The sequence below is a fragment of the Pseudomonas sp. GW821-FHT04C07 genome (genome assembly GCF_059420325.1).
The window spans coordinates 1-57671 of sequence record NZ_JBWKTM010000008.1; the positions used below are offsets into that span (position 1 = coordinate 1).

Here is a 57671-nt window from a genome sequence, read left to right on the forward strand (position 1 = left end):
TGGGTGGCGGACATTACCTATATCCGGACCCGTAGCGGCTGGCTGTACCTGGCCGTGGTACTGGACTTGTTCTCACGTAAGATCGTGGGTTGGTCCATGGCCCCGAACATGCCTGCCGAGCTGGTGTGTAGTGCAATGCAACTGGCAGTTGCTCAGCGTCAACCGCCACCTGGTCTGATCGCTCACTCGGATCGCGGTAGCCAGTACGCTAGCGCGAGCTACAGGGCGCTGCTGGCAAGAAATAACATGCAGCAAAGTATGAGCCGTAAAGGTAATTGTTGGGACAACTCAGTGATGGAGCGCTTCTTCCTGAGTTTGAAAATGGAGCGGGTATGGCGGCGCGATTACGCCAACCACGCCGAAGCGATACGTGACATCACTGAATACATCGTTGGGTTTTACAACAACGAGCGGCTGCACTCAAAACTGGGATATCTGCCACCGACCGTTTACGAACGGGCAATGGCGTCGAAACCACCTATTGAGGTGTCCGGAATTAGTTGACCACTGCACGACCTCCATGCGATGGGTTCGGCTGCGCCGAACGGCGCTGCGCGCCAGTCCCCTGATGAACACCTCCACTCGGCCTTCCGAAGGGGCGGGTGGGTCAAAAGCCAGAGCGGGTCGAGGCGGCCTACCGGCCGGCCTGATTTGTCGAGTTGCGTGTGGCTCTGTAGGAAAAGGGGGCGGCTAGTCATTGCCCGTGATGGCGTTGGGGCGAGTGGCGACGTTTCAGGGCGATCTCGTCGGAGATTTCCTGCAGGTTGTGGTGGTTTGTGTGAACTGGCGAGACCCTGACTTCATCGATAGCCTTTGGGTGTCACTGCAAATTCAGTGACAGGGTGTGGAAGCCTTTATATCGTTAGGCGCACAAAGCGCCACCTGTCCGGCGTTTTTATCGTCTGTGTTTTATGGTGGCTGTGCGCGGGGCACCCTTGAGTGCGCCGGGTGCCTAACGTCCTGGTCTTCCACACCTGCGTACAGCCGCCACCTTAATCGCGTGGAAGTGATTGTTGGCGGCTCCGACCCATACGTTAGGAATCAGACCCATGACAACACTTACCCCCGATCCACCCTTTTCCACTGATACCACCCAGGCCACCAATCGCTTCATGGCCCTCACCAGCAACGATTGCGATATCCCGGCTCTGTTTGTCGACACTCAAGCTCCCCTCGATGTGTTACTGGAGGCTGCCGATCACCGCATTCGGGCGGTCACTCAGGTGATGGAGAGCCTGGCGATGCGCGAGGAGATTCATAGCGATGCGGTGATCCTGTATGACTTTGCACGGTTGTGCGCCATTGCGTTGCGCGATGGGTGTGATTTGCTGGATGTGATCGGGCGGCGGTTGCAGGCGCAGGTTTCGAAATAACGCTGATGATCGTTCCCACGCAGAGCGTGGGAGCGATCGGAAGATCGCAGGCTTTGCCAGCTGCTACAGGTAAACGGCGCCTGTCCGCTTGGCTGTGAACCCCTGACGTCCCGCGCTGTACAAGGTAAACTTCGTCTCCTGCGCAGGAGCAACCATGAACTATCGCCACGCCTTCCACGCCGGCAACCACGCCGACGTCTTCAAACACCTGACCTTGACCCGCCTCATTGCCTTGATGTCGCGCAAGGAGCAGCCGTTTGCCTATCTCGATACTCACGCCGGGATTGGTCTGTATGACCTCAAGGGCGACGAGGCCAGCCGCACCGGCGAGTATCTGGAGGGTATCGCCCGGTTGTGGAACGAGCCGGATCTGCCGCTGCTGACTGCTGATTACATGCAGGCGCTGCATGAGATGAACCCGGATGGCGAGTTACGCTATTACCCGGGCTCGCCGGAGCTGGCGCGACGTTTGACCCGTGCTCAGGATCGGGTGTTGCTCAACGAGAAGCATCCGGAAGACGGGCGTTTGCTCAAGGACAACATGAAGGGTGATCGCCGCGTTGCGGTGCACCTGGGCGAAGGCTGGCATGTGCCGCGGGCGTTGTTGCCGGTGGCGGAGAAGCGGGCGTTGATGTTGATCGATCCGCCGTTCGAACAGCTCGATGAGATGCAGCGCTGTGCAGCGTCGTTGAAAGAGGCGATTGGCCGGATGCGTCAGACGGTGGCGGCGATCTGGTATCCGGTGAAGGATCAACGGATGTTGCGTCGGTTCTATCAGGACCTGGCGGGCACCGGTGCACCGAAGCTGTTGCGGGTGGAGTTGCTGGTGCATCCACTGGATACGCCCAATAGCCTGAACGGCTCCGGGCTGGCGATTGCCAATCCGCCGTGGGGGCTGGAGGAGGAGTTGCGTGAGTTGCTGCCATGGCTGTCGAAGAAGCTGGGGCAGACTCAGGGTGGCTGGCAGATGGATTGGTTGATCGCCGAATAAGCCGCGTTTGGGTGATCGTTCCCATGCTCTGCGTGGGAACGCCTCAATGGACGCTCTGCGTCCGTATGAAGACGTGACGCAGAGCGTCACAGGCTGCATTCCTTTGCTGCGCGTGGGAACGATCAACGATCAGTCATCCGATCAGATCGGGCAGGTCACGCCCGTGCCGCGGATCCCGCAGTAGCCCTCGGGATTCTTCGCCAGGTACTGCTGGTGATAGGCCTCGGCGTAGTAGAAAGTCGGGGCTTGCTCTATTTCCGTGGTGATGGTGCCCATGCCCGCCTTGGTCAGCGCAGCCTGGTACACCTGTCCGCTTTTCCTGGCCGCTTCTAATTGTTCCGGCTTGGTGGCGTAGATTACCGAGCGGTATTGAGTGCCGATATCGTTGCCTTGGCGCATGCCCTGGGTCGGGTCATGCAGCTCCCAGAACAATGCCAGCAACGCTTCATAGCTGACGATCTCCGGCTCGTAGACCACCAGCACGACTTCGCTGTGACCGGTCAGGCCCGAGCAGACTTCTTCGTAGGTCGGGTTCGGCGTGAAGCCGCCAGCGTAGCCCACGGCCGTGCTGTACACGCCTTCGCGTTGCCAGAAGCGACGTTCCGCGCCCCAGAAGCAACCCAGGCCGAAGATTGCGAAGTCCACCGTACCCGGGAATGGGCCGAGCAGCGGGTGGCCGTTGACGAAGTGTTCGGCTGGCACGGTCATCGGGGTTTCGCGACCAGGCAGAGCTTGTTCTTTAGTAGGTAGCACTTTTTTGTTCACCAGAATTTCCGAGCGCAAGACCATGGTTCAAGTCCTCTCAGTCAGGTTGGGATGAGCTGTGGTAGATAGACTGACAGTTTGCCCGAGTGTTACAGCGCTGTCAGGCGATTGGGCCACGCGGGTAGCGTTTAAGCTTTTCGATCAGCTCTGAGCCCGGGATCGGTCGGTCGAACAGGTAACCCTGGCCGACGTCGCAGCGGTGGCGGCGCAGGAACGCCAACTGCTCGGAAGTCTCGATGCCTTCGGCGACCACTTTGAGTTTCAGGTTGTGGGCCATGGCGATCACCGCGGAGGTGATTTCCATGTCGTCCTGGTTATCCGGGATTTCATGAATGAAGCTGCGATCGATCTTGATGATATCGATCGGGAATTTTTTCAGGTAGCTCAGGGATGAATAACCGGTGCCAAAGTCGTCCATGGCCAAGGTCAGGCCCAGGCGTTTCAGTTGGTCGAGCTGCAAGTGAGTGTCTTCGGTAGCTTCCAGCAGCAGGCCTTCGGTCAGTTCCAGCTCCAGCAGGGAGGCGGGCAGCTGTTCTTCCTTGAGGATGCCGGCGATGGACGCCACCAGGTCCGGGTCGGAAAACTGCTTGGGCGACAGGTTGATCGCCACTTGCAGATCGCCCAGGCCGGCGGCGCTCAGTTGCTTGCTCATGCAACAGGCCTGACGGGCGACCCATTTTCCAATGGGAATGATCAGCCCGGTTTCTTCGGCGACGCTGATGAACTGGTCCGGACGGATCATGCCCTTTTCCGGATGGTTCCAGCGCAGCAAGGCTTCCATCCCCAGTAAACGGCCACTGCGCAGGCAGAGCTTGGGCTGATAGAACACTTCCAGCTCGTTCTGGGTCAGGGCGCGGCGCAGGTTGTTTTCGACGAAAAGTTTGTAGCTGGCTTCGGCGTTCAGCGCTTCGGTGAACACTTGAACCTGATGCTTGCCGTTGGCTTTGGCCTTGTGCAAAGCGAGCCCGGCGTTGCGCATCAGGGTTTGCGGGTCGCGGCCATGCAGCGGCGCGCAGGCCAGGCCCACGGAGCCGGTGACGCTGATCAACTGGTTGTCGACGAACATCGGCTTGTCCAGTGTCATCAGCAACTGGCTGGCGACTTGCTGGCCGGCCTCAAGGTCGGTGTCGTCGAGCAGCACGGCGAATTCGTTACTGGCGAAACGCGCCAGGCTGCCGCTCGGGCTCAGGCTGTTACGCAGCCGTCGGGCGAGGCTGATCAGCAGTTTGTCACCGGTCTGGTGGCCGAGGCTGTCGTTGATCCGCTTGAAATTGTCGATGTCCACCAGCAGCAGGCTGATCGGGGTGTCGCTGTCGCGGGCAAAGCGCTCGTCGAGGTTGCGGATGAACGCCGGGCGGTTGCCCAGGTTGGTCAGGTTGTCGGTGTAGGCCAGGCGCTCGATGCGCTGTTGGGCGAGCTTGTTCTGGGTGATGTCTTCGTAGATGCCGATGTAATGCGTCAGCTCTCGATTGTCACCGTAGACCTTGGATATCGACAGCTGGCCCCAGTAGGGTTCGAGGTTTTTACGCCGGCTCTTGAACTCGCCCTGCCAGCTGTTGCTCTTGGCCAGGCTCGACGGTGCGTCGAACAGCAATTCGCTGAGGTTTTCCAGTGCCGGCAGTTCCGACAGCTTGTGGCCGTGGACTTCTTCGGTGCTGTACTGGGTGATCGCGGTAAAACTCGGGTTGACGTATTCCACCACGCCTTCGCAATTGACCAGCAGAAAGGCGTTGGCGCTTTGCTCGACAGCCCTCTGGAACAGGTGCAGGGCGCTGGTGGCGGTGCGTCGGTTGTGGTTGTTGATGACCTGGGCGAACTGATCGGCCAACTCGCCGGCGAAGGCAATCTCATCCGACTGCCAGGCGCGGGTCATGCCGGTCTGCTCAAGGCAGAGCACGCCGACTACCTGGCCGTCGACACGAATGCTGGCGTCGAGCAAGGCGTGGACGTTGCGCGGCCGCAGGCTCTCGGCCATTTCCCGGGTGCGTGAATCGTGCATGACGTTATGGGCGTCGATCGCCCGGCTGGTGTGCAGGGCTTCCAGATAGCCGGGGAAACCGCTCGCATCGATGACGTCTGGCATCCGGTATTCCCGGGAGCCTCGGTTGTACGCAGAAATCGGCACCAGATGCTGGTCTACGAGATTCCAGATGCTTGCACTATCGACCTCGTAGATGTCGCAGGCGCTGCGGGTGATCAATTCGGCGGCTTCTTGCAGGGAATTGTTGGTGCTGTAGCGCTGGCGAGCCAGGAGCAGAATCAGGTCCTGCTGGGCACGAACCCGCTCCAGGTGCTGGAGCTGTTCCTGCTGCGCTCGCTGGTTGAGTTCCAGGGCAATCTGCAGGCGGGTGTTCTGAGTCTCCAGATCCAGCACTGGCTGTTGCGGGTCGTCGTTGAACAGGCCCCCGACCACCAGCAGGTAGCCACGTAGCAGGTGCCGATTGTGTTGTTTGTAGGCCTCCCCGAGTTCCAGCAGGCTCAAAGGCCCTTGGCTAGTGTGCAGCGTATAGCGGATCAGGTAATGCGGGCTTGCGGTCAATTGCTGCTGAATCGCGTCATGCAGTTGATAGCGCGCTTCAGGCTCCATCAGGCTGGCATAGGGCGAACCCACGAGTGCGCAGAGCTCGACGGCAGCCAGACCGAATTGACGTTCGCAATTGGGATCAAGGAACAGCAGCGCCCAGCTAGCCTCATTCAGCCGCTCGAAACGCAGCATGCCGAGCCGCGAGGGCACAGGCAACTGCGTCACTACCTCGGCCACCATACGGCTGGTGGCATCGGGTTGGCTTTTCATGGGGAAACTCGCTTCGAAAATGCTGATCGCGCCGGGCTCGCGCCCTCTTTACTGTTGCCTGCGGCAAGGTTGCATCATGCGGCACAGACTGACAAGTGAGATGAAGGCTAAGTGCTATAAGAATGTGTCGGCACGGTGGAGGATTTCTGCAGGTGACACGCAAACTGATGTTCATGGGACAGCGTACACCTGCCCCATAGACACAGCGCCTTGGGTATCAGCGCAGGGCAATACCCACTGATTGCAGGAGGGTGCCTTGTTTGTCGTAGTAATCGACGTTGATGCGCTCGGTATCGATGGTCATGCGCGCGAAATTGTCCTGGCTGACCACGGGGCTGGTGAGTTTCTGGTGATAGCTGCCGTGGCCAAGGCCGGCGAGCGGTTGGTCCAGGATGAAGCTGCCGGCGTTGGCATAGGGCAGCAGCTTGCTGTTGCACAGCGGTGAGGAAACGATGGTGTGGACCATGAAGTCCGGGTCTTCGCAGTGGGTCAGTTGGCTGGTCAGCGAGCCGTGTACATCGCCGGCGATAAAGATCACATTCTTGACCTTGTTGCTGCGGATGGATTCAAGGATCCGGTCGCGCTGCGCCGGGAAAGATTTCCAGGCATCACCGTCATCGTTCTTGCGGTCCGGGTAGAACATGACGCTGCTGACCACCAACTTGACCCTCGCGTTGCTGGTGACAAGCCAGTCGAGCAGCGCGTGTTCCTGTTCACTGTCGAGAATGCGTCGGTCTTCTTTGGCAAGAGTGCGCCGGGTCCGGGTATCCAGCACGAACCATTCAATATCTCCATGAGCGAACTGATACCAGTAGTGAGGAATACTGCGCTCCAGCTGCCCTGAAGGCAAAAGCGCGTGGGCCGGGCTGTGGCTGCACTGGTAGAGCTCATAGGCGCGGATGGCACTGTTGAACAGCGCCTGGTCACCGCTGCTGGCCCTGGCCGGCCAGTTATCCTCGATTTCATGATCATCCAGAATCATGTACGTCGGCACATGGGCCATCAGCTGGTGGATATGCGGCTGAGAGAATGCCGTCCGGTACTTGTGCAGAATGTCTTCGTATTCGCGGTCCGGCGCGACGATATTCAGATCATCGACGTACACCTGATCCCCTGTCATCAGCATCCCGTCGACCGGGGTCCTGGAGTCTCGTACCAAAGCGTTGATCGCTGCAAATATACCGTCACCCAGTTCGGGATCTGAGGGTATGCCTAACGTCATGCGCAAGTAACGGCAGGAGCCAAGGATATAGGAACGTGGCAGGGCCTTATCGTTCGAACAGGTGTTAAACGTATAAATACGCTCTGGCCATCGCAGCGCAAGATCGTGGACGGTTTCCACGGTTTCACCCCTGTCAGCCGTGGTGAACCAGCCCGCCTGATACTCGTATCGGGTATCCGCTTCCAGCCCTTTGAGTACAACGATGCCCGTCATATCGTGCAGCTTGTCCAGCAAGACGAAAGCGCCTTGCGACCATGCCTGCTCTCCCGCCCGGCGATGGCGAATACCGCCGAAGGTCAGAGGCGCTCGACTATAAATGGCACGCAGCAATATGCGCGAATGATGGGCAGTGGTATGGCCAATGATCGGGCCAACGCTGGGTTTGATCATTCTCGAGTCCTGTCGAAAAAAGCTTTTAATAAATAGTTATTGCCAGCGCAGTAAAGGGTTGGGTTTTGTATCGATAGGGTTAACGACACGAGGGGGGCAGGTTGTTCAAGTCGCGAGCTTTAGCGTGTGGTTTTTGGGGACGTATGAAGTCCGTAGCTCGGTAACGTGCTGTAGGCGAGAAGTTGTCAGGCTCGTCAGAACATTCGACTTTGATCGGGAAGGGCTGGAGATCAATCCAGACAAAAAAGCTCAGGCAAAAAAAGCCCCGCCAAATTGGCGGGGTTGAGGTACGAGCGTGGCGCTCGGAAACAGTGCTGAACCGGCTCTCCCATGACAGAAGAGCCGGTTTGAGGCTTACAGCAGGATGGTGCGGATGTCGCCCAACAGGTCGCTCAGACGCTTGGTGAAGCGTGCAGCAGCGGCGCCGTTGATCACACGGTGATCATAGGACAGCGACAGTGGCAGCATCAGTTTCGGCTGGAAGGCTTTACCGTCCCAGACCGGCTGGATGGTTGCCTTGGAAACACCGAGGATCGCGACTTCCGGCGCGTTGACGATCGGCGTGAAGCCGGTGCCGCCAATGTGCCCGAGGCTGGAGATGGTAAAGCAAGCACCCTGCATGTCGTCAGCCGAGAGCTTCTTGGTCCGGGCTTTCTCCGCCAGTACGGCAGCTTCGGCAGCCAGTTGCAGCAAGCTCTTCTTGTCGACGTCCTTGATGACCGGTACCAGCAGGCCATCTGGAGTGTCGACGGCGAAGCCGATATTGACGTACTTCTTGCGGATGATCGCTTTGCCGCTTGGCGCCAGCGAACTGTTGAAGTCCGGCAGTTCCTTGAGCAGGTGCGCGCAGGACTTGAGCAGCAGTGGCAGCACGGTCAGCTTGACGCCGGCCTTTTCTGCGACGGCTTTCTGAGCAACACGGAACGCTTCCAGCTCGGTGATATCCGCCTGGTCAAACTGGGTCACGTGCGGAATGTTCAGCCAGCTGCGATGCAGGCTCGACGCGCCGATTTGCATCAGGCGAGTCATCGGCACTTCTTCGATTTCGCCGAAACGGCTGAAGTCGACCACCGGAACCGGAGGAATGCCCGCGCCGCCAGTTGCGCCGCCAGCAGCTGGTGCTTGCTTGGCCTTCTGCATCATGGCTTTGACGTAAACCTGCACGTCTTCTTTCAGCACACGGCCGTGCGGGCCGCTTGGGCTGACTGCACCCAGCTCGACGCCGAATTCACGGGCCAGTTGGCGCACCGCAGGACCTGCGTGAACCTTGGCGCCAGGCTTGGCCGGGGCAGCAGCAGGTGCAGCAACAGGAGTGGCGGCAACAGGTGCAGCTGCCGCTTGCGCAGGAGCGCTCGGTGCCGCAGCGGCAGGCGCTGGAGCAGCAGCGGGAGCGGCGCCTTTGACTTTCAGTTTGAGGATCAGGTCGCCGGTACCGACTTCGTCGTCCAGCTTGATGGAAACGCTTTCCACCACGCCAGCGGCAGGCGATGGAATTTCCATGCTCGCCTTGTCGGATTCCAGGGTGATCAGCGACTGATCGGCCTCAACGGTGTCGCCGGCCTTGACCAGGACTTCGATGATCTTGGCCTTGCCTGACGAACCGATGTCCGGGACGTGAATGTCCTGGACGCTGTCAGCTACCGGTGCAGCTGGGGCCGCGGCGGCTGGCGCTGGAGCAGCGGCGGCCGGCGCAGCAGCCTGAGCTGGCACGGCAGCAGCCGGTGCCGCAGCACCCGCCACTTTCAGGGCCAGAATCAGGTCGCCAGTGCCGACTTCGTCGTTGAGCTTGACGCTGATGCTTTCGACCACGCCAGCGGCGGGCGAAGGGATTTCCATGCTGGCCTTGTCGGATTCCAGGGTGATCAGTGATTGATCAGCCTCGACGGTGTCGCCGACCTTAACCTGGATCTCAATGATCTGGGCCTTGCCCGACGAACCGATGTCCGGCACGTGCACTTGCTGAGTGGTTGCAGCCGCTGGAGCAGCAGCCGTTGCAGGAGCAGGAGCGGCAGCCGGTTTTTCTTCGGCCTTGGCAGCAGGCGCGGCAGCCGCTGGCGCCGCCGCGGCACCTTCGACTTCCAGTTCCATCAGCTCGTCGCCTTCTTTCAGGCGATCGCCCAGCTTCACTTTCAGGCTCTTGATGACACCGGCCTTGGGGGCCGGAATCTCCATGCTCGCCTTGTCCGACTCAAGTGTCAGCAGGCTCTGGTCAGCTTCGATGCGATCACCGACCTTGACCATCAGTTCAATTACTTCACCTTCACCGCTGCCGATGTCAGGTACGCGAATGAGTTCGCTCACAGAAAATCTCCTCAGCAGTCCAGTGGGTTGCGTTTTTCCGGGTTGATACCGAACTTGGCGATGGCTTCAGCCACCACTTTAGGTTCGATGTCGCCACGGTCAGCCAAGGCTTCCAGGGCTGCCAACACCACGAAATGACGGTCGACTTCGAAGAAGTGACGCAGCTTCTTGCGGCTGTCACTGCGGCCGAAACCGTCGGTGCCCAGGACTTTGAATTCCTTGGACGGGACCCACTGACGAATTTGCTCAGCAAACAGTTTCATGTAGTCGGTCGAGGCAATGACCGGACCTTGACGGCCGTTCAGGCACTCTTCGACGTAGCTCAGCTGAGGCTTCTGACCTGGGTGCAGACGGTTGCTGCGTTCCACGGCCAGGCCGTTGCGACGCAGTTCGTTGAAGCTGGTTACGCTCCACACGTCAGCGCCGACGTTGAACTCTTCACGCAAAATCTTCGCCGCTTCACGGACTTCACGCAGGATGGTGCCGGAGCCCATCAGCTGTACGTGGTGCGCCGCTTCGCGGGTGTCTTCCTCGAGCAGGTACATGCCCTTGATGATGCCTTCCTCGACACCGGCCGGCATGGCTGGCTGGGTGTAGGCTTCGTTCATCACGGTGATGTAGTAGAAAACGTCCTGCTGCTCTTCGGTCATCTTCTTCATGCCGTCCTGGATGATCACCGCCAGCTCGTAGCCGTAGGTTGGATCAAAGGTGCGGCAGTTCGGGATGGTCGCAGCCAGCATGTGGCTGTGACCGTCTTCGTGTTGCAGGCCTTCGCCGTTGAGCGTGGTACGGCCGGCGGTGCCACCGATCAGGAAGCCACGGGTACGGCTGTCGCCAGCGGCCCAGGCCAGGTCACCGATACGCTGGAAGCCGAACATCGAGTAGAAGATGTAGAACGGCAGCATTGGCTGGTTGTGGCTGCTGTACGAAGTACCGGCGGCAATGAAGGAGCTCATGGCGCCCGCTTCGTTGATGCCTTCCTCGAGAATCTGACCTTTCTTGTCTTCGCGGTAGAACATCACCTGGTCTTTATCGACTGGCTCGTAGAGCTGGCCGACGGAGGAGTAGATGCCCAGCTGACGGAACATGCCTTCCATACCAAAGGTACGGGCTTCGTCCGGGATGATCGGCACGATGCGCGGACCGATTTCCTTGTCCTTGACCAGCTGCGAAAGAATCCGCACGAAGGCCATGGTGGTAGAGATTTCGCGGTCGCCGGAACCGTCCAGGATAGCCTTGAGGGTGTCCAGTGGCGGAGTCGGAATGCTGAAGCTCTTGGCGCGACGCTGAGGCACGAAACCGCCCAGTGCGGTGCGACGCTCGCTCAGGTAACGGGCTTCGGCGCTGCCTTCTTCTGGTTTGAAGAACGGCAGGTTTTCGAGTTCGTTGTCTTTGACCGGAATGTCGAAACGATCGCGGAACAGCTTCAGGCTCTCGACATCGACCTTCTTGGTGTTGTGCGCGGTGTTTTTCGCTTCGCCGGCACCGGTGCCATAACCCTTGATGGTCTTGGCCAGGATGACGGTCGGTTGTTCTTTGTGGTTGACCGCTTCGTGGTACGCCGCGTACACCTTGTACGGGTCGTGGCCGCCACGGTTGAGTTTCCAGATCTCGTCGTCGGACAGGTCTTCAACCATCGCCTTGAGTTCCGGCGAGTTGAAGAAGTGTTCACGCACGAACGCGCCGTCTTTGGCTTTGTAGTTCTGGTACTCGCCGTCGATGACTTCGTCCATCCGGCGTTGCAGGATGCCGTCGACGTCTTTGGCCAGCAGCGGGTCCCAGAAACGGCCCCAGATGACCTTGTTGACGTTCCACTGAGCACCGCGGAACACGCCTTCGAGTTCCTGGATGATCTTGCCGTTGCCGCGAACCGGGCCGTCGAGACGCTGCAGGTTGCAGTTAATAACGAAGATCAGGTTGTCCAGCTTCTCGCGGCCAGCCAGCGAGATGGCACCCAGGGATTCCGGCTCGTCACACTCGCCGTCGCCCAGGAAGCACCAGACTTTTTGCTTGCCTTCAGGGATGAAGCCACGGGCTTCCAGGTACTTCATGAAGCGTGCCTGGTAGATCGCCTGGATCGGGCCCAGACCCATGGATACCGTCGGGAATTGCCAGAAGTCAGGCATCAGCCAAGGGTGCGGGTAGGACGACAAGCCGTGACCGTCGACTTCCTGGCGGAAGTTGTCCATCTGGTCTTCGGTGATGCGGCCTTCCATGAACGCACGGGCGTAAACGCCTGGCGAAGTGTGACCCTGGAAGTAGATCAGGTCGCCGCCATGTTCGTCGGTCGGGGCCTGGAAGAAGTAGTTGAAGCCGATGTCATACAGGGTTGCGCTGGAGGCGAAGCTGGAGATGTGACCGCCCAGGTCAGAATCTTTCAGGTTCGTGCGCATCACCATGGCCATCGCGTTCCAGCGTACCAACGAGCGAATGCGGCGTTCCATGAACAGGTCGCCAGGCATGCGTGCTTCGTGGGTAACAGGGATCGTGTTGCGGTACGGCGTGGTGATGGCGTAGGGCAGTTGCGAGCCGCTGCGGGTCGCGAGTTCGCCCATACGGGTCATCAGATAGTGAGCACGGTCTTCGCCTTCTTTGTCGAGAACCGATTCCAGGGCGTCCAGCCATTCCTGGGTTTCGACGGGATCGAGGTCTTGCATGGCTTGCTCCAGGGCGGAAAGGCTTCCAGAATCGGTTGCCTGAGTTTGCGACTGGCCTTGTGGGCAGACGACATAAATTCTTGGATTACCGGAAGGTTGCTCCGGTGTTGTGTAGTTTTACTACAAATCGTCGGCCATTTCAGCCTTTCGAATGTATATACCAGTAGTAAAACTACAGAAGATCGACCGATAAGCGGCTTATGACTGGTGAGCATAATCGTTATTGTTGGTCTTTATCGAACAAGAAAAGGTAGAAGCTTGATGTTAACTGCCAAGAAAATTGTTTTTTCAGCTATTTCTAACTTTTGTTCGACAGTCCTTCACGTAGCGTGTTTCTTGAAATCACTACAATCGGACTTTCATACGCCGATCAAGGATAGACCATGAGCCTGCCTACGCTGGCCGAACTGCCGGCCATTCTCCTTCCATTGGTCAGCCGTGCCGAGCAGTCGTTACGCACTGCCGTCGCCGCTCTGGATGATGATCATGGTTTGTCCTCATGGTCGCCTGAGCGCTGGGCGGCATTTGCCCGCGTGACTGCGTCCAGCGACTTTGTCATTGAACAGAGCCTGCGTGACCCTTTGATGTTGCTCGAGCTGGTGCGCTCTGGCGAACTGGACCGCAGCTTTGCCCCCGGCGAGTTGTGTGGCCAGATCGCTGCCGCCGTGCAACTGGCACAGAGCGACGATGAGCTCGGTCGTGCCCTGCGTCGTCAGCGTGCCCGGCACCAGGTGCGGATCATCTGGCGCGATCTGAACCGCCAGGCGGATCTGGTGCAAACCTGTCGCGATCTGTCGGACCTGGCTGACGCCAGCATCGATCAGGCCTATCAATGGCTGTATCTGCGCCATTGCCAACAGTTTGGCACGCCGACCGGTCGACGCAGTGGCGAGCCGCAACAGATGGTCATCCTTGGTATGGGCAAGCTCGGCGCCGTGGAGCTCAACCTTTCTTCTGATATCGATTTGATCTTCGCCTACCCCGAAGGCGGCGAGACGGTCGGCGTGAAGCGTGCGCTGGATAATCAGGAGTTCTTTATTCGTCTTGGTCAGCGGCTGATCAAGGCGCTGGACCCGATGACCGTTGACGGTTTCGTATTCCGTGTCGATATGCGCCTGCGTCCGTACGGTTCGTCCGGCGCTCTGGTGCTGAGCTTCAACGCGCTGGAGCAGTACTACCAGGATCAGGGCCGCGACTGGGAACGCTACGCGATGATCAAGGCGCGGGTGGTGGCCGGGGATCAGGTCGCCGGTGCGCAATTGCTCGAGATGTTACGACCATTCGTTTATCGGCGTTACCTGGACTTCTCCGCGATCGAAGCGCTGCGCACCATGAAACAGCTGATTCAGCAGGAAGTCCGGCGCAAAGGCATGGCCGAGAACATCAAGCTGGGTTCCGGCGGGATTCGCGAGGTCGAGTTTATCGCCCAGGCGTTCCAGTTGATTCACGGTGGCCGCGACCTGAGCTTGCAGCAGCGTCCGCTATTAAAAGTACTGAGTACCCTGGAAGGACAGGGTTATTTGCCGCCTGCGGTCATCAGCGAGTTGCGCGAAGGCTATGAATTCCTGCGTTACACCGAGCATGCGATCCAGGCGATTGCCGACCGTCAGACGCAAATGCTCCCGGACGGAGAGCGCGATCAGGCGCGAATTGCCTTCATGCTCGGCTTTGCCAACTGGACGGCGTTCCATGAACAACTTATGTATTGGCGTGGCCGGGTCGATTGGCACTTCCGCCAGGTGATCGCCGACCCTGATGAAGAAGAGGGTGACGAAAGCCAAGTGGTGGTCGGTGGTGAGTGGCTACCGCTCTGGGAAGAATCTCAGGACGAAGACGCCGCTTGCCGGCAATTGGAGGAAGGCGGTTTCGTCGATGCACCGAAAGCGTTGAAAGCTCTGGCCGCTCTGCGCGGTAGCCCGCAATTGCGCGCCATGCAGCGCCTCGGTCGTGAGCGGCTCGATGCATTTATTCCGCGCTTGCTGGCTCAGGCCGTGGAGCATGCCAGTCCGGATCTGGTGCTGGAGCGGGTGTTGCCGCTAGTCGAAGCGGTGGCGCGGCGTTCTGCCTATCTGGTGCTGCTCACGGAAAACCCGGGAGCCTTGCGCCGACTGCTGACCTTATGCGCGGCCAGTCCATGGATCGCTGAACAGATCACCCGCTTCCCGCTGTTACTCGACGAGTTGCTCAACGAAGGTCGTTTGTTCAAGCCGCCCCTGGCGCCGGAACTGGCCGCCGAATTGCGCGAACGGCTGACGCGAATCCCCGAAGATGATCTCGAACAACAGATGGAAGCCTTGCGTCACTTCAAGCTGGCTCACCGCCTGCGGGTGGCTGCGTCGGAAATCGCCGGCAGCTTGCCGCTGATGAAAGTCAGCGACTACCTGACCTGGCTGGCCGAAGCGATTCTCGAACAAGTGCTGGCGCTGGCCTGGCGTCAGACTGTGAGCAAATATGGTTCGCCGCAGCGCGCGGATGGCACCTTGTGCGATCCGGGCTTCATTATTGTGGGTTACGGGAAAGTCGGTGGCCTGGAACTCGGACATGGTTCCGACCTGGACCTGGTGTTTATCCATGATGGCGACCCGCAAGCGGAAACCGACGGTGCCAAGCCCATCGATGGTGCGCAGTTCTTCACCCGACTGGGCCAGCGGATCATCCATTTGCTGACTACCCAGACCAACTCGGGCCAGCTGTATGAGGTGGATATGCGCCTGCGACCGTCCGGTGCTTCGGGGCTGTTGGTCAGTTCGCTTGGCGCTTTCGAGCGTTATCAGCAGAATGAAGCCTGGACCTGGGAACATCAGGCGTTGGTGCGGGCGCGGGTGTTGGTCGGTTGCAAGCAGGTCGGGGCGGCGTTCGAGAAAGTCCGGGCGCAGGTGCTGGGGCGCAAGCGTGATTTGCCCAGGCTGCGTCAGGAAGTCAGCGAGATGCGCGCCAAGATGCGCGAGAATCTGGGGAGTAAAGCCACAGCAGCCGGAACTGCGGCAAATGCCTTTCAGGACTCCTCGCCCTTCGATCTCAAGCAGGACGCCGGAGGTATCGTCGATATTGAATTTATGGTGCAATACGCGGCTTTGGCGTGGTCCGAAGCGCACCCGTCGCTGCTGCGCTATACCGACAATATCCGCATTCTTGAAGGGTTGGAGGAGGTCGGGCTGATGCCTGCCACTGATGCCAGTCTGTTGCGCGAGGCCTATAAGGCCTACCGTGCGGCCGCTCACCGTCAGGCTTTGCAGAATGAGGCCGGGGTGATCGGCGGTGATCAATTCGAGGCCGAACGGCGGGAAGTGCTGCGGATTTGGGCCGAACTGGGGTTGAGCTAGCACTGAGTAAAGCTATAGAACGTATCCGCGGGCCGCTGATGGCTCGTCCTGTTTGCCCGGTGGCTACGCTTTCGGGCAGGATTGCTGAGGAGCTGAATCATGTCGATGGCCGATCGTGATGGCGTTATCTGGTATGACGGAAAGCTGGTGCCGTGGCGAGACGCCACCACCCATGTGCTGACCCATACCCTGCATTACGGCATGGGTGTGTTCGAAGGCGTGCGCGCCTACGAAACGCCACAAGGCACGGCGATCTTTCGCTTGGAGGCGCACACCGATCGTCTGTTCGACTCGGCCCACATCATGGGCATGAAGATCCCGTTTTCCAAAGACGAAATTAATGAAGCGACGCGTGTCGCGGTGCTCGAGAACAAACTCGACAGCGCTTACATCCGCCCGATGGTGTTCTACGGGTCGGAGGCGATGGGGCTGCGCGCCACCGGTTTGAAAGTTCACGTGATCATTGCACCCTGGGGTTGGGGCGCTTACATGGGCGAAGAAGCGCTGCGCGCCGGCATCAAGGTTCGTACCAGTTCCTTCACCCGGCACCACGTGAACATTTCCATGACCCGCGCCAAGGCCAACGGGCATTACATCAACTCGATGCTGGCATTGCAGGAAGCCTTGTCCGGCGGTGCCGACGAAGCCTTGTTGCTGGACCCGGAAGGTTTCGTCGCCGAAGGCTCGGGCGAGAACGTGTTTCTGGTCAAGGATGGTGTGCTTTACACCCCGGACGTCACGGCCTGCCTGAACGGCATTACCCGCAGTACGGTCCTGACCCTGGCCAGTGAGCTGGGGATCAAGTTTGTCGAAAAACGTATTACCCGCGATGAGGTGTACATCGCCGACGAGGCGTTTTTCACCGGTACCGCCGCGGAAGTGACACCGATCCGCGAAGTCGATGGCCGCAGTATTGGCATTGGCAGTCGGGGCCCGGTAACCGAGAAATTGCAAAAGGCTTACTTCGATCTGGTCAGCGGCAAAACGTCCGCCCATGCCGAGTGGCGTACACTGGTCAAATAAAGCCTGGATAAATAAGACGGGGAGGCAGCCGGTTCAACTGGTCATGCCTCCCTGCTCGTTTGTGGATAACTATGAAAATTCTGATCGTTGGGCCCAGTTGGGTCGGTGACATGGTGATGGCGCAGACACTGTTCCAGTGTCTGAAACAGCGCCATCCGCAGTGCGAGATCGACGTTCTGGCTCCCGAGTGGAGCCGGCCGATCCTTGAGCGCATGCCCCAGGTGCGGCAGGCCTTGAGCTTTCCGCTCGGCCACGGCGTGCTCGAACTGGCGACCCGCCGACGCATCGGCAAATCATTGGTCGGTCAATACGATCAGGCGATTTTGCTGCCCAACTCGCTGAAATCGGCGCTGGTGCCGTTTTTCGCCGGCATCCCGAAACGCACCGGCTGGCGTGGCGAGTTCCGCTATGGCCTGCTCAACGATGTGCGCACGCTCGACAAAGAGCGTTACCCGCTGATGATCGAGCGCTTCATGGCCCTGGCCGTTGATTCCGGTGCCGAGTTGCCTCGACCGTATCCGCGTCCCTCCCTGCAAATCGACCACGCCACTCGCGACGCTGCGCTGACCAGGTTCGGCCTGGAGCTGGACCGTCCGGTGCTGGCGCTGTGCCCGGGCGCAGAGTTTGGTGAGTCCAAGCGCTGGCCGTCCGAGCATTACGCGAAGGTCGCCGAGTTGAAGATACGCGAGGGCTGGCAAGTCTGGCTGTTCGGTTCGAAGAACGATCACGCGGTCGGCGAAGACATTCGCGCGCGGTTGATTCCTGGCCTGCGTGAGGAGACGGTGAATCTCAGTGGCGGCACCTCTCTGGCCGAGGCCATCGACTTGCTGTCATGCGCGGATGCGGTGGTGTCCAACGATTCCGGGTTGATGCACGTAGCGGCTGCGTTGAACCGGCCGCTGGTGGCGGTCTACGGCTCGACGTCACCGGATTTCACCCCGCCGCTGGCGGAGAAGGTCGAGATTGTCCGGCTGGGTATCGAATGCAGCCCATGCTTTGATCGCACCTGCCGTTTTGGCCATTACAATTGTTTGCGTCAGCTCATGCCGCAACCGGTGGTCGATGCCTTGCAGCGGTTGCAGGGCTCTGTGGTCGAGGTTCAGTAAGTTGCGGGTACTGTTGATCAAGACGTCCTCCCTGGGCGATGTGATTCATGCTTTGCCGGCATTGACCGACGCGGCGCGGGCGATTCCGGGGATCACATTCGACTGGGTGGTGGAAGAAGGCTTTGCCGAGATTCCAACCTGGCACCCGGCCGTTGGCAAAGTGATTCCGGTGGCGATCCGTCGCTGGCGCAAGAACATCTGGCAGACCATCAAAAGTGGCGAATGGCGGCGCTTCAAGCAAAGCATTCGCGCGACTGAATATGACCTGGTGATTGACGCTCAAGGCTTGCTGAAAAGCGCCTGGCTGACTCGGTACGTCAAGGCTCCGGTGGCCGGACTTGATCGCCAGTCGGCCCGCGAACCCTTGGCTGCGCGTTTCTATTCGCGGCGTCTGGCGGTGGCTCGAGGGCAGCATGCGGTAGAACGCGTGCGTCAGTTGTTCGCGGTGGCGCTGGGTTATGACCTGCCCAAAGGTCTCGGCGACTATGGCCTGAACATCGAGAAGCTGGTTGAGCTGCCGCGCAAAAACCCATTTGTACTATTTCTGCACGGCACCACGTGGGATACCAAGCACTGGCCCGAAGCCTATTGGCGTGAGCTCGCCGAGCGCATGGGGCAGTTGGGCGTCGAGGTGAAACTGCCGTGGGGCAACCCGGCCGAAAAGGCCCGGGCTGAACGTATTGCCAGTGGTCTGAAGAACGCCGAAGTATTGCCAAAACTGAATCTGGCCGGTGTGGCCAGGGTCTTGGCCGGCGCGCAGGCGTGCGTCGCAGTGGATACCGGCCTCGGGCATCTGGCGGCGGCGCTGGATGTGCCGACACTCTCGTTGTTCGGTCCCACCAATCCGGGCCTGAGCGGCGCCTATGGCAAGAGCCAGATTCATCTGGCGAGCGACTTCCCAAGCTGCGCGCCTTGCCTGCAAAAGAAATGCACCTACCAGCCGACTGCCCAGGACCAGCAGCGGTTTGACCTCAAACGCGAGTGGCCGCTGTGCTTCACTCGTCTGAATCCCGAGCGTGTCGCGAGCCGATTAAGCACGTTGTTACTGGCTGAGGAGCTACGCTGATGCAACTGGCTTTTGTCCTTTATAAATATTTCCCGTTTGGTGGTTTGCAGCGCGATTTCATGCGTATCGCCCTGGAATGCCAGCAGCGCGGGCATCAGATTCGCGTCTACACGCTGATCTGGGAAGGCGATATCCCGCCGGGTTTCGAAGTGCTGGTGGCGCCAGTCAAGGCGATCTTCAACCATCGGCGCAATGAAAAACTCAGCGCCTGGATGGAGGCCGATCTGGCCAAGCGTCCGGTGGACCGCTTGATCGGTTTCAACAAGATGCCTGGGCTGGACGTGTACTACGCCGCCGACGGCTGCTACGAGGACAAGGCGCAGACCCTGCGCAATTCGTTCTATCGCCGTTGGGGTCGTTACCGGCATTTCGCCGAGTATGAGCGCGCGGTATTCGCCGAAGACGCCAAAACCGAAGTCCTGATGATTTCCGAAGTCCAGCAGCCGCTGTTCATCAAGCATTACGACACGCCTTTGCAGCGCTTCCACCTGTTGCCGCCGGGCATCACTCAGGATCGTCGTGCACCGGCCAATGCGGCCGAGATTCGCGCCCAATTCCGCCAGGAATTCAAACTGACCGACGATGACCTGTTGTTGGTGCAGATCGGCTCTGGTTTCAAAACCAAGGGCGTGGATCGCAGTCTCAAGGCGCTGGCGGCATTGCCTTCGGCGTTGAAGAAACGCACCCGGCTGTTTGTAATTGGCCAGGACGACCCCAAAGTATTCCAATTGCAGAGCGCGGCACTGGGCTTGAGTGATCAGGTACAGTTCCTCAAGGGGCGCAGCGATATTCCACGCTTTCTGCTCGGTGCCGATCTGTTGATCCACCCGGCGTACAACGAAAACACCGGTACGGTCTTGCTCGAAGCATTGGTCGCAGGGTTGCCGGTGCTGGTCAGTGCGGTCTGCGGTTACGCTCATTACATCGCCGAGGCCGACAGCGGTCTGGTGCTGGACGAGCCGTTCGAACAGGCGCAACTCACTGAGTACCTGAGCACCATGTTGAGCGACGATGCAGCACGCACGGCCTGGGGCCGTAATGGTCTGGCTTTCGCCGAGACGGCCGACCTCTATAGCATGCCGCAGCACGCTGCGGATGTGATTCTGGCGGAGCAACACTGATGAAGTTGATTCTTGCCGAACCGTTCAAGGCCCTTTGGGCCGGGCGCGACGCGTTCGCTGAGGTCGAGGGGCTCAGCGGTCAGGTTTACCGTGAGCTGGAGGCGCGCCGTACCTTGCGTACGGAAATCGCCGGGCGCGGTTACTTTGTGAAAATCCACCGTGGTATCGGTTGGGGCGAAATCTTCAAGAATCTGCTCACCGCCAAACTGCCGGTACTCGGTGCCGGACAGGAATGGCGAGCGCTGGAACGCCTGCATGAAGTCGGCGTGCCGACCATGACCGCCGTCGCCTATGGAGAGCGCGGCAGCAACCCGGCGGATCAGCATTCGTTCATCGTCACCGAAGAGCTGGCGCCGACCGTCAGCCTCGAAGACTTCAGCATTGATTGGGTCAAGCAACCGCCAGAGCCCAGGCTCAAGCGCGCGCTGATCGCTGAGGTAGCGCGAATGACCGGCATGATGCATCGAGCCGGGGTCAACCACCGCGACTGCTATATCTGCCATTTCCTGCTGCACACCGATAAACCGGTAACTGCCGACGACTTGAAGCTCTCGGTGATTGACCTGCACCGCGCCCAGACCCGCCCGGAGATCACCCTGCGCTGGCGCAACAAGGATCTGGCGGCATTGTATTTCTCGGCGCTGGACATCGGTCTGACCCGCCGCGACAAGCTGCGTTTTCTCAAGGGCTACTTTCAGCAGCCGTTGCGGCAGATTCTGCGGGACGAAGCGCCATTGCTCGCGCGACTGGAAGGCAAGGCTGGCAAGCTTTACGAGCGTAAACAGCGGTACGGAGATGCTCTCTGATGGCGGACTTGAAGCTGGAGCTTGCTTGCAACTCATCTGGATCAGCCTTTGAGCAGTCCTATGATTGATGCCTGGGTTCGGCATCTGACCGCGCGGCGCAGCCACAAGGAGACCCATTGATGCGTTTGTCCGAATTGAAGAATGCCGGCCGCACACCAAGCCTGCCGCTGAGTCTGGAACTGGCGGATGCTGCCGGCCCGGCCCAGTTACAATTGCTCAGCTTGTTGCGAGTGTTGCCGGGGCAGCGTTATGTCGGCGTAGGCGTTTGGCGTGGGCGGCCGGTCCTGGCCAAATTGTTGGTGGGTCGCAAGGCGGCCCGGCATTTCCAGCGTGAGCTGGACGGCGTGCGTTTGCTCGCCGCCCAGGACATGACCACGCCGTTGCTATTGGCCGATGGCCTGAAGGAAGGCGAAGGCGGCTGGTTGCTGTTTGATTTTCTCGAAAGCGCTGAAAGTCTGGGTGATGCCTGGAAGCGCGTCGAAGCGCTCCCGGTGTTGGCTGATGAGCAACAAGCGGTTCTGGCTGAGGCGTTGGCGGTCATTGGTCAACTGCACAGCAAAGGCTTGTGGCAGGAAGACTTGCATCTGGACAACCTGCTGCGGTACCAGGGGCAGCTGTATTTGATCGACGGTGCAGGGATCTGCGTCGAGCACGCGGGCAGGCCGCTGTCTCGGCAAAAAGTCCTGGAAAACCTCGGTGTCTTCTTTGCGCAGCTGCCAAAGGCTTTTGAACCGTTCACCGAAGAGTTGCTGGTGCATTATCTGTTGAGCAATAGCGAACACGCCTTGCCGCTGGAAGCCCTGCAAAAACAGGTGAGTAAAGTACGCAGCTGGCGCCTGAACGACATCCTCAACAAGGTTGGTCGTGACTGCTCGCTGTTCAGCGTGCAGCGTAGTGCGTTCGTCTTGCGGGCGATTCGTCGCGAGGAAGAGTCGGCGATGCTGTCAGTGCTGGATCAGGCCGATGTCTTGCTCGACCAGGGCCACCTGTACAAAACCGGCGGCGCCGCGAGTGTCGGGCGGGTCGAGGTGGCTGGTCGTTCGCTGGTGATCAAGCGCTACAACATCAAGGGCTTCACCCATTGGCTCAAGCGCTTTTGGCGCCCGAGCCGGGCCTGGCATTCATGGCGCGAAGGCAATCGCCTGACGTTCCTGGGGATTGCCACACCCAAGCCGCTGGCGTTACTGGAACGGCGTTTTCTCTGGTTGCGCAGCCGTGCCTACTTGATCACCGAGTACTTGCCCGGGCCGGACATCATCGAGCGCTTTGCGCCGTTTGTTGAAAGCGGTGACGCGCCGCAGGTCGAGTTGCAGGCGCTGGATGACTTGTTCGCCGAGCTGATCCGCGAACGTATCAGTCACGGTGACTTCAAGGGCCATAACCTTTTCTGGCATCACGACCGTTGGGCGTTGATCGATCTGGACTCAATGTGTCAGCACCACTCGGCCAGCAGCTTCGCCCCGGCCTACGCCCGGGATCGCGCTCGGTTCATGCGCAATTGGCCTGAGGGCAGTGCGCTGTATCAAGTGATTGATCAGCGGTTGCCCAAGACCATCGATGGCGCCCGGTAGATCGGGCCTTCGGCCCATCGCGGGCAAGCCTCGCTCCTGCAAGTACACCGCTCAGGCGCAAACTTGTGGCGAGGCTCCCTCGCCACAAGCGTTCTCAAACAACCTCTGGGTCATTCCCGCCGTCTTTACGCTATAATCCCGCCCTTTAGCTGTTTCTCGCCGCTTTGCGAGGACACATTTTTCTCAGGCGCCCGCCGCCTGCATGCAGACTAAAGAGGCTAGACCCCTGTGGCATTGACGATTCTTGGCCTGTCCGGCGCCCTTAGCCATGATCCTTCCGCAGCCCTGTACATCGATGGCAAGCTGGTTGCAGCGGCTGAAGAAGAGCGCTTCGTACGCGATAAACATGCAAAGAACCGCATGCCCTACGAATCGGCGAAGTTCTGCCTGGAACAGGCCGGTATCAAGCCTTCCGACGTTGATGTGGTGGCCATTCCGTTCGCCCCGATCAGCCTGTTCGGCAAGGCTCGCTGGCACTATGCCAAGCGCTACTGGTATGCCCCGGACCGTGCCCTCGACGCGATCCTGATGGGCAACCGCCGTTACAAGCGTTATCGCAACAAGATCGTCTGGTGCCTTGAGCAACTGGGTTTCGACCCGAAGAAAATCAAGATCGAACCGGTCGAGCACCACCTGGCTCACGCCTCCAGCGCTTACCACTGCTCCGGTTTCAAAGAGAAAACCGCGATCCTGGGGATCGACGGCAAGGGTGAGTACGCCACGACCTTCTTCGGTTACGGCGAAAACGGCAAGATCCACAAGATCAAAGAGTTCTTCGATCCGGACTCCCTCGGCGGCCTGTATGGCGCAATCACTGAATTCCTCGGCTTCGAGATGCTCGACGGCGAATTCAAGGTCATGGGCATGGCGCCATATGGCGATGCCGGCAAGTACGATTTCTCGCGTCTGGCCAGTTTTGAAAACGGCGAACTGGTGATCAACACCGAGTACGCCAACGTCATCGGCCTGCGGCGCTATAAAGAGAAGGGCAAGGGCTTCTACTTCTCACCGAAGCTGATCGAGTGGCTGGGCCCGAAACGCGAAGGCGACATCGCTGACGAACCTTACATCCACTACGCCGCGAGCATGCAAGCGCTGTTCGAGAAACTGGCGTTGCAGATGATCGACCATTACCTGGGCGACGTCCTCAAGGAAACCGGCAAGCTGGCCTTCGCCGGTGGCTGTGCGCTGAACGTCAAGCTGAACCAGAAGATCATTGCTCGCGACGACATCAAGGAGCTGTTCGTGCAGCCAGCGTCCGGCGATGCCGGTACTGCGGTCGGCGCGGCAGCCTACGTTTCCCATGCCCGTGGTGTACCGGTAGAGAAGATGGAACACGTCTATCTTGGCCCGTCCTACAGCAACGAAGACGTGATCGCCGCCTGTGCCCGTCACCCGAGCAAGCCGGCCTGGCGTCAGATCGACAACACCCCGGAGCGCATCGCCAAAATCATGGTCGACGGTAACCCGGTGGCCTGGTTCCAGGGGCGCATGGAGTTCGGTCCGCGTGCATTGGGCGGTCGTTCGATCATCGGTTGCCCGAGTGCCACTGGCGTGGCTGACCGGATCAACCATCAGATCAAATTCCGCGAGCGCTGGAGGCCTTTCTGCCCGTCGATGCTCGACACCGTCGCCCCGCAGATGATCAAGATCGATCACCCGGCGCCGTTCATGACCTTTACCTTTGAAGTGTCTGAGGAATGGAAAACCCGCGTGCCGGAAGTGGTTCACGAAGACGGCACGTCCCGGGCGCAGGTGCTCAAGCGCGAGTACAACCCGCGCTACTACGACATGATGAAAGCACTGGAAGTGCTGACCGGTAACGGTGTGTCGCTGAACACTTCGCTGAACCGCCGTGGTGAGCCGATGATCTGCTCTCCGACCGACGCTCTGAACATGTTCTTCGGTTCCGATCTGCAGTATCTGATCATGGAAGACATCCTTGTGGTCAAAGACGGCGTGGACGCTTATGACTCGCTCGGCTGAGCGTCATGTTCTGCAGTTCTGTCACGGCTATGACGGGCCGTTCCTGGACTGTGCCCGGCAATACGCCAGTCTGTTCGCGGGGACCGGCTATCGGGTGACCACGGTGTTCCTGACCGGGGTTGCCGATGCCGAGGTCGCCGCGGGCTGCGCCTCTGACGAGGTGCTGTTCATGGAATACAGCTCCAAGGCCATTCGTGGCCTGAAGCTGGGCGCGATTGGCGATATGCGCAAGATTGCCGCGTCGCGTAACTTCAGTTTCTGCATCGCTCATCGTTTCAAACCGATCTATATCGCCTTGCTGGGTACCGCGTTGCCGGTGATCGGCGTGCACCACGCGTTTGGTGATTACCAGCGGCGTACCCGCAAGCTGTTTGCGCATGTTTTCCGCAAGCGCCTGAGCCTGCTTGGGGTGTCCGACGCGGTACGTGATGACATGCGTCGTTGCCTGCCGAACTGGCCGACCGAGCGGATTCAGACGCTCTACAACCGCATCGATATCGAGGCCTTGCAGGCCAGCCAGTTGCCGGCCATTGAGGCTCGTAATGCGCTGGGCCTGTCGCCGGATGCCTGGATTGTCGGCAACGTCGGACGGCTGCACCCGGACAAGGATCAGGCCACGCTGTTGCGGGGGTTTGCTGCCGCGTTGCCAAGTTTGCCGGTGAACAGCCAACTGGCGATCCTCGGTGCCGGTCGCCTGGAACAGGACCTCAAAGCGCTGGCCCGCGAGCTGGGCATCGGTGATCGCGTGTTGTTCCTTGGCCAGGTGCCAGAGGCCCGGCACTATTTCCGCGCATTTGATGTGTTTGCCCTGAGCTCTGACCATGAACCGTTCGGTATGGTGCTGTTGGAAGCCATGGCTGCCGGCGTGCCCTTGCTGGCGACCGCTTGCGGTGGCGCCAAGGAGGTGGTCGAAGGCGTGGGCATTCTTTTTCCATTGGGCGATGCCGAGCACATGGCTCAAGGACTGCAGCGTCTGGCCAATATGAACGACGAGCAGCGTCAGGTCTGCGCCGAGCTGATGCTCGATCGCTTGCGTGAGAGCTTCTCGGATCGGGCGGTGGGTGACGCGTTCTGGCGTTTGCCCCACGTTATCGACCTGACCGCGAGGGTTTGATGCTCAACCGATTTAAAGGCTGGCGCGAACGCGGCTGGGTCGTTGTCGATGCGTCGACTTACACCGATGCCTGGCAACGCTTCGGCGGCAGCGTCGCGACGCATCCGTTGGTGGTTGAGCGCCTGGCGCGGTTGGCCGATATCCCGGTGCGCTATCTGGCCTGGGAGCAAAACGGTGAGCTCAAAGCCGCGATTCCGACCTGGGGTCGTGATCTGGCCCTGTCCAAGGACGTGCTCAAGCGCAGCGGCAAGAAAGGGTTGTTCGACCTTGGCAATGCTGAGCTGATCCTCCCGGCTGCCGCCGATGCGCAGGTTCCTCTGCGTCATCGCGGGCGCTATCTCTCGGCCCTGAATGAAGGCCGTTTTGTCTCTCTCAAAGTGCAGGCCGAGCAGTTGGCCATGGCCCGCACTCCTGAAGATCTGTCGAAAAAATTCCGCTACAACCAGCGTCGCGAACTGCGTTTGCTGGAAGAGGCAGGCGGGGTGGTGCGACCGGTCAGCGAGTTTTCAAGTCGCGAGCTGGCGGCTATCTATTGCGACCTGTTCCAGCGTCGCTGGGGCTTCCCGGCCACTGGCGCCGAGCGTATGGCAGAGGTGGTCGAGCTGCTGCGCGAACTGCTGATCGGTTCGGTGATTTTCCTCAACGATGCGCCGATTGCGATTCAACTGGTCTACCGCGTCGAAGCTCCCGAGTGGATCAGTGTCGAGTACATCAACGGTGGCGTCGACCCCGAGACCCGCGAGTTCAGTCCGGGGAGTGTGCTGAGTTTCCTCAACACCCAAAGTGCCTGGGAGCACGCCCGGGCGATCGGCAAGCCGCTGCGTTTCTCCTTCGGTCGCGCTGACCGGGAATACAAGGACCGCTGGTGCAACCCTGTGCCGGTGTTCGAAGTATGAGTCAAGGTATGAGTCGCAAGCAGCAATTGCTCAAGCGCCATCGGCGCAACAAGCGTATCGGCTTGCTGATCGGTCTGGTGCTGTTGATCGCGATTGGCCTGCTGGTGGCCTGGTGGCTGCCGTTGTTGCTCGGCGTGCCGGCCTGGGTGGCCCACGAGGCGTGGTTCGCCGACCATCTGTTCTACTCGGTCAAAGATGATTACGACTACGGCTTCCCGGCTGACAGCAAAAAGCTCAAGGTCCGCCTCGACGGTGGGCGTGTACTTCTGGACGAATCATCGAGCCTGACTGGCGACGAAACCCTGGTGTTGGCGATCCAGGTCAAGAGTCGCTGGCTGGGGCGTTTCCTGGACCCGGCCGTTGAACTGACGGGTACCCAGAGCCCGGACCGACAGACCTTCGAACGCGGCGTGAATGGCGTGCGCTACCTGAATCTCAGTGGCTTGGCCGGACCTCTGACGAGCGGCGAGTTGCGCCTTCGCGGACGCTTTTGCCGACTGCTCGGTGAGCCGACGCTGTGGTCATTCCGGTATCCCGACTACCGTCGTCAACGGGTGATGGTCATTGCGCCTCACGCCGATGATGCCGAACTGGCTGCCTTCGGTTTGTACAGCCAGGCCGATGAAGCCTGGATCGTCACTTTGACGGCCGGTGAGATCGAAGCTGAACACTATCAACAGATGGGGCTGAACCCTGTCGATGCGGCGCGAATCAAGGGCCGTTTGCGTGCCTGGGACAGCATTGCCGTGCCGCGCTGGGCGGGGGTGCCCGAGACACATTGCGTGCAGTTGGGGTATTTCTGCTTGCAACTGGCCGCCATGCAGGCTGCGCCGGATCAGCCAATGGCCTCCCGGGAAGCGGACTTGAGCGATACCCGGCTGTTCCGCCAATTGAACCCGTTCTCCCTGCCCGGCGACAGCGACGGCGCACCGACCTGGAATAATCTGCTGGCCGATTTACGCGAGTTGCTGCTCAAGGCTCGCCCGCAAGTCATTGTGCTGCCGCACCCCTCGCTGGACCCGCACCCGGACCACCGCTGTGCTCAGGCTGCGGTGCTGGAAGCGTTGCAGGGGCTGGACTGGCAGCCTACAACCTTGCTTGGGTATGCCAACCACCTGCATGACAATGATCGCTGGCCGATGGGCGAATCAGGTGCCGGCATCGCCTTGCCGCCGGTGTTCGACTCGACGCAAGTACTGCAGCCGTGCTCATTGCCTTTGTCTGTCGCGCAGCAGCGCGATAAAGCAATGGCGTTGGGGATGATGCATGACCTGCAACCGCGACTGCCGTTCAAGCGTCGTTTGCGCCGCTCGATACAGTGGCTTCTGGCTGGCAGAGCGCCGTCGCCTTTTGGAGAGAACGAGTTTTTTCGCAAGTCTGTCAGACGTCATGAGCTGTTATGGTTTTTGAAGCATAAATAAAGCCGCACGGGTATAGCATCGCCTCGTATTCTCTTCTCTGTAGTGAGCTCTCTGTGATTAATCCGTGCCCCCGCATTCTTTTCATTATTCCTTATTTCGGTCGCTGGCCGTTCTGGATGCCGTTCTTTCTCGAAAGCTGCCGGCGCAATGCGGATATCGACTGGCTGTTGTTCAGTGACTGCGGTAGTGCGCAGAACCTGCCAGACAACGTAAAAATCGAGAGCATCGGTTTCAGCGAATACTGCCAATTGGTATCGCGACGCTTGAATATCGATTTTTCGCCTGATGCGGCTTACAAACTCTGTGACATCAAACCAGCACTCGGCCATATCCATGTCGATCGCCTGGCGGGTTACGATTTCTGGGCTTTCGGCGATATTGATCTGGTGTATGGTGACCTGCGTCGCTACTTCACGGCTGAGCGATTGGCCGGTTATGACCTGTTTTCGACCCATGAGCGGCGGGTCGCCGGGCACCTGTGCCTGATGCGCAATACCGCTCGCCAACGTGAGTGCTTCATGCGGATCGAGAACTGGCAAAAACGGTTTACCGATCAGCAGCACCATGCTCTGGATGAAGGAGCGTTCAGCCGGATCTTCCTTTGGCGCAAGAACTTTCCCAAGCCGTTTTTCAAGCTGGTCGGCAAGTTCAATCCGTGGCGGCGACGGAGTGAGTTTACCGAAGCGTTCAGCACGCCTGGCGGGGTTATCAAGTGGCATGATGGCAGCGATCGTTTCCCCAAACTCTGGTATTGGCGTGACGGTCAGCTGACCAATGATCGTGATGGCGATCGCTCGTTTCCGTATTTCCACTTCGTTTGCTGGAAACGCAATGAGTGGTCAGGGTTGGCTGACCCCGATTCTGAGCACGTAAAAGGATTGGCTGCCGAGTCGGCCTGGGTCATTGATGCAATAGGTTTTGATCGGGGATGAGCTATGAGTCAGCGTTCCAAGGTCCTGCAGCTGCAGCCGGACTACAACGTTAAAGCACACGATTTTGCCGACCTTGCGGAGCAGATCGTCAAAGCCCTGCCGGTAGAGCGTTATGAAGTGACCGCGGCGTTTTTGCGCGGCCGGCCGGGGCAGGGTGAGGCAGTGAGCCGTGCCGATCGCTCGGTCTATTTCGAATTTACCGACAAGTCCCTGAAGGGAATGCGCCTGCGAGCCATGTGGCGGTTGTATCAGTTTTGCCGAAAAGAAAAGTTTGATGTGGTCATTTGCAACCGCTTCAAGCCGGTGAACATGCTGCTGCAACTCAATCGCTGGCTGAAAATACCGTTGTGTATCGGTATTTCTCATGGCTTCGGCGAGTACGACCGTTTTTACCGGCGGCGTCAGACCCAAAGCCTCGTCGACGGCCACTGGCGTTTTGTCGGCGTGTCGCCGGCCGTCAAACAGTACTTGCTGGATTGTGATTGCGGCTTCACTGACCGCAATACCTTTGCAATTACCAATGCCATTGATATCGAGCAGGCTGAAAGCTTGCAGCACTCGCGTGAGCGTTCTCGTGAATTGTTGGGGATTGATCCGTCGGTACGCTTGATCGGCGCGCTTGGGCGTTTGGTGCCGGTTAAAGGGCATACCTATTTATTGCAGGCTTTTGCCGCGCTTAAAGACAAATATCCCCAGACGCAACTGGCGATCATCGGCGCCGGTCGTGAAGAAGCGCGTTTGAGCTGTGAGATTGAGCGATTGGGTCTGGGCGGTCGTGCGCATCTTTTGGGGTTCAAGGAAAACGCTCTGCAGTATGTTCGCGCGTTCGATATCTGGACCATGCCCTCGTTGGCCGAGGGATTGGGCCTGGCGTTACTCGAAGGCATGAGCGGCCATTTGCCGGTGATTGCCTCGAATGTACCGGCCATGCTTCCGCTTGTTCAGGGCGCTGGCGGTCTTGCCGTCGAGCCTGCGGATGTCCCGTCTCTTGTCAGGGCGCTGGATACGTATCTGGGGCTTTCGGACGAGGACCTCAAAACCAAAGGTGAGCAGGCCTACCGTTATCTGCGAGAACAGCACGATATCGACGTGTTCCGTCAGGAGTACCTGGATCTTATTCAGTCCGGGCTGCGCCAGGCGGGCAAGGAGCAAGCATGACGAGTCACTCTCCGCTGGTTACGGTGATTATCGCCTCCTACAACCATGGCCCCTACATTGAGGAAAGTATCCTCAGCGTACTGGCGCAGACCTATAGTCCCATTGAATTGCTGGTTGTCGACGATGGCTCCACGGACGACAGCGTCGAGCGGATAACCCGGTTGCAGGCCGAACACGGTTTCGATTTCCGGGTCCAGAAAAACCAGGGATTGACCAACACCCTCAACGACGCCATCGCGCGTTCCAAGGGCGAGTTCATTGCCCCTTTTGGTTCCGATGACATCATGATGCCCGATCGCATTGCGATTCAGGTGGCGCACATGGCGGACAAGCCCGAAGTGGGCATCTGTGCCGGCAATATCGAATTGATCGATTCGAACGGTAAGTTGTTTCCGGAACATCGTCAGCGACGGGATGTGCCGTTTCGTCGTCTGGATTTCGACGACATGTTCCTGGAGCGCAAGCCCTATCCACCGGCCCCCACCCTGTTGATTCGTCGCAAGGCGCTGGAAAAGGTGGGTGGGTTCGATCCGAGCATCCGCCTGGAGGACCTGCTGATCGAGTTGAAGATCACCCGGGCCGGGTATTACATCGATGGGTTAGGTGTGGTGATGGCGCGCTACCGCAAACACGAGACCAATACCTATAAGAACAACCGCTTCATGATCGACAACATTCTGCGCACGTTCGCCTTGTTCAGCGATCATCCCGAGTATGAAGCCGTGAAGTACAAGGCGCTCAACTCGATGTTTCTTAAAACCGCCAACCGCGACACTGTTCTGGCGCGAGAGTTATTGGCCACTATCCCGTTCAGGTGGTGGACCCGTAAAACCTTTCGAGGCCTGATGCGCTGGGCGGGTTACACCGTGAAGAGCGCGCTGGGTATTCGTTCAAGTGCCAAATAGCGGCGGAGGAACCAGGGTGGGGTGGATTCAGGATTTTTTCGCTAAACGGGCCAGGCGCGCCATTCGCAAGCTGCCCAGGATCGAGCGGGGAGGGGCGCGCTTTCGCCAGCGTTACCCGGGTTTCGCGTTCGGCACGGGGAGCTACGGCTTGCCGCTGGTACACGACTGGCAGGAAGGCTCGACGTTGAGCATTGGCGCCTACTGCTCGATAGCCGAAGGTGTGCAGATATTCCTGGGGGGGCATCACCGCGCCGAGTGGGTCACCACTTACCCGTTCCCTGCAATGCTGCCTGAGGCCGAGTACATCAAGGGCTATGCCTTCAGCCGTGGCGATGTGGTGATTGGCAGTGATGTCTGGCTCTGTTCCAACTGCACCATCCTTTCCGGTGTGACCATTGGGCATGGTGCCATTGTGGCCGCGGGCGCAGTGGTTTCCAGGGATGTTGAACCGTACTCGGTGGTTGGCGGTAACCCTGCGCAAGTTCTCAAGTGGCGCTTTTCCGAAGACGTACGCGCCCAGTTGCTGGAGACCGCCTGGTGGGATTGGCCGCAGGCCGAGATAACCGAGATGGTTGGCAAGCTCTGCTCTGAGAATATTCAGAGCTTTCTTGCCTATGCCTCTCAACGGTGAGTCAGGGGAGTGTGGGCATTGCTCAATTTCGACACATTTTGTAAACATCGCAGTCCGCCATTTTTTGCCGGCGCCCTCGGTCATGCCTTGTCCGAGACCCTGAGCATCGACGGCAAGCTGGCTACAGCCATGGTTATCGGGGCTCGCTTGTCGACGTACTACGGCTGCTGTGTATTGAGGTTGGCATGATCCTGGATGTTTCCGGCGACAGTTGGGCCGACAAGGCTCATGCCCTGGACCGCTATCGCTGGCGGCGGTTGCGCGAGCGTCATTCCTGGCTGGGCAGCCTCTTGCGCTTTGGCCGGGACGCTTGCGCAGACTGGTTGTTCGGTTGGAGGGCGCAGGCGCGCCTGGCGGCCGAGGTCGTGGCAGAGCCCTGCGATTTCCTGTTGCTGCAGTCGGCATCCAAAGTCATTGCCTTGCAGCGCAAGAAACTGCTGATTGCGGCCCTGCGTGCTAGTGGTCATTCACTGGTGGAAACCGCGCTGCAGGTGCCAGAGACCATTCTTGCCCAGCGTCTGCTCAAGCATCCGCAGCAGTCGGTGCCACTGCGCTATTTTGGCTATGCCGCGCATGCCGAGTGGCTGGTGACTCGCCACCAGCCGAAGATTCTGCTCAACGACCGTAACGGCAGCCTGTATGCGCCTTTCCTGCGCCTGGCGCTGAACCGGCGCGATCGCCTGCTGGTGCACCTGGCGCACGCGACCACGGTCGAGTCTTCAAGACGTCTGGGCATGAACGACTACGATTACTACTTCATGTTCGGTCGCAGTTCGCTGGAGGCCCTGCAGTCCCGCCCGCTGCGCTTTGGCAGTTCGAATGCGGTACTGTCCGGTTCGCACATGATTGACGTTGCCTACGACCTGCCGCCGCCCGACCCCGAGCGACAGGTGCTGCTGGTCCTGGGCGTCGGTCCGGACAAAGAGAAGGAGCGCGGTTACCAGCGAACCTACGCCCTGTTGCGCGACTGGGCGGCGCAGCACCCGGAGTACCGGATGCTGATCAAGGCGCATCCGCGTAGCCATGTGCCGTTTTGGCACGGCGCTGCCGCTGCATTGCCCAACGTGCAGGTCCTGGACCGTGGAGTCGGCCTGGCCGCAGCGCTGGAGCAGGCTTCGGTCGTGGTGAACATCATGTCTAACGCGGTTATCGAGGCGGCGCTGGCGCGGCGCCCGGTTATTTATGTCAATGCCGGTGAACATCACGACATTTTTTCTCAGGAGCGCTTCCTGGGCGAGCGTGTCACCACGGCAGCAGAGCTGGCCGAGCGGGTAGCCTGGATCCAGGACAACTATCCGCAATGCCTGGAACGGGCCCGGCATTTCGCCGAGTTTCACCTGGCGCACGGGGTAGACGGATTGGACACCACCATCGGGTTGTTGGTCGGTCTGCTGCAGGCAGAACCTGTGCCCTCTCAGGTGCTTGACGGCACCGTTCAGTAGAGGCCGCGAGTCAGGCCATGCACATTAATAATCACGGTTGCGGTGGTGAACGGAAAATGATTTGGCCTTTTGCACATGCCTGCGTCATCAATCTCGACAGCAGGGAAGATCGCTGGGCTCGCATACAGGCACACTTGCACAGTCTGGGGCTGCAGGCCGAGCGCTTCAGTGCGGTATCGATGCATCGGCTGGACGATGACCCGCCTTCGCCGCAACTGCGCGAATTTCTGCTGCGCGTCGATGGCGACAGCGACAGGTTCGAACACAAGTTGCGCGCTACCTGGGCCTGCATGCGCAGCCATCTTGCCGTGATTGCCATGGCCAAGGCTCGCGGCTGGCCGCAGGTGCTGGTCCTGGAGGACGATTGCGAGTTTGAGTCCTATGCGCCTGCGGTCCTGCGTCGGGTGCCAGCACAGTTGTCGTCGCGGGATTGGACCATGCTGTACCTGGGGGGCACGCTGAAGAAGGGCGGGCAGGCGCGCAATGTTTCAGCCAACCTGGTGGCGGTCAACCGGGTGCGCCTGGCTCATGCCTACGTGGTCAGGGCAGAGCTCTATGATCGGATCCTGCAGGAGGCCCCGCTCAGCGGGCTGCCGCTCGACTGGTATTACTCGGAAAGTCTCCTGCCCATGACCCGCGCGTTCCTTGTGCGGCCCCTGCTGGCCCGGCAGAGCCTGATGGTCATGAGTGATATCGAGCAGGTGGTACGCAAGCCCAAGCTCAAGACCCGACAACTCCTGGGCCGGCTGGCTGCGCGCCTTCGCTACGGCCTGTTCGGATAGTGTGCCGGCAGTAGCGAGGAGGCGCCACAGGTTCAATCAGCTCGCCAAACCAAGGGCGTGCACTTGCTTGTGCATGCATTTGACTGCGTTGTCCGGTGCCAGGATGGCGTAGCCCTGAAGCAGATCGGTAAAGTGCGCGTCGAACAGCCAGCAGCGGTCTTGCGTGTAACGCTGCATATGGCGCAGGTTGCGTCGACGAAGCTCCAGGTTCAAGGACGAGGGCAGGAGGCGCAAGTCCGCCAGATCGATCAGGCCGAACCCGCCGTCCTCCAGCAAAAGAACGTTGCCAAGGTGCAATGAGCGGAAATAGACCCCGTGTTCGTGCAGTTCTGCCAGAAAACTCCCGAAACGTTGCACCAGTGCCTGGCGAACGCTCACGCTGGGCATGCCTTGCAGCACCTGGCGCAGGGTTCTGCCTGACAGGGGCAGATAGCGTACGGCGCTGCTGCCATTGGGCATGTGGTACAGCTCGAGGATCGGTGGGGTGTTCAGGCCTGCACGGGCCAGGCGTTGGCTGTTTTCGGCGAAGCGCTCGGAATAGGGGTAGTAGCTGCCATAGGTATACCAGCTGCGGGCACGGAACAGCTTCAGAAAACTGCCATCCTCGAGCTTGAGGACTTTGGGACCAAGGCCGTCTTCTTCGACCACCTGAGCGTTGGCTGTCATGCGTTGAGCGTCGTCGGCAGTGAGGCTGCGAACCGCAAGCCTCGACAGACGATTGGTGCGCTGCGCAATGCTCAGCGCGGCCATCAGTGCCAGCGGAATCCACAGCAGGAACCAATGCTCCCTGGGGGTGTAGAGGATATCGCCACCCTCTGTCAGGCTGGCCCCTATACCGAATACCATCAGGGCCGACGCCAGGATAAACAGCGGTTGCGAGCGCTGGCGCCAGCAGTCGAACAGCCCTCGAAGCTGCATGGCCAGCCAGGGCAGGAGCCCGATGATGCCGACATAGAAGAGTACGCCCAAGGCAAAGTTATGGGGTTCGCTGAAGGCATACCCAACCCCTGGATCGATGCTCAGGGTCGCGTCATAGCCATGGCCAATCCAGGGCGCATCAGCGATCAGATGCAGCGCCTGTCTCCAGATTTCGAAGCGGTAGGAGTCACCGCGGGCCAGGATCATCTCCGGGAAAGCGGCCAGCACGCTTGCGGCAGTGACGCCCATGATGGCCAGCAGCAACAGCGAACGACGGTTCCAGCAAATGAATGCCAGCCAGAGGCCTGCCATGGCGATGGCAACCAGAGGCGTTCTGGAACTGGTTGCCAGGGCGGCCGCGAACATGATCAGAAAGGCTGGGGCAATGCCAAGCAGCAGCTTCGGGTTGCGCACGGTCATGCCCAGAAAAAACCAGTAAGTGCAGAAAAAACCGAACAGGTGGGAGCTGAGCAAGGGGTTGTCAAAGGCGCCCCCGCCGATCATCCGATCGCCCGGTGCATAGTGCGACAGGAAAATATAAAGATCGAACACACTGGCGGCCAACGCAATCAGGGCCGCGGCCAGCAGGACGGGCTTGAGGCTTTCAGCGCGGTAGCGCAGCAGGAGGCTGGCGCCAGCAAAGAGCATGAAAATATACAGCGGTGGTTTTGCCAGGCTTATCAGGCTGGCTTGCGTAGGGCTCCAGTTCAGCGACAGCAGCGCCCAGCCGGAAAAAAGCAGGAATGCCTGAACCAGCGGCTCTCTCAGGATGATCTTCAGTTCGCTGGGGCGTATGCACAGGGCGATCAGGGCAGGGGCGCTCACCAGGCCGTAAAACAGCTTTTGATGGGCGCCGCGCGCAGGCAGAAAAAACAGCCCGCAAAGCAAAAGAAAAAAGCCGAGAGGCAGCACCCACAGGCAGATGAAATCGAAAACCCGGGCCGCGTTGGTGTTGATCCTGCTGGATGGCATGATGAACTGTATTCCGATTAAGGGCCGATAATACTAGCGCATCTATCTACCCTGGTCCGCCGGAATATTGCCACCGAGCGCCCGGTTCGAACGATCCCGGCTGAGACCGGAAGAAGCTGTGATAAAGTCAGCATCCTTTTTTTGAAAACTTCGCGTGATATGACCGACTCCAGTCTCTCCGCAAGCCCTTCGAGCTTGAAAATCTATTTCCGACTCCTCGGTTATGTGCGGCCTTACATCGGCCTGTTCATGCTAAGTATTGTCGGCTTCCTGGTTTTCGCCTCGACTCAGCCGATGCTTGGCTACGTGCTCAAGTATTTCGTCGATGGCCTGTCCAATCCAGAGGCCGCGTTGTTCCCCTCGATCCCCTATCTGCGCGATCTGCAATTGATGCATGCAGTCCCCTTGCTGATCATTCTGATCGCCGCGTGGCAGGGCGCCGGTTCATTCCTGGGCAACTTCTTCCTGGCCAGGGTCTCGCTGGGCCTGGTTCATGATTTGCGCGTGCAGCTGTTCAACAACCTGCTGGTGCTGCCGAATCGTTACTTCGATAAGCACAACTCCGGGCATCTGATTTCACGCATCACGTTCAACGTGACCATGGTCACGGGAGCGGCGACAGATGCGATCAAGGTCGTGTTCCGGGAGGGCATGACGGTTGTATTCCTGTTTATCTCCCTGCTGATCATGAACTGGCGTCTGACACTGGTGATGGTTGCCATCCTGCCGCTGATTGCGTTCATGGTGAGTCGCGCCAGCTCCAAGTTCCGCAAGCAGAGCAAGAAGATCCAGGTGGCGATGGGCGACGTGACCCATGTGGCCTCCGAGACCATCCAGGGTTATCGCGTGGTCCGCAGCTTCGGCGGTGAAATCTACGAGCGCGACCGTTTCGAACGCGCGAGTCAGAGCAACACCGACAAGCAACTGCGCATGACCCGTACCAGCGCCATCTACACGCCGATGCTGCAGCTGGTGATCTACACCGCCATGGCAGTGCTGATGTTCCTGGTGTTGGCGCTGCGCGGTGATGCGTCGGCGGGCGACATGGTGGCGTACATCACCCTTGCCGGCTTGCTGCCTAAACCGATTCGGCAGCTTTCGGAAGTCAGTTCGACGATCCAGAAGGGCGTTGCCGGTGCCGAGAGCATTTTCGAGCAATTGGATGTGGAGCCCGAAATCGACAAAGGCAGTGTCGAGCGTGACTCTGTCACGGGGCGACTCGAGGTGCGTCACCTCAGCTTCACCTACCCGGGTACCGACCGTCAGGTGCTCGATGACATCAGTTTTTCTGTCGACCCGGGGCAAATGGTCGCCCTGGTTGGCCGTTCAGGGAGTGGCAAGTCGACTCTGGCCAATCTGATTCCGCGTTTCTATCACCACGATAAAGGCGAGATTCTTCTCGATGGGACTGAGGTCGAGCAGTACAAGCTGCTGAACCTGCGTCGGCATATCGCTCAAGTGACGCAGCATGTCACCTTGTTCAGTGACACTGTGGCCAACAACATTGCCTACGGAGACCTCGCTGGTGCTCCCCGCGAAGATATCGAGAAGGCAGCGAAGGATGCCTATGCCATGGACTTCATCGCGCAGTTGCCTCAAGGCCTGGACACCCAGGTGGGAGAGAACGGTGTGCTGTTGTCCGGCGGCCAGCGTCAGCGTCTTGCGATTGCCCGGGCGCTGTTGAAAAACGCCCCGCTGTTGATTCTCGACGAGGCGACGTCAGCCCTTGATACCGAATCCGAGCGGCATATTCAGGCAGCTCTGGATCAGGTGATGAAAGGCCGTACGACGCTGGTGATAGCCCACCGTTTGTCGACCATTGAAAAAGCCGACCTGATCCTGGTCATGGATCAGGGCCGGATTGTCGAGCGCGGTACCCATTCCGAGCTCCTGGCGAAGAATGGCTATTACGCTCGATTGAATGCACTGGGCCTCGATGCGCCCGCACCGCAAGGTATCGCCTGATACCCACTTCAGGGTGAGCCATGCTCACCCTGAAACCGCCTCGGCGTGCAACGCGCTCAGGGCGTTTGTATCCATATCCTTACATTCTTGACTATGTCTAAATAAATTTCCGCATTTCACCTGCTACGGTTCTAGCATGAATCATTGGCTTCGGGGTGGCTATCCGCCTCGTGTGGGTACCGGAATGTTGCAGCGCTTCTTATGGAAGTTATTACCCAAACAGCAACGAGCGTTTCTGCTGGGGCGTTTGTCGGTTGTGGATCGGCAAGTCGTGAACAAGTCGATGTCGGCCAATGTGCGCTTCCCTCAGGCTTTCCAGCAGCGCTCCTGTGTGTTCATTCACGTCCCCAAGTGTGCAGGGAGCAGCGTTTGCTCCGCGCTATTCGACGGCTGGATGCCAGGGCATTTGCCGCTGTATTGGTACGAACAGCAATTTCCCGAGCAGTTTTCCCGCAGTTTCAAATTCGCCTTTGTTCGTGACCCTTTGGAGCGGGCCTATTCGGCTTACGCTTTCCTGCGTTGCAACGACCTGGGGCGGCGCGACCGACTGGCCCAGACGCTGGTCAGTCATTACCGTGACTTCGATGATTTTATTGGTCGCTGGCTGCATCCAGATAATATCAAGAAGCAGCTGCATTTCGCCGCCCAGACCGACTTCCTGGTCGACTCCATGGGGCATATGGCGATGGATTTCGTGGGTTATCAGGAACACCTGGATCGTGACTTTCAACTGTTGTGCGAGCATTTTGGGAGTGTCTCGCCATTACCCCATCTGAATCGCTCCCAGCATCGCCAATCGACGCCCGCTCGTGATTTTTGCTCGGCACACACTCGCCGTCTGGTGCGTCGGGTCTACCAGCGTGACTATGAGATGCTCGGCTATGAATAAATCGTCGTTTATCTACGAGCAACCTCCGCAGATCCGCCCCTATGCAATGTCACTGTCGCCAACCGCCCGGGCGGCACTCAAGAATCAGCCGCCGCGTTGTGTCTGGCTGACGGGGCTGTCCGGTGCTGGCAAGTCGACCCTGGCCAATGCCCTTGAGCTGCAGCTCAATGAGCGTGGTCTGCACACCTTTGTGCTCGACGGCGATAACGTGCGCAATGGACTATGCAATGACCTGGGCATGAGCCCCGAGGCGCGCAAGGAAAATATCCGGCGCATTGCCGAAGTGGCGCGGTTGATGGTCGACGCCGGGTTGATTGTGATTGTCTCGGCGATTTCACCGTTTCGTGCCGATCGTGCCGCGGCCCGCGCCTTGTTCGGCCCGGATGAATTTCTTGAGGTGTATGTGAGCACACCGTTCGATATCTGCGCCCGGCGTGACCCCAAAGGACTGTATCAAGCAGCGCTGCAAGGGCGGCTCAAGGACTTCACCGGCCTCGACAGCCCTTATGAAGCACCGCAGCAGGCTGACTGCGAGATCAATACCGACGAGGTGGAACTGTCGGATGCAATCCAGGGTGTGATGGATGCTCTGCTCAAAAAGTGAGCAGGTTTTTCGTGTGATTCCAGCCTATTGAAGCCGTCGAACTAGGTAGCGTTCACCCTGTGTTAATATCGCGCCCCTGTTCATTCTGTATGTGGGTTGCTCCATGAAGTTGTCCATGCCGCGATTCGATCAAGCCCCTGTCTTGGTGGTCGGCGATGTCATGCTCGACCGTTACTGGCATGGTGGTACCTCACGGATTTCCCCTGAGGCGCCGGTGCCGGTGGTCAAGGTCGAGCAAATCGAGGACCGCCCGGGCGGTGCCGCCAACGTTGCCTTGAACATTGCCGCTCTCGGCGCACCCGCTTCTCTGGTCGGTGTGACCGGTGATGACGAGGCCGCCGATAGCCTGGCCAACAGTCTGCGTGGTGCAGGTGTGCGGGCGCTGTTCCAGCGCATCCCCCACCAGCCAACCATCGTCAAGCTGCGGGTCATGAGTCGTCACCAGCAACTGCTGCGGATCGACTTCGAAGAACCCTTCGCCACTGATGCGCTGGCATTGGCTGCCGAGGTCGACGAGCTGCTTGAAGGTATCAAGGTGCTGGTGCTGTCCGACTACGGCAAAGGCGCGTTGAAAAATCATCAGGTGCTGATCCAGGCTGCGCGCGCGCGTGGTATTCCGGTGTTGGCTGATCCGAAAGGCAAAGACTTTTCGATCTATCGCGGTGCCAGCCTGATCACGCCCAATCTCAGTGAGTTCGAAACCATCGTTGGTGGTTGCACCGATGAGCATGAGTTGGTGACCAAGGGCGCTAAATTGATGCACGATCTCCAGCTGGGTGCCTTGCTGGTGACTCGTGGCGAACACGGCATGACGCTGTTGCGCCCCGATCAACCGGCGTTGCATTTGCCGGCTCGTGCTCGTGAAGTGTTCGACGTGACGGGTGCCGGCGACACCGTGATTTCCACCTTGGCAGCAGCTATCGCTGCCGGTGAAGAGTTGCCGCATGCCGTGGCTCTGGCCAATCTGGCGGCGGGTATCGTAGTCGGCAAGTTGGGTACGGCGGCGATCAGTGCGCCTGAACTGCGTCGCGCCATCCAGCGCGAGGAAGGCTCCGAGCGTGGTGTGTTGAGCCTCGACCAGTTGTTGCTGGCAATCGATGATGCGCGCGCGCATAAAGAGAAGATTGTCTTCACCAACGGTTGCTTTGACATCCTGCATGCCGGGCATGTGACCTATCTGGAGCAAGCTCGGGCGCAAGGCGATCGCTTGATCGTTGCGGTCAATGACGATGCTTCGGTCAGCCGCCTGAAAGGGCCGGGTCGACCGATCAACAGTGTCGACCGGCGCATGGCGGTATTGGCCGGTCTGGGCGCGGTGGACTGGGTCATCAGCTTCCCTGAGGGTACACCTGAAAATCTGCTGGCTCAGGTCAAGCCGGATGTGCTGGTCAAGGGTGGCGATTACGGTATCGACCAGGTTGTGGGCGCGGACATCGTCAGCGCTTATGGCGGCACGGTGAAGGTGCTGGGGCTGGTTGAAAACAGCTCGACCACGGCGATCGTCGAGAAGATTCGTAATAACTGAAGCTGCGCGGTCGTTGTGGCGAGGGGGGCAAACCCCCTCGCCACAGGTTAGCGTGCAACGCTCCTGGGTACGATCTTCTTCAGCAGCTGCCGCGCCTTGCCGGTCAGGCGTTTGAAACCTGAATCATTCGCCGGGTGGTTCAAGCCTTGCTGCTTGAGCCAGTCCTTCCAGCGAATCCGCTCATCGCGCACCAGCCAGCCGTCCTGCCGGGCAAAGCTTTCTGCCAGATACAGGCCACGAGTGCTGGCCGCGTATAGATGACCCTTTTTCAAGGTATAGAGCTCGGCCAAGGGCTCGCCATCCTCAAGCGGCATCAGATAAAGGTCAGGCCGTTTGCGGTCCAGGCGAGCGACCAGTTGATCACCCTCCAGACGCTCATCGACGTGGAACAGGCTCAGTGATTTGGCTTCTTTCGGAACATCCAGACGCAAGTCGTAAATCAACTGCAGCGAAGCCGTGGGCAGATGTACGTAGGCTCTTGGGCGTTCGATCAGTTGCATATTGGCGCAACGCACCGGCCGCGCCGCGCCGGAGAATGGCGTCAGGCGAAAGGGCAGGGCTTCGCGGTAATGCAGCGCGGTCGAATAAGGCGCCGGCAGCCAGGTGTCGTTGAAGCGCCCGCTGAGCCAGCCTTCAGGCGTTTCCAGCAGGCACTCTTCAGCGATCTCCTGAATCGCGGTGTGCAGCGGCAGGTTCAATTCGTGGGCCGGTACATAACCGGAGATCAGCTTGAGCACGACATCGCCACGGTCCTGACGTCGTTGGCGAACCAAAACCCAGTAATCACGATTCTGCCAATGCAGGGTCAGACGAACCGATACCCCGAGGTTGGCCAGTTCGAGAGAAAAACGCTGGGCGTCAGCGACCATGACCGGGCGACGACGCTGCAGGGTTTGCGAAAAATTCAGCGGCATCCCGATGCTCTGATAGCTCAGGCCTTCGGGAGTCGCTTCGACGATCAACGGCAGGGTTTTGAAGTTGCTGGGGTTCTTTCTAATGAGCGTGCGCGGCATCTCAGCTCCTTCCTGCGTCGGGGGCGGCCGCGGCGGCGGCGTCAGTTTCTGCGCAAAACCTGCGCGACAGTCGCCGCATTGTGGGCGAGGTGCAGCGGATTAATGGTCCCGACAATAGCACTGGCAACACCGGGATGCTCAAACAGCAATTGGAAGCTGGCGCGGACCGGGTCAACACCCGGGCTCAAGCAGACATGACCGCTGGCCAAAGCCTTTTTCACCAGAATGCCTTTGCCGTGTGCGGCAGCATAGTCGATGACCGGCCGCTCAGCCTGTTCGTTGAGATTGTAGGTGACCATGGCGCAATCGCCTTGCTCCAGAGCCTTCAAACCACCTTCGACGGTCTTGCCGGAAAAGCCGAAGCCATGAATTTTGCCTTCACGTTTGAGCTCGGCCAGGGTCTGGTAGACCTCGCTGTCGTTGAGAATGGCCAGGTCGTTGCCGTCCGAGTGCACCAGCACCAGATCGATGAAATCGGTTTCCAGGCGTTGCAGGCTACGCTCGACCGAGAAACGCGTGTGTTCGGCGCTGAAATCGTGGTGCGACAGGCCGTCGGAAAACTCCTCGCCGACCTTGCTGACAATCACCCACTCTTGCCGCTGGCCGCGCAGCAACGGGCCGAGTCGCTCTTCACTGCGGCCATAGGCCGGGGCGGTGTCGATCAGGTTGATACCCAGGTCGCGAGCCAGTTTGAGCAGCATTCGTGCTTCGTCATCGTCGGGAATCTGGAACCCGTTGGGATACTTCACCCCTTGGTCGCGACCCAATTTGACGGTGCCCAGCCCCAGCGGCGAGACCAGCAGGCCGGTGCTGCCAAGTGGGCGATGCAGGTCGTGCAAGGTGGCCTGGCTCATGGCAACAGCTGCTCCCAGACGGCCTGTGCCATCGGCGGCTTCGGCAGTTCGGGCAAGGCCGCCGCATGGCTTGGCTGAATGCCGTCGCGGTCCAGCGCGGCCAGGACGCGATCGGCGAAGTCCGGCGCCAAAGCCAGTTTGGTTGGCCAGCCCACCAACAGACGATCCTGTTCGGCGAGGAAGGCGTTGTCTGGACGGGTCAGGCCCGATTGCGCCGGCTCCGCCCGATCAACCCGCAAGGTCGCCCATTGCGCCTGGCTCAGGTCGACCCACGGCAGCAGATTGCCGAGCTCTTTCTGCGCCGCAGTGATTTGCGCAGCCGGTTCACGGGCGACGCCTTCGGCTTCGGCGATATCACCACCCAGATACCAGACCCACTGGCCATCGGCCGCCGGGTGCGTGGTGACAGTGATTCGCGGCTTCGGCCCGCCACCCAGGCAGTGGGCGTACAGAGGTTTGAGGGTCGGGCCTTTGACGATGATCATGTGTAATGGCCGACGTTGCATCGCCGGCTGGCTCAGACCCAAAGCCGCGAGCAAGTCGGCATTGCCGGCGCCAGCACTGAGGACAATGCGTTGCGCGCGGATTTCCCGCCGATCGACCCGCAGTCCGACCAGTTCGCCGTTTTCCACAAGAGGCTCGATTGTCTGACCGGCCAGCAGGCCATCACCGGCCAATTGGGCCAGGCGCTCGATAACACTCGGCACGTCGACCACCAACTCCGCCAGCCGATAGACCTTGCCCTTGAAGCGGCGGTCTTGCAGCGCTGGCGGCAGTTGATCGCCCTTGACCTGATCGACCCTGCCGCGCACGGCTTTACTGGCGAAAAAACTGGTGAGATTGCCGGCAATCGTGCCGGGGGACCACAGATAGTGGGCTTCGGAGAGCAGGCGTACACCGGACAGGTCCAGCTCGCCGGTACCCGCCAAGGCTTCGCGCCAGCGGCGTGGCATGTCGGCGATGGCTTCAGATGCGCCGGTCAGCGCGCCGTGCAACGCGTACTTGGCGCCGCCGTGAATGATCCCTTGAGACTTCACGCTTTGCCCGCCCCCGAGGCTGGCGCTTTCCACCAGCACAGTCGAAAAGCCCTGGCGACGCAGGCGCGCGTTCAGCCAGAGGCCGGCAATCCCGGCGCCGACAATCAGAACGTCGGTGGAAATAACGGATGGCATGCGGCGACCTCAGTGTTCAGACTAGGGGCGCAGTATACAGATTCATATTCACCGGATCCCCCTGTAGCAGCTGCCGAAGGCTGCGTCCGGCTGCACAGCAGTCGTAAATGGTTTGAATTCGGTCTGCCAGCAACACCGGATTACACTGATTGCAACCGCTTCGCGGCTGAACGCTGCCTTCGTCAGCTGCTACGAAACTGCATAGCTTTGCTGCTTTTTCAGTGCCCGGCAGTTTTCGAGAACAGCTGGATCACCACCACCCCCAGAACGATCATTCCCATGCCGACGACTGCCGGGATGTCGAGTTTTTGCCCGTAGATAAACAGCGCCGCGATGCTGACCATCACGATGCCCATGCCGGCCCAGATCGCGTAGGTCACACCGACCGGGATGCTGCGCACTACCAGGGTCAGCATCCAGAAGGCGATGCCATAACCGACGATGATCAACAGCAGGGGGAGCGGAGTGCTGAGGCCTTTGACCGCTTTCATCGAAACAGTGGCGATCACTTCGGCGCAGATGGCGATGGCCAGGTAGTAGTAAGCGTTCATGGGCGGTTCCTCGTGTTTTGGCCTGCTTGATGAGGTCGGCATTCTAGAGATTGTGGAGATGGGGTAAAGTCATTGCCTATCTGATTTGAAGATGGGTTGAGTGATGAGCATTCAGTGGAATCTGGAGCAGATGCGGCTGTTTGTCAGCGTTGCCGAGCAACGCTCGTTTTCTGCGGTGGCTCGCGACCAGCGCAAGGCACAGTCGGCGGTCAGCAGTTCGATTGCGATGCTGGAAGCGGATCTGGGCGTAAGCCTGTTCGAACGCAGCAGTGGCCGCCAGCCGCGTCTGACCGAAGCCGGCAGCGCGTTGCTGGAAGAGGCGCGGGAAGTCTTGCGCCAGTGCGAACGCCTCAATGGCCGGGCACTGGCGCTGATGCGCGGTCAGGAAGCGCGTTTGCGCCTGGCCCAGGACGAAGCGATGCCTTTTCAGCCAGTGCTCAACAGTCTTGAGGCGTTGGCCGAGCGTTTTCCCGGCGTTGAAGTACAACTGGCCAGCGGAGCTCAAGGTGACGTGGCGCGCAAGCTGGTTGAGCGGCGCGCCGACCTGGGTTTGCTGTTTCACCACGAGCACATGCCCGAAGCCCTGGAGCGTCGGGCTCTGGGTAGCGTTGAGATGGTCACCGTGTGTGCGGTCGGGCACCCGCTGGCGAACGAGAAGCACGTCAATCGCCAACAGTTAGCGCGGCATCGGCAATTGCTGATTGCCCCGCAGTTGAGCGGATATCCAGGCGGCGAGCAGGTCAGCCCGCAGGTCTGGCGCGCCGACAGTTTCTACGTGATGGCCGAATGGCTGATGCGCGGTCTGGGCTGGGCCTGGTTACCGCGGCACGTGGTGCAGTACCCGGCGTATCAGGGGCAGATGGTCGAGCTGGTCAGCGAATGGACCCCGCCGGCGCTGGTGGTGGAGCTGGTCTGGCGCCGCGACGAGCCCCTTGGTCCGGCCGCACGCTGGCTGGCGGAACGTTTTGCCGTGCACTTGCAGGCGATCGGCTAAAAAACCGATAAACTCCGCCGCCATGAATAGAACTCTATACACCTTGCTGTTTTATCTCGGGCTGCCATTGGTGGCGTTGCGTCTGTGGCTAAGGGCGCGCAAGGCGCCGGCCTACGCCAAGCGAATTGGCGAACGCTTTTCCATTGGTTTGCCAACCCTGCAGCCGGGCGGGATCTGGGTGCACGCGGTTTCCGTGGGCGAAAGCATTGCCGCCGCACCGATGATCCGAGGCTTGCTCGAACGTTACCCACAGTTGCCAATCACCGTGACCTGCATGACCCCGACTGGCTCGCAGCGGATCAGCGAGATGTTCGCTGGCGAACCGCGAATTCAACACTGCTATCTGTCTTACGACTTGCCATGTGCTGCGGCACGGTTTCTCGAACGGGTCCAGCCGAAACTGGCGGTGATCATGGAAACCGAGCTCTGGCCCAATCATATTCATCAGTGCGCCAAACGCGGGATTCCCGTGGCGCTGGCCAATGCACGGTTATCGCAGCGTTCGGCCAGGGGCTATGGCCGTTTTGCAAAGCTGACTCAGCCGATGCTTGGCGAAATGAGCTGGTTCGCGGTGCAGACCGAGGCTGAGGCGCAGCGTTTTCGTGATCTTGGTGCGCGGCCTGAGACGGTCGAGGTGACCGGCTCTATCAAGTTCGATCTGAGCATCAATCCGCAATTGCTGGCGCGCGCCACCGACTTGCGCCGCCAATGGCAAGCCATGGAACGTCCGGTGTGGATCGCCGCAAGTACCCACGAAGGTGAGGATGAGGTGGTGCTGGCGGCCCATCGACAGTTGCTCGCCAGCCATCCGGATGCGTTGCTGATTCTGGTGCCGCGTCATCCGGAAAGGTTCAACCCGGTGTTCGAGTTGTGTCAGCGACAGGGTTTTACTACCGTACGCCGCTCCTCGTCTGAAGCCGTCACCGCGAACACCTCAGTGTTGCTCGGTGACACCATGGGCGAGCTGCTGTTTCTCTATGCGCTGGCGGACAGTGCCTTTGTCGGCGGCAGCCTGGTGGCCAGCGGCGGGCATAACCTGCTGGAACCGGCCGCGCTGGCCAAACCGGTGCTGAGCGGCCCGCACCTGTTCAACTTCCTCGAAATCGCTGCACTGTTGCGAGAGGCCGGAGCGTTGCAGGAAGTGGACGATGCGCATGGTTTGGCGGTAGCAGTACAGCGGCTGTTCGAGTTACCGCACGATGCGCAGAAGATGGCTGAGGCGGGACTCAAGGTGATGCACGCCAATCAAGGAGCGCTAAAGCGCTTGCTGGATGGGTTGGGGGGGTTGATGCACTAGGGCCGAGCATCGCCACAAAAAGCCCGCTCGGCTCCTGCCGCAAAAATTCAATACCCGGGATTAGCCTTGAGCTGCTCCTGTGCGGCCTTGGCCAGGTCCGGTGGCAGGAAGTCTTTGTCCGGGTTGTAGTCGGCTTTCAGGTAGCGCGACAGATCCTGCAAATCCCCAGGGTTCAACGTCCCGGCCGCCTGTTTCAGGCGCAGGTTGTCGAGGATGTAGTCGTAGCGCGTGTTGTTGTAATTGCGTACCGAGGTGTAGAGCTGGCGCTGAGCGTCCAGCACGTCGAGGATATTGCGCGTTCCCACCTGATAGCCGATTTCCGTGGCTTGCACTGCGCTCTGGTTGGAGATGATCGACTGACGGCGTGCCTGCACCTGCTCGACGTCGGTGTTTACCGCCCGGTGCAGGTTGCGCGTGTTCTCCACTACTTGCCGGCGCAGGGCTTCACGTTGCTGTTCAGTCTGGCTCAGTCGCGAATAGGACTCGCGAACCTGCGAACTGGTCAGGCCACCGCTGTACAACGGAATATTGAGTTGCAGACCGACGGAGCGTTGCTCGACGTTGCCACCGAATGGTTGGCCAAAGGTCGGGTTGCTGAAACCGAGGGCGTCGTTGTCGCCTTTCTTGTACTGCGCAACTGCGTCCAGTGTTGGCGCATGACCGGCCTTGCGCTGTTTGAGGGTCTCCTCGGCTGCGCTGACCGCGTAGTTGCTGGCCAGCAGATTGAGGTTCTGTCTGGCGGCGGTGTCGACCCAGGCCTTGGCATCGTTCGGCGTCGGCGCCAGCACTGGCAGGGTGTGAACGATGCCTTGAATCGAGTTGTACTGGCGGTTGGTCAGGGTGATCAGCGCTTCGAAGGCATCTTCCACCTGGCGCTGGGCAAGAATCCGGTTGGCGCGGGCGGTGTCGTAGCTGGCTTGCGATTGCAGGACGTCGGTCTTGTCCGAGAGGCCGACATCAAAGCGCTCGTTGGATTGATCGAGTTGGCGCTTGAAAGCAGCTTCTTCGGCCTTGGTCGAGGCCAGGTTGTCCTGGGCGCGCAGCACGGCGAAGTAGTTCTCGGCACTTTGCAGGATCAGGTTCTGTTCGGTCGCCGAGAGTTGCAGCAATGCCTGTTCGTTGACCGCTTCTGCGGCTTGCAACTGGAACCAGCGGTCGGCGCGGAACAGCGGCTGGGCCAGGGTCGCCTGATAGACGTTGGCGCTGCGGTTGGCGGTGGTGGCCGGCTGGTCGAATTGCGTGCGCACGTCAGTCACGCTGGCCCCGGCCGAGAGGTTTGGCAGCAGGCCGGCGCGGGCCTGGGGCACAACTTCTTTACGCGCGTCGTAATCGGCGCGAGCGGCAGCGATGTCGGCGTTGTTGTTCACCGCTTCCTGGTAGACGCTGACCAGATCGGTTTTGGTCGTTAAGGGCGCTTCTGCTGCCCAGGCCATTCCATTGGACGCACAAGACACGGCGAGGGCCAGTGAGAGTTTGCGCAGCATGAGGCGATCCCTAGAGTGAATATTACGACAATAATTTAAACGCCAAGGCTACGGCGCGCAGTGCAGAGCGTCAAGGCCAGGGTGCCGCGTAGCGAGTGTAGTGGTGCAGGCTTGTGGCAACAATCCTGTAATTGCGCCATTCATCACGCTGTTTACACCGGTATTGGCGTTCTGAATGAGTTCTGTCTAGACTGACCGGGTTCTTGTCGGGGTGCCTTGTTATGAGGCTGAGATCGGATAATTCCGGATCCCGTTGAACCTGATCAGGTTAGCGCCTGCGTAGGGAACAAGATTTCTCGTCCTGCGGCGAGTCCTCTTGTGCTTCGTCCGGGATGTTGTTCGACAATCGAACACCCCTTGAGCACTGAGCACAGCACCATCCGCTAGTTTTTTCGGCGACAGGTGCGTCCATTCGTTACAGGTTCGCTCCGACAAAAATCCACTGCCTGGATGTTGTCTGGAGAGCCCGTGATGAGTACAAAATCAAAAAACGCCACCAATCTGAGTGAGTCGGCCAAGGTCGATGAACAGTCGGTTCAGCCCTTTACCCGCTCGCAAAAAATCTATGTTCAGGGCTCGCGCCCGGACATTCGCGTGCCGATGCGTGAAATCACTCTGGACGTGACGCCTACCGACTTCGGTGGCGAAATCAACGCGCCGGTCACCGTTTATGACACCTCCGGTCCGTACACCGACCCCAATGTCGTCATCGACGTGCGCAAGGGGCTGGGCGATGTGCGTTCCGCCTGGATCGACGACCGTGGCGATACCGAGCGTCTGGCCGGTCTGAGCTCCAACTTCGGCCAGGAGCGCCTCGCCGACCCGGAGCTGACCAAGCTGCGTTTTGCCCACGTCAACAACCCGCGCCGCGCCAAGGCGGGTGCCAACGTCAGCCAGATGCACTACGCCCGCAAAGGCATCATCACCGCCGAGATGGAATACGTCGCCATCCGCGAAAACATGAAGCTGCAGGAAGCGCGCGCTGCCGGTCTGTTGACCCAGCAACACGCCGGCCACAGCTTCGGCGCCAGTATCCCGAAAGAAATCACCGCCGAATTCGTGCGTGAAGAAATCGCCCGCGGCCGCGCGATCATCCCGGCCAACATCAACCACGTCGAACTGGAACCGATGATCATCGGCCGTAACTTCCTGGTGAAGATCAACGGCAACATCGGCAACAGCGCTTTGGGTTCGTCCATCGAAGAAGAAGTGGCGAAACTGACCTGGGGCATTCGCTGGGGTTCGGACACCGTCATGGACTTGTCCACCGGCAAGCACATTCACGAAACCCGCGAGTGGATCATCCGTAATTCGCCAGTGCCGATCGGTACCGTTCCGATCTACCAGGCGCTTGAGAAGGTCAACGGCGTGGCCGAGGACCTGACCTGGGAGCTGTTCCGCGACACGCTGATCGAACAGGCCGAGCAGGGCGTCGACTACTTCACCATCCACGCTGGCGTGTTGCTGCGCTACGTGCCGATGACCGCCAAGCGCGTCACCGGGATCGTCTCCCGTGGCGGCTCGATCATGGCCAAGTGGTGCCTGGCGCATCACAAAGAGAATTTCCTCTACACCCATTTCGACGAAATCTGCGAAATCATGAAGGCCTACGACGTCAGCTTCTCGCTGGGCGACGGCCTGCGTCCGGGCTCGATTGCCGACGCTAACGACGAAGCGCAGTTCGGTGAGCTGGAAACCCTCGGCGAGCTGACCAAAATCGCCTGGAAGCACGACGTGCAGTGCATGATCGAAGGCCCGGGCCACGTGCCGATGCAGTTGATCAAGGAGAACATGGACAAGCAGCTGGAGTGCTGCGACGAGGCGCCGTTCTACACCCTCGGCCCGCTGACCACCGACATCGCTCCGGGTTACGACCACATCACCTCCGGTATCGGTGCGGCGATGATCGGCTGGTTCGGTTGCGCCATGCTCTGCTACGTCACGCCGAAGGAACACTTGGGCCTGCCGAACAAGGATGACGTGAAGACCGGGATCATTACTTACAAGATCGCAGCCCATGCGGCGGACTTGGCCAAGGGACATCCGGGCGCGCAGATCCGTGACAACGCCTTGAGCAAGGCGCGTTTCGAGTTCCGTTGGGAAGACCAGTTCAACCTCGGTCTGGATCCGGACACCGCGCGTTCGTACCACGATGAAACCCTGCCGAAGGATTCGGCCAAGGTTGCGCATTTCTGCTCCATGTGCGGGCCGAAATTCTGCTCGATGAAAATCACCCAGGAAGTCCGCGAATACGCGGCCAACCAGCGGATTGAAGCGGTCGATGTAGATGTGGCGCAAGGCATGGCAGAACAGTCCGAGCGATTCAAGAAAGAAGGCAGTCAGCTGTACAAAAAAGTTTGATCCAGTAGCCATGATCGTTCCCACGCTACAGCGTGGGAATGCCTCACGGGACGCTCTGCGTCCGCTTCGGCAATGACGCGCAGCGTCATAGGCTGTGTTCCCACGCAGAGCGTGGGAACGATCAAACGCACATCTTTCCTCCGAGATAACACCCTTGAGCATTCCAATCAGCACCTATTCTCCTGATCGCGCTGTGCCTCTGGCGCAACGCGTGTTCGGCGCGCGTGATCTGTTTTCCCTGTGGTTTTCCCTCGGCATCGGCCTGATGGTCTTGCAGACCGGCGCTTTGCTTGCGCCAGGCCTGGGCCTGTCCGGTTCGTTACTGGCGATTTTTCTGGGCACCGCGGTAGGCGTTCTGCTGCTGGCCGCGGTTGGCGTGATCGGCAGCGACACGGGTCTGTCGTCCATGGCTGCACTCAAGCTCAGCCTTGGCACTCGCGGTGCGAGCCTGCCGGCGGTGTTGAACCTGCTGCAACTGATCGGTTGGGGATCGTTCGAAATCATCGTCATGCGCGATGCTGCCAGCCTGCTCGGTGCGCGGGCTTTCAGCGACGGCAGCCTGTTGGCTAATCCGTTGCTCTGGACCTTGGCGTTCGGTGCCTTGGCGACCTTGCTTGCGGTGAGCGGGCCATTGACCTTTGTGCGGCAGATCCTGCGCAAATGGGGTATCTGGTTGCTGCTGGCGGCCTGCACCTGGTTGACCTGGAACCTGTTTGCCAAGGCCGATCTGGCTGCGTTGTGGGCTCAGGCCGGTGACGGTTCGCTGCCGTTTGCAGTGGGTTTCGACATCGCCATTGCCATGCCGCTGTCCTGGCTGCCGTTGATTGCCGACTACTCGCGCTTTGGCAAGCGCGCCAAAAGCGTGTTCGGTGGCACGGCGCTGGGGTTCTTTATCGGTAACTTCTGGCTGATGAGCCTGGGTGTTGCCTACACCCTGGCGTTCGCGCCGAGCGGTGAAGTGAATGCCTTGTTGCTGGCGCTGGCCGGTGCTGGCCTGGGGATTCCGCTGCTGCTGATTCTGCTGGACGAGTCAGAAAACGCCTTCGCAGACATTCACTCGGCAGCGGTGTCCAGCGGGATTCTGTTGCGCTTGAAAGTCGAACATCTGGCGTTGTCTATCGGCGTCATCTGCACGCTGATCGCGTGCTTCGCGCCGTTGGCGCAGTATCAGAACTTCCTGCTATTGATCGGCTCGGTATTCGCGCCGCTGTTCGGTGTGGTGCTGGTGGATCATTTCATTCTGCGCAAGCGCAGTGCACAGCTGGTGTCATCGGCGTTGCGCTGGCCGGCACTGTTGGCCTGGTTGGGCGGGGTGAGCACCTATCACCTGCTGGCCAATCTCTATCCCCAGATCGGCGCAACCCTACCGTCATTGGTACTGGCAGGGCTGTTGCAGTTCGTGCTGGGCCGGGCTTTCAGCTTCGGCCGGGAAACAGCTCAGGCTTGAGAATGCCGCTCAGGCGCGGGTAGGGGATATTCAGTTCGATGTGGCCCAGTGCATAAGGCGCAATGGTGGACACCTCGTATTTGAGGATCACCCCGCCGTTGGTCAGTGCCACATGCGGAGTTTTCTGGAATGGCCAGCTTTTCACAAACTCAGGCTCATGATCCAGCCTGGTGTTGATCAGCCAGCTGTTGTGAGCCACCTGCACGGCCTTCCAGAACGCCTCTTCCTGCCCCGGCAGCAACATATCCGACAGATTCAGCACCTTGTGCTGCTGGCGCGAATAGTTGATGAAGCCACGTCCCGGCTGACCCTGGACATCGCCAGTGTCCAGATAGCTGGATAATTCGATGATCACCAAGCCGTCATGCTGCTCACGTACCTTGGCCTGTAAATAGCTGCCGTGGCGGCTATCGGATTCACGCAGGAACTGCTCCCGGTAAGCGTTCAGCGACGCCGGGACCGGTGCATCCGGCGAGGTGCGGGTCAATTGCAGCAGGCGCTTTTCAATGATGCCGTCCAGTTGCGGTTCGGCAGGGAACTGCAGCGTATCGATGTTCACCAGCGGGCAATCCGGGGTGTTACAGCCTGGTTTGATCTGCTCTTGAGCGTCGCGTTTGGTTTCCAGCGGTGCCCGATAGTTGGGCTGAAACAGGCTTTGACATGCACCCAGAGTCAGGGCGATACAGGCCATGGAGGCGATTTTAAGCAGCGACATGAGCGTCCTTCATAAACCAGAGAAAGGCAAAAGTTACCGGCTTCGACTGTCAGCGGAGCAGTCAGTTCGCCGCGAGGTCGTGTTGGCGTTGAATGACTGCGTGACCGTCATTACGACCTACGCTAATTAGAGTTGGTTTGTAGTCAGCCGTCTATCCCGGCGACTGGAAAGGAGCTGCATCAATAGGCGAGAGCGCGTTAGGATGGCGCGAAGTCGAGGGGGAGCCTCGGATCGGACTGCAGGAATTAGGATTGATATGACTGACTTTGCCAACGCCACTCCGACAGCCGTCGATATCGTTCGGCGCGAGAAATGCTTTCAAGGCTTTTATCAGCTTGATCGCGTACATCTGCGCCATGAGCTGTTTGCCGGCGGTATGGGTCGTGAGATCAGTCGTGAAGTCTTTGTTCGCCACGATGCAGTCTGTGTACTGCCTTACGATCCGCAGCGCGATGAAGTGGTGTTGATCGAGCAATTTCGCGTCGGTGCACTGGGCAAGACGGCCAATCCATGGCTGATCGAGCTGGTAGCTGGTCTGATCGACAAGCAAGAGCAACCGGAAGCAGTTGCTCACCGCGAAGCGCAGGAGGAAGCTGGGCTTACGTTCTCCGCACTCTGGCCGATGATCAAATATTTTCCGTCGCCAGGTGGCAGCACCGAATACGTACACCTGTTTCTGGGGCGTTGTAACAGTACTGGGGCCGGCGGCTTACATGGGCTGGAGGAAGAAGCAGAAGATATCCGGGTGACGGTCTGGGCGTTCGAAGATGCCCTGCAAGCCGTGCGCGACGGACTGATTTCCAACGCGGCAAGCATCATTGCCCTGCAATGGCTGGCTTTGAACCGCGTTGAAGTGAGGGGGTTATGGTCGTAAACAAGTTACGCGATCGCTACCGGGTCGACCTGGTCGGGCTGCAAGCCTCCTGTGAGGCGAATTACGCGCGCTTGATGCGACTGTTGCCGGACATGCGTAACCAGCCTGTCGCACGGCGGATTGCCGTCACCCAGGGCGACCAGATGCTCGGCGTGCTGGCGCTGGAAGTGCTCCAGGCCTGCCCTTACACCACTACTTTGCGAGTGCGCCAGGAACACAGCCTGCCATGGCTGCCGATCCCGCAACTGGAAGTTCAGGTCTATCACGACGCGCGCATGGCCGAAGTCATCAGTGCCGAAAATGCCCGGCGCTTTCGCGGCATTTATCCATACCCCAATGCGTTCATGCACCAGCCGGACGAGAAGGCCCAGCTCAATGTGTTCCTCGGCGAGTGGTTGAGCCATTGCCTGGCCTGCGGCCATGAGTTCGAAGCTGTGCGATAGATGTGAACTGCGTCCGCTTCGCAGGTTTCCCCTTTTCGGTTTCCCCAGCATAATTGCGCCATTCATCCAATTTCGTGATCACGCCCTGGGAGAACGCCTTGCCGAGCGTATCCACTCTGCCCACCACCGATTCCGTGTTGCTGGTGCAGCTCTCTGACAGCCATCTGTTCGCCGACGCAGAAGGGACGTTATTGGGCATGAATACCCGCGAGAGCCTGCAAAAGGTCATCGAGCTGGTATTGGCGCAACAACCGCGAATCGATTTGATGATCGCCAGCGGCGACCTGTCCCAGGACGGTACGCTGGAGTCTTACCGGCAATTTCGTGAGATGACCCGCCAGATCGCCGCGCCAGCGCGCTGGATACCCGGCAATCACGATGAGCCCCTGGTGATGGCCGAGGCGGCCACCCAGAGCCAGTTGCTCGAGTCCGTGGTGGATATCGGCAACTGGCGGATTACCTTGCTGGACTCCGCAGTGCCGGGCTCGGTACCGGGGTATTTACAGGATGAGCAGTTGCAGTTGCTCGCCCGATCCTTGAGCGAAGCTCCAGAGCGCCATCATCTGGTGTGTTTTCACCATCACCCGGTTTCCATCGGTTGCGCCTGGATGGCGCCGATCGGTCTGCGCAATCCTGAGGCGCTATTTGCGGTACTTGACCGTTTCCCTCAGGTTCGCGCAGTGCTTTGGGGGCATGTACACCAGGAAATTGATCAGCGGCGCAATGACGTGCGTCTTCTGGCTTCGCCCTCGACTTGCATCCAGTTCGAACCCGGCAGCGAAGATTTCAAGGTCGATGACCTCGCGCCGGGCTATCGCTGGTTGCGTTTGTTGTCGGACGGACGGCTGGAAACCGGGGTTGAGCGGGTGACCGGCTTCGATTTCCAGGTCGACTATGGCGGCAAGGGGTACTGACGTTGTAGCAGCTGGCGAAGCCTGCGTTCGGCTCGGTCCGCGTTCGGGCGCAGCAGTCGTAAAACCTGACGACACGGATCTTCAGAGAAGTCGGGGGGCATCGGACTAGCGAATCCTTCGGCCTCGAACGCAGGCTTCGCCAGCTGCTACGAGAGCCAGATACATCTCAGAGCAAGTCAATCTACGCCAGTCCCTGTAAACTGCCCCCCATCTTTGGCGATGCATAGCGGGAGCTCGCATGTCCGGTTCGATCCTGTATATCCACGGTTTCAACAGCGCGCCCGCGTCGAAAAAGGCCTGTCAGTTGATCAGCGTGATGGACAGTCTTGGCTTGAGTGAGCAATTGCAGGTGCCAGCCCTGCATCACCATCCGCGTGAGGCGATTGGCCAGCTGGAGCGGGCGATTGCCGAACTTGGTCGACCACTGCTGGTCGGCAGCTCCCTCGGCGGCTACTATGCGACTCACCTTGCCGAGCGCCATGGCCTCAAAGCCTTGTTGATCAACCCCGCCGTCAGCCCCCATCGGATGTTCGACGGATACCTGGGCAGTCAGAAAAACCTGTATACCGATGAAACCTGGGAATTGACCCACGACCATATAACGGCCCTGGCCGAACTGGAAGTGCCGGCGCCCCAGGACCCGGAGCGGTTTCGAGTCTGGTTGCAGACAGGTGACGAGACCCTGGACTACCGCCTCGCCCAGCAGTATTACCGAGCCTGTGCCTTGCGTATCCAGGCTGGCGGCGACCATGGTTTTCAGGGTTTTGCCGGGCAGTTACCGGCCCTGTTGAGTTTTGCCGGCATCGGCGCAGATCAGTATCAGGCGATCGATTTCACCGCACTGTGAAATCCCTGGCTCCTATTTTCATTGAACGACTAACGACGAGACCCCATGGCCACTCCCAGCGCTAGCTCTTATAACGCAGACGCCATCGAAGTCCTCTCGGGCCTCGACCCGGTGCGTAAACGCCCGGGCATGTACACCGACACCAGTCGGCCGAACCACCTTGCGCAGGAAGTCATCGACAACAGCGTCGACGAAGCGCTGGCCGGGCATGCGAAATCGGTGCAGGTGATCCTGCACGCCGATCACTCCCTGGAAGTCAGCGATGACGGCCGGGGCATGCCGGTGGACATTCACCCGGAAGAAGGTGTGTCGGGTGTCGAGCTGATCCTCACCAAGCTCCATGCGGGTGGCAAGTTTTCCAACAAGAACTACCAGTTCTCCGGCGGTTTGCACGGCGTGGGTATTTCTGTGGTCAACGCCCTGTCGACTCAAGTCCGGGTGCGCGTCAAGCGTGATGGCAACGAGTACCAGATGACCTTCGCCGATGGCTACAAAGCCACCGATCTGGAAGTGATCGGCACCGTTGGCAAGCGCAACACCGGCACCAGTGTGTACTTTGCCCCGGATCCGAAGTACTTCGATTCACCCAAATTCTCCGTCAGCCGCCTCAAGCACGTACTCAAGGCCAAGGCCGTTTTGTGCCCGGGCCTGCTGGTCAGTTTTGAAGACAAGGCCACTGGCGAGAAAGTCGAGTGGCATTACGAAGACGGGCTGCGTTCCTACCTCGTGGACGCGGTCACCGAGTTCGAGCGTCTGCCGGACGAGCCGTTCTGTGGCAGTCTCGCTGGTAATAAAGAAGCGGTGGACTGGGCCCTGCTGTGGTTGCCGGAAGGCGGCGACAGCGTGCAGGAAAGCTACGTCAACCTGATTCCGACCGCTCAGGGCGGTACTCACGTCAACGGTCTGCGTCAGGGGTTGCTGGACGCGATGCGCGAGTTCTGCGAATTCCGCAGCCTGCTGCCGCGTGGCGTGAAACTGGCGCCGGAAGACGTCTGGGAGCGGATCGCTTTCGTCCTGTCGATGAAGATGCAGGAACCGCAATTCTCCGGTCAGACCAAAGAGCGCCTGTCCTCTCGCGAGGCGGCGGCGTTCGTCTCTGGCGTGGTCAAGGACGCGTTCAGCCTGTGGCTCAATGAGCACCCCGAGCTGGGTATGCAACTGGCCGAGCTGGCGATCAACAACGCCGGCCGTCGCCTCAAGGCCAGCAAGAAGGTCGAGCGCAAACGCATCACTCAAGGGCCGGCGCTGCCGGGCAAGCTGGCGGACTGTGCCGGGCAGGACCCGATGCGTTCCGAACTGTTTTTGGTGGAAGGTGATTCCGCCGGTGGTTCGGCCAAACAGGCGCGAGATAAAGAGTTCCAGGCGATCCTGCCGTTGCGCGGGAAGATCTTGAACACCTGGGAAGTTGACGGCAGCGAAGTGCTCGCCAGCCAGGAAGTGCACAACATTGCCGTGGCCATTGGTGTCGATCCGGGGGCGGCGGACATCAGCCAGCTGCGCTACGGCAAAATCTGCATCCTCGCCGACGCCGACTCCGACGGTCTGCACATTGCGACCTTGCTCTGTGCACTGTTCGTCCAGCATTTCCGCCCGTTGGTGGATGCCGGTCACGTCTACGTCGCGATGCCGCCGCTGTATCGGATTGACCTCGGCAAAGAGATTTACTACGCGCTGGATGAAGCCGAGCGCGATGGCATTCTCGATCGCCTGGTGGCCGAGAAGAAGCGCGGCAAACCGCAGGTCACCCGATTCAAAGGTCTGGGTGAAATGAACCCGCCGCAGCTACGCGAAACCACGATGGACCCGAACACCCGGCGTCTGGTCCAGCTGACCCTGGATGATTTCGCCGCCACCTCGGAAATGATGGACATGCTGCTGGCGAAAAAACGCGCCGGCGATCGCAAGTCCTGGCTGGAGTCCAAAGGCAACCTGGCCGAGGTTCTGGCTTGATGCGGAGCGGCTTCGCCCTGGCGTTTCTGTTGTCGGTGGCCTCGGTTGGGGCTGCGCCCCTGCCTGAACTGAAGATGCTCGCCGAGCATCCGGTCGAAGGCATGCA

Annotated in this window: 46 protein-coding genes and 1 riboswitch (1 of these 47 running past the window's edge); of the genes, 34 read left to right on the forward strand and 12 right to left on the reverse strand. The window is 59.6% G+C overall.

Going from position 1 to position 57671, the window contains the following annotated elements:
- From AC07UI_RS15825 to AC07UI_RS15835, 3 genes are all read left to right on the forward strand, one after another.
- Positions 1–504: IS3 family transposase (locus AC07UI_RS15825; RefSeq protein WP_494993375.1), on the forward strand; the 504-nt coding region annotated here is incomplete at its 5' end.
- 545 nt (positions 505–1049) lie between these two features.
- Entirely contained in the window at positions 1050–1373 is a 324-nt protein-coding gene (locus AC07UI_RS15830; protein WP_494993376.1) for a hypothetical protein, read from the forward strand.
- Between the two features lie 154 nt (positions 1374–1527).
- The gene (locus AC07UI_RS15835) at positions 1528–2364 is read left to right on the forward strand and encodes a 23S rRNA (adenine(2030)-N(6))-methyltransferase RlmJ (protein WP_494993377.1); all 837 of its coding nucleotides are present in this window, start codon (positions 1528–1530) and stop codon (positions 2362–2364) included.
- Between the two features lie 141 nt (positions 2365–2505).
- Here the strand turns inward: AC07UI_RS15835 and msrA are convergent, their stop codons facing one another.
- From msrA to aceE, 5 genes are all read right to left on the reverse strand, one after another.
- Positions 2506–3153, reverse strand: a complete 648-nt coding sequence (msrA, locus tag AC07UI_RS15840; protein WP_494993378.1) for a peptide-methionine (S)-S-oxide reductase MsrA — start codon at positions 3151–3153, stop codon at positions 2506–2508.
- A 76-nt stretch (positions 3154–3229) separates the two neighbouring features.
- Positions 3230–5923 (reverse strand): sensor domain-containing phosphodiesterase, encoded by a 2694-nt coding sequence (locus tag AC07UI_RS15845; RefSeq protein WP_494993379.1) that lies wholly within the window; start codon positions 5921–5923, stop codon positions 3230–3232.
- 217 nt (positions 5924–6140) lie between these two features.
- Positions 6141–7535, reverse strand: a complete 1395-nt coding sequence (locus AC07UI_RS15850) for an alkaline phosphatase D family protein (RefSeq protein WP_494993380.1) — start codon at positions 7533–7535, stop codon at positions 6141–6143.
- A 354-nt stretch (positions 7536–7889) separates the two neighbouring features.
- Positions 7890–9836 carry a dihydrolipoyllysine-residue acetyltransferase gene (gene aceF, locus AC07UI_RS15855; RefSeq protein WP_494993381.1) on the reverse strand — a complete coding sequence of 649 codons (1947 nt, stop codon included), beginning with the start codon at positions 9834–9836 and terminating at the stop codon, positions 7890–7892.
- Between the two features lie 11 nt (positions 9837–9847).
- A complete protein-coding gene (gene aceE, locus AC07UI_RS15860; protein WP_494993382.1) occupies positions 9848–12493 on the reverse strand; it encodes a pyruvate dehydrogenase (acetyl-transferring), homodimeric type in 2646 nt (881 codons plus the stop codon).
- 383 nt (positions 12494–12876) lie between these two features.
- On the opposite strand from aceE, the gene glnE reads away from it, so the two are divergent.
- The 17 genes from glnE to AC07UI_RS15945 all read left to right on the forward strand — a co-directional run bounded on the left by glnE (position 12877) and on the right by AC07UI_RS15945 (position 33776).
- On the forward strand, positions 12877–15816 hold the full coding sequence (gene glnE / locus AC07UI_RS15865) for a bifunctional [glutamate--ammonia ligase]-adenylyl-L-tyrosine phosphorylase/[glutamate--ammonia-ligase] adenylyltransferase (RefSeq protein ID WP_494993383.1): 2940 nt from the start codon (positions 12877–12879) through the stop codon (positions 15814–15816).
- 99 nt (positions 15817–15915) lie between these two features.
- Positions 15916–16839 (forward strand): branched-chain amino acid transaminase, encoded by a 924-nt coding sequence (locus AC07UI_RS15870; RefSeq protein ID WP_494993384.1) that lies wholly within the window; start codon positions 15916–15918, stop codon positions 16837–16839.
- A 71-nt stretch (positions 16840–16910) separates the two neighbouring features.
- Positions 16911–17945, forward strand: coding sequence for a lipopolysaccharide heptosyltransferase II (waaF, locus tag AC07UI_RS15875; RefSeq protein ID WP_494993385.1), 1035 nt, complete (start codon positions 16911–16913; stop codon positions 17943–17945).
- A 1-nt stretch (position 17946) separates the two neighbouring features.
- On the forward strand, positions 17947–19011 hold the full coding sequence (gene waaC, locus AC07UI_RS15880) for a lipopolysaccharide heptosyltransferase I (protein ID WP_494993386.1): 1065 nt from the start codon (positions 17947–17949) through the stop codon (positions 19009–19011).
- The gene (locus tag AC07UI_RS15885; protein WP_494993387.1) at positions 19011–20132 is read left to right on the forward strand and encodes a glycosyltransferase family 4 protein; all 1122 of its coding nucleotides are present in this window, start codon (positions 19011–19013) and stop codon (positions 20130–20132) included. The genes waaC and AC07UI_RS15885 overlap by 1 nt, the downstream gene beginning before the upstream one ends.
- The gene (gene rfaP / locus AC07UI_RS15890; RefSeq protein ID WP_494993388.1) at positions 20132–20938 is read left to right on the forward strand and encodes a lipopolysaccharide core heptose(I) kinase RfaP; all 807 of its coding nucleotides are present in this window, start codon (positions 20132–20134) and stop codon (positions 20936–20938) included. Before AC07UI_RS15885 ends, rfaP begins: the two co-directional genes overlap by 1 nt.
- A 119-nt stretch (positions 20939–21057) precedes the next feature.
- Positions 21058–22509 carry a lipopolysaccharide kinase InaA family protein gene (locus AC07UI_RS15895; RefSeq protein ID WP_494993389.1) on the forward strand — a complete coding sequence of 484 codons (1452 nt, stop codon included), beginning with the start codon at positions 21058–21060 and terminating at the stop codon, positions 22507–22509.
- A 228-nt stretch (positions 22510–22737) separates the two neighbouring features.
- Positions 22738–24495, forward strand: coding sequence for a carbamoyltransferase family protein (locus AC07UI_RS15900; RefSeq protein WP_494993390.1), 1758 nt, complete (start codon positions 22738–22740; stop codon positions 24493–24495).
- Positions 24479–25609: a glycosyltransferase gene (locus AC07UI_RS15905; protein ID WP_494993391.1), complete on the forward strand. Its 1131-nt coding sequence runs from the start codon at positions 24479–24481 to the stop codon at positions 25607–25609. The genes AC07UI_RS15900 and AC07UI_RS15905 overlap by 17 nt, the downstream gene beginning before the upstream one ends.
- Positions 25609–26505 (forward strand): antimicrobial resistance protein Mig-14, encoded by an 897-nt coding sequence (locus AC07UI_RS15910; RefSeq protein WP_494993392.1) that lies wholly within the window; start codon positions 25609–25611, stop codon positions 26503–26505. The genes AC07UI_RS15905 and AC07UI_RS15910 overlap by 1 nt, the downstream gene beginning before the upstream one ends.
- Positions 26506–26513: 8 nt before the next feature.
- Complete coding sequence (locus AC07UI_RS15915; protein WP_494993393.1) at positions 26514–27926, forward strand: PIG-L deacetylase family protein; 1413 nt, start codon at positions 26514–26516, stop codon at positions 27924–27926.
- A 53-nt stretch (positions 27927–27979) separates the two neighbouring features.
- Positions 27980–28858, forward strand: a complete 879-nt coding sequence (locus AC07UI_RS15920) for a DUF6625 family protein (protein ID WP_494993394.1) — start codon at positions 27980–27982, stop codon at positions 28856–28858.
- A 3-nt stretch (positions 28859–28861) separates the two neighbouring features.
- Positions 28862–30016: a glycosyltransferase family 4 protein gene (locus AC07UI_RS15925; protein WP_494993395.1), complete on the forward strand. Its 1155-nt coding sequence runs from the start codon at positions 28862–28864 to the stop codon at positions 30014–30016.
- Positions 30013–30921 carry a glycosyltransferase gene (locus AC07UI_RS15930; RefSeq protein ID WP_494993396.1) on the forward strand — a complete coding sequence of 303 codons (909 nt, stop codon included), beginning with the start codon at positions 30013–30015 and terminating at the stop codon, positions 30919–30921. Before AC07UI_RS15925 ends, AC07UI_RS15930 begins: the two co-directional genes overlap by 4 nt.
- A 16-nt stretch (positions 30922–30937) precedes the next feature.
- A complete protein-coding gene (locus AC07UI_RS15935; RefSeq protein WP_494993397.1) occupies positions 30938–31552 on the forward strand; it encodes a CatB-related O-acetyltransferase in 615 nt (204 codons plus the stop codon).
- 185 nt (positions 31553–31737) lie between these two features.
- A complete protein-coding gene (locus tag AC07UI_RS15940; RefSeq protein ID WP_494993398.1) occupies positions 31738–32994 on the forward strand; it encodes a capsule biosynthesis protein in 1257 nt (418 codons plus the stop codon).
- A gap of 56 nt (positions 32995–33050) precedes the next feature.
- The gene (locus AC07UI_RS15945; protein ID WP_494993399.1) at positions 33051–33776 is read left to right on the forward strand and encodes a glycosyltransferase family 25 protein; all 726 of its coding nucleotides are present in this window, start codon (positions 33051–33053) and stop codon (positions 33774–33776) included.
- A gap of 36 nt (positions 33777–33812) precedes the next feature.
- On the opposite strand, the gene AC07UI_RS15950 is transcribed toward AC07UI_RS15945, so the two are convergent.
- On the reverse strand, positions 33813–35666 hold the full coding sequence (locus AC07UI_RS15950; protein WP_494993400.1) for an O-antigen ligase family protein: 1854 nt from the start codon (positions 35664–35666) through the stop codon (positions 33813–33815).
- Positions 35667–35825: 159 nt separating this feature from the next.
- On the opposite strand from AC07UI_RS15950, the gene msbA reads away from it, so the two are divergent.
- The 4 genes from msbA to hldE all read left to right on the forward strand — a co-directional run bounded on the left by msbA (position 35826) and on the right by hldE (position 40649).
- Positions 35826–37631: a lipid A export permease/ATP-binding protein MsbA gene (gene msbA, locus AC07UI_RS15955; protein WP_494993622.1), complete on the forward strand. Its 1806-nt coding sequence runs from the start codon at positions 35826–35828 to the stop codon at positions 37629–37631.
- 184 nt (positions 37632–37815) lie between these two features.
- Positions 37816–38520, forward strand: coding sequence for a sulfotransferase family 2 domain-containing protein (locus AC07UI_RS15960; RefSeq protein WP_494993623.1), 705 nt, complete (start codon positions 37816–37818; stop codon positions 38518–38520).
- Complete coding sequence (gene cysC, locus AC07UI_RS15965) at positions 38513–39124, forward strand: adenylyl-sulfate kinase (RefSeq protein ID WP_494993401.1); 612 nt, start codon at positions 38513–38515, stop codon at positions 39122–39124. The genes AC07UI_RS15960 and cysC overlap by 8 nt, the downstream gene beginning before the upstream one ends.
- 103 nt (positions 39125–39227) lie before the next feature.
- Positions 39228–40649 carry a bifunctional D-glycero-beta-D-manno-heptose-7-phosphate kinase/D-glycero-beta-D-manno-heptose 1-phosphate adenylyltransferase HldE gene (gene hldE, locus AC07UI_RS15970; RefSeq protein WP_494993402.1) on the forward strand — a complete coding sequence of 474 codons (1422 nt, stop codon included), beginning with the start codon at positions 39228–39230 and terminating at the stop codon, positions 40647–40649.
- A 47-nt stretch (positions 40650–40696) separates the two neighbouring features.
- Here hldE and AC07UI_RS15975 read toward each other — a convergent pair whose 3' ends face one another.
- The 4 genes from AC07UI_RS15975 to AC07UI_RS15990 all read right to left on the reverse strand — a co-directional run bounded on the left by AC07UI_RS15975 (position 40697) and on the right by AC07UI_RS15990 (position 44239).
- On the reverse strand, positions 40697–41662 hold the full coding sequence (locus AC07UI_RS15975; RefSeq protein WP_494993403.1) for a metal ABC transporter ATPase: 966 nt from the start codon (positions 41660–41662) through the stop codon (positions 40697–40699).
- Between the two features lie 41 nt (positions 41663–41703).
- On the reverse strand, positions 41704–42516 hold the full coding sequence (locus AC07UI_RS15980; RefSeq protein WP_494993404.1) for an aldo/keto reductase: 813 nt from the start codon (positions 42514–42516) through the stop codon (positions 41704–41706).
- Positions 42513–43688: an NAD(P)/FAD-dependent oxidoreductase gene (locus tag AC07UI_RS15985; RefSeq protein ID WP_494993405.1), complete on the reverse strand. Its 1176-nt coding sequence runs from the start codon at positions 43686–43688 to the stop codon at positions 42513–42515. Before AC07UI_RS15985 ends, AC07UI_RS15980 begins: the two co-directional genes overlap by 4 nt.
- A 218-nt stretch (positions 43689–43906) precedes the next feature.
- The gene (locus AC07UI_RS15990; protein ID WP_494993406.1) at positions 43907–44239 is read right to left on the reverse strand and encodes a DMT family transporter; all 333 of its coding nucleotides are present in this window, start codon (positions 44237–44239) and stop codon (positions 43907–43909) included.
- A gap of 109 nt (positions 44240–44348) precedes the next feature.
- Here AC07UI_RS15990 and AC07UI_RS15995 point away from each other — a divergent pair, with 109 nt between their 5' ends.
- Entirely contained in the window at positions 44349–45233 is an 885-nt protein-coding gene (locus tag AC07UI_RS15995; protein WP_494993624.1) for a LysR family transcriptional regulator, read from the forward strand.
- Positions 45234–45255: 22 nt separating this feature from the next.
- Positions 45256–46530, forward strand: coding sequence for a lipid IV(A) 3-deoxy-D-manno-octulosonic acid transferase (gene waaA, locus AC07UI_RS16000; RefSeq protein ID WP_494993407.1), 1275 nt, complete (start codon positions 45256–45258; stop codon positions 46528–46530).
- A gap of 47 nt (positions 46531–46577) precedes the next feature.
- Here waaA and AC07UI_RS16005 read toward each other — a convergent pair whose 3' ends face one another.
- Positions 46578–48014: a TolC family outer membrane protein gene (locus AC07UI_RS16005; protein WP_494993408.1), complete on the reverse strand. Its 1437-nt coding sequence runs from the start codon at positions 48012–48014 to the stop codon at positions 46578–46580.
- A 197-nt stretch (positions 48015–48211) separates the two neighbouring features.
- A riboswitch (TPP riboswitch) is annotated at positions 48212–48317 on the forward strand.
- A gap of 168 nt (positions 48318–48485) precedes the next feature.
- On the opposite strand from AC07UI_RS16005, the gene thiC reads away from it, so the two are divergent.
- Positions 48486–50375: a phosphomethylpyrimidine synthase ThiC gene (gene thiC / locus AC07UI_RS16010; RefSeq protein ID WP_494993409.1), complete on the forward strand. Its 1890-nt coding sequence runs from the start codon at positions 48486–48488 to the stop codon at positions 50373–50375.
- Between the two features lie 154 nt (positions 50376–50529).
- Positions 50530–51822 (forward strand): putative hydroxymethylpyrimidine transporter CytX, encoded by a 1293-nt coding sequence (gene cytX, locus AC07UI_RS16015; RefSeq protein WP_494993410.1) that lies wholly within the window; start codon positions 50530–50532, stop codon positions 51820–51822.
- Here cytX and AC07UI_RS16020 read toward each other — a convergent pair.
- Complete coding sequence (locus AC07UI_RS16020) at positions 51791–52537, reverse strand: RsiV family protein (RefSeq protein WP_494993411.1); 747 nt, start codon at positions 52535–52537, stop codon at positions 51791–51793. The two genes, cytX and AC07UI_RS16020, sit on opposite strands and share 32 nt — an antisense overlap.
- Positions 52538–52793: 256 nt before the next feature.
- Between AC07UI_RS16020 and AC07UI_RS16025 the strand changes: the two genes are divergently transcribed.
- From AC07UI_RS16025 to AC07UI_RS16050, 6 genes are all read left to right on the forward strand, one after another.
- Positions 52794–53411 (forward strand): NUDIX domain-containing protein, encoded by a 618-nt coding sequence (locus AC07UI_RS16025; RefSeq protein WP_494993412.1) that lies wholly within the window; start codon positions 52794–52796, stop codon positions 53409–53411.
- The gene (locus AC07UI_RS16030) at positions 53402–53854 is read left to right on the forward strand and encodes a DUF1249 domain-containing protein (protein ID WP_494993413.1); all 453 of its coding nucleotides are present in this window, start codon (positions 53402–53404) and stop codon (positions 53852–53854) included. The genes AC07UI_RS16025 and AC07UI_RS16030 overlap by 10 nt, the downstream gene beginning before the upstream one ends.
- Before the next feature lie 98 nt (positions 53855–53952).
- Positions 53953–54768: a 3',5'-cyclic-AMP phosphodiesterase gene (cpdA, locus tag AC07UI_RS16035; RefSeq protein ID WP_494993414.1), complete on the forward strand. Its 816-nt coding sequence runs from the start codon at positions 53953–53955 to the stop codon at positions 54766–54768.
- A 238-nt stretch (positions 54769–55006) separates the two neighbouring features.
- Positions 55007–55615 carry a YqiA/YcfP family alpha/beta fold hydrolase gene (locus AC07UI_RS16040; RefSeq protein ID WP_494993415.1) on the forward strand — a complete coding sequence of 203 codons (609 nt, stop codon included), beginning with the start codon at positions 55007–55009 and terminating at the stop codon, positions 55613–55615.
- A 45-nt stretch (positions 55616–55660) separates the two neighbouring features.
- Positions 55661–57565, forward strand: coding sequence for a DNA topoisomerase IV subunit B (parE, locus tag AC07UI_RS16045; RefSeq protein ID WP_494993416.1), 1905 nt, complete (start codon positions 55661–55663; stop codon positions 57563–57565).
- Positions 57565–57671: the 5' end (the start) of an esterase-like activity of phytase family protein gene (locus tag AC07UI_RS16050; RefSeq protein WP_494993417.1), read on the forward strand. 877 nt of this gene lie beyond the right edge of the window; only the first 107 of its 984 coding nucleotides appear in the window; it begins with the start codon at positions 57565–57567; its stop codon lies off the right edge, out of view. Before parE ends, AC07UI_RS16050 begins: the two co-directional genes overlap by 1 nt.

Excerpts from the sequence above, each read along its gene's own strand:
- AC07UI_RS15830 (WP_494993376.1), top strand. The coding sequence starts at position 1,050 with ATGACAACACTTACCCCCGATCCACCCTTTTCCACTGATACCACCCAG.
- AC07UI_RS15835 (WP_494993377.1), top strand. The coding sequence starts at position 1,528 with ATGAACTATCGCCACGCCTTCCACGCCGGCAACCACGCCGACGTCTTC.
- msrA (WP_494993378.1), bottom strand. The coding sequence starts at position 3,153 with ATGGTCTTGCGCTCGGAAATTCTGGTGAACAAAAAAGTGCTACCTACT.
- AC07UI_RS15845 (WP_494993379.1), bottom strand. The coding sequence starts at position 5,923 with ATGAAAAGCCAACCCGATGCCACCAGCCGTATGGTGGCCGAGGTAGTG.
- AC07UI_RS15850 (WP_494993380.1), bottom strand. The coding sequence starts at position 7,535 with ATGATCAAACCCAGCGTTGGCCCGATCATTGGCCATACCACTGCCCAT.
- aceE (WP_494993382.1), bottom strand. The coding sequence starts at position 12,493 with ATGCAAGACCTCGATCCCGTCGAAACCCAGGAATGGCTGGACGCCCTG.
- glnE (WP_494993383.1), top strand. The coding sequence starts at position 12,877 with ATGAGCCTGCCTACGCTGGCCGAACTGCCGGCCATTCTCCTTCCATTG.
- AC07UI_RS15870 (WP_494993384.1), top strand. The coding sequence starts at position 15,916 with ATGTCGATGGCCGATCGTGATGGCGTTATCTGGTATGACGGAAAGCTG.
- waaF (WP_494993385.1), top strand. The coding sequence starts at position 16,911 with ATGAAAATTCTGATCGTTGGGCCCAGTTGGGTCGGTGACATGGTGATG.
- AC07UI_RS15885 (WP_494993387.1), top strand. The coding sequence starts at position 19,011 with ATGCAACTGGCTTTTGTCCTTTATAAATATTTCCCGTTTGGTGGTTTG.
- rfaP (WP_494993388.1), top strand. The coding sequence starts at position 20,132 with ATGAAGTTGATTCTTGCCGAACCGTTCAAGGCCCTTTGGGCCGGGCGC.
- AC07UI_RS15895 (WP_494993389.1), top strand. The coding sequence starts at position 21,058 with ATGCGTTTGTCCGAATTGAAGAATGCCGGCCGCACACCAAGCCTGCCG.
- AC07UI_RS15905 (WP_494993391.1), top strand. The coding sequence starts at position 24,479 with ATGACTCGCTCGGCTGAGCGTCATGTTCTGCAGTTCTGTCACGGCTAT.
- AC07UI_RS15910 (WP_494993392.1), top strand. The coding sequence starts at position 25,609 with ATGCTCAACCGATTTAAAGGCTGGCGCGAACGCGGCTGGGTCGTTGTC.
- AC07UI_RS15915 (WP_494993393.1), top strand. The coding sequence starts at position 26,514 with ATGAGTCGCAAGCAGCAATTGCTCAAGCGCCATCGGCGCAACAAGCGT.
- AC07UI_RS15925 (WP_494993395.1), top strand. The coding sequence starts at position 28,862 with ATGAGTCAGCGTTCCAAGGTCCTGCAGCTGCAGCCGGACTACAACGTT.
- AC07UI_RS15930 (WP_494993396.1), top strand. The coding sequence starts at position 30,013 with ATGACGAGTCACTCTCCGCTGGTTACGGTGATTATCGCCTCCTACAAC.
- AC07UI_RS15940 (WP_494993398.1), top strand. The coding sequence starts at position 31,738 with ATGATCCTGGATGTTTCCGGCGACAGTTGGGCCGACAAGGCTCATGCC.
- AC07UI_RS15945 (WP_494993399.1), top strand. The coding sequence starts at position 33,051 with ATGATTTGGCCTTTTGCACATGCCTGCGTCATCAATCTCGACAGCAGG.
- AC07UI_RS15950 (WP_494993400.1), bottom strand. The coding sequence starts at position 35,666 with ATGCCATCCAGCAGGATCAACACCAACGCGGCCCGGGTTTTCGATTTC.
- msbA (WP_494993622.1), top strand. The coding sequence starts at position 35,826 with ATGACCGACTCCAGTCTCTCCGCAAGCCCTTCGAGCTTGAAAATCTAT.
- AC07UI_RS15960 (WP_494993623.1), top strand. The coding sequence starts at position 37,816 with ATGTTGCAGCGCTTCTTATGGAAGTTATTACCCAAACAGCAACGAGCG.
- cysC (WP_494993401.1), top strand. The coding sequence starts at position 38,513 with ATGAATAAATCGTCGTTTATCTACGAGCAACCTCCGCAGATCCGCCCC.
- hldE (WP_494993402.1), top strand. The coding sequence starts at position 39,228 with ATGAAGTTGTCCATGCCGCGATTCGATCAAGCCCCTGTCTTGGTGGTC.
- AC07UI_RS15975 (WP_494993403.1), bottom strand. The coding sequence starts at position 41,662 with ATGCCGCGCACGCTCATTAGAAAGAACCCCAGCAACTTCAAAACCCTG.
- AC07UI_RS15980 (WP_494993404.1), bottom strand. The coding sequence starts at position 42,516 with ATGAGCCAGGCCACCTTGCACGACCTGCATCGCCCACTTGGCAGCACC.
- AC07UI_RS15985 (WP_494993405.1), bottom strand. The coding sequence starts at position 43,688 with ATGCCATCCGTTATTTCCACCGACGTTCTGATTGTCGGCGCCGGGATT.
- AC07UI_RS15990 (WP_494993406.1), bottom strand. The coding sequence starts at position 44,239 with ATGAACGCTTACTACTACCTGGCCATCGCCATCTGCGCCGAAGTGATC.
- waaA (WP_494993407.1), top strand. The coding sequence starts at position 45,256 with ATGAATAGAACTCTATACACCTTGCTGTTTTATCTCGGGCTGCCATTG.
- AC07UI_RS16005 (WP_494993408.1), bottom strand. The coding sequence starts at position 48,014 with ATGCTGCGCAAACTCTCACTGGCCCTCGCCGTGTCTTGTGCGTCCAAT.
- thiC (WP_494993409.1), top strand. The coding sequence starts at position 48,486 with ATGAGTACAAAATCAAAAAACGCCACCAATCTGAGTGAGTCGGCCAAG.
- AC07UI_RS16020 (WP_494993411.1), bottom strand. The coding sequence starts at position 52,537 with ATGTCGCTGCTTAAAATCGCCTCCATGGCCTGTATCGCCCTGACTCTG.
- AC07UI_RS16025 (WP_494993412.1), top strand. The coding sequence starts at position 52,794 with ATGACTGACTTTGCCAACGCCACTCCGACAGCCGTCGATATCGTTCGG.
- AC07UI_RS16030 (WP_494993413.1), top strand. The coding sequence starts at position 53,402 with ATGGTCGTAAACAAGTTACGCGATCGCTACCGGGTCGACCTGGTCGGG.
- AC07UI_RS16040 (WP_494993415.1), top strand. The coding sequence starts at position 55,007 with ATGTCCGGTTCGATCCTGTATATCCACGGTTTCAACAGCGCGCCCGCG.
- parE (WP_494993416.1), top strand. The coding sequence starts at position 55,661 with ATGGCCACTCCCAGCGCTAGCTCTTATAACGCAGACGCCATCGAAGTC.